This is a genomic window from Nocardia noduli (genome assembly GCF_019038455.1).
In the GTDB taxonomy this organism is placed as follows: domain Bacteria; phylum Actinomycetota; class Actinomycetes; order Mycobacteriales; family Mycobacteriaceae; genus Nocardia; species Nocardia noduli.
Window position 1 is genome coordinate 1 of the sequence record NZ_JAFMPL010000058.1, and the last position, 48,016, is coordinate 48,016.

Annotated in this window: 48 protein-coding genes, 1 tRNA gene and 3 pseudogenes; 18 read left to right on the plus strand and 34 right to left on the minus strand. The window is 67.1% G+C overall.

What is annotated here, in order from left to right:
• Together JZ792_RS25580 and JZ792_RS25585 are read right to left on the minus strand one after the other, a co-directional pair.
• Nucleotides 1-536: pseudogene (locus JZ792_RS25580) on the minus strand (alanine dehydrogenase); the annotation flags it as partial.
• Between the two features lie 138 nt (nucleotides 537-674).
• The gene (locus JZ792_RS25585) at nucleotides 675-1,439 is read right to left on the minus strand and encodes an MBL fold metallo-hydrolase (RefSeq protein WP_216914198.1); all 765 of its coding nucleotides are present in this window, start codon (nucleotides 1,437-1,439) and stop codon (nucleotides 675-677) included.
• A gap of 71 nt (nucleotides 1,440-1,510) precedes the next feature.
• Between JZ792_RS25585 and JZ792_RS25590 the strand changes: the two genes are divergently transcribed.
• The 4 genes from JZ792_RS25590 to JZ792_RS42220 all read left to right on the plus strand — a co-directional run bounded on the left by JZ792_RS25590 (nucleotide 1,511) and on the right by JZ792_RS42220 (nucleotide 4,118).
• A complete protein-coding gene (locus JZ792_RS25590; RefSeq protein ID WP_216914200.1) occupies nucleotides 1,511-2,491 on the plus strand; it encodes a GlxA family transcriptional regulator in 981 nt (326 codons plus the stop codon).
• A complete protein-coding gene (locus JZ792_RS25595; RefSeq protein WP_216914202.1) occupies nucleotides 2,488-3,003 on the plus strand; it encodes a gamma carbonic anhydrase family protein in 516 nt (171 codons plus the stop codon). Before JZ792_RS25590 ends, JZ792_RS25595 begins: the two co-directional genes overlap by 4 nt.
• Before the next feature lie 182 nt (nucleotides 3,004-3,185).
• Nucleotides 3,186-3,350, plus strand: coding sequence for a hypothetical protein (locus tag JZ792_RS25600; protein WP_254190344.1), 165 nt, complete (start codon nucleotides 3,186-3,188; stop codon nucleotides 3,348-3,350).
• A gap of 150 nt (nucleotides 3,351-3,500) precedes the next feature.
• Entirely contained in the window at nucleotides 3,501-4,118 is a 618-nt protein-coding gene (locus JZ792_RS42220; protein WP_232839877.1) for a TetR/AcrR family transcriptional regulator, read from the plus strand.
• 1,047 nt (nucleotides 4,119-5,165) lie between these two features.
• Here the strand turns inward: JZ792_RS42220 and JZ792_RS43255 are convergent.
• Nucleotides 5,166-5,777, minus strand: a pseudogene (locus JZ792_RS43255) (Eco57I restriction-modification methylase domain-containing protein); the annotation flags it as partial.
• Nucleotides 5,778-5,928: 151 nt separating this feature from the next.
• Here JZ792_RS43255 and JZ792_RS25610 point away from each other — a divergent pair.
• On the plus strand, nucleotides 5,929-6,624 hold the full coding sequence (locus JZ792_RS25610; protein ID WP_216914208.1) for a nitroreductase: 696 nt from the start codon (nucleotides 5,929-5,931) through the stop codon (nucleotides 6,622-6,624).
• A 113-nt stretch (nucleotides 6,625-6,737) separates the two neighbouring features.
• The gene (locus tag JZ792_RS25615; RefSeq protein WP_216914210.1) at nucleotides 6,738-7,199 is read left to right on the plus strand and encodes a hypothetical protein; all 462 of its coding nucleotides are present in this window, start codon (nucleotides 6,738-6,740) and stop codon (nucleotides 7,197-7,199) included.
• Here JZ792_RS25615 and JZ792_RS25620 read toward each other — a convergent pair whose 3' ends face one another.
• The 7 genes from JZ792_RS25620 to aceE all read right to left on the minus strand — a co-directional run bounded on the left by JZ792_RS25620 (nucleotide 7,200) and on the right by aceE (nucleotide 16,293).
• Nucleotides 7,200-7,667, minus strand: coding sequence for a winged helix-turn-helix transcriptional regulator (locus tag JZ792_RS25620; protein ID WP_216914212.1), 468 nt, complete (start codon nucleotides 7,665-7,667; stop codon nucleotides 7,200-7,202).
• 109 nt (nucleotides 7,668-7,776) lie between these two features.
• Nucleotides 7,777-9,210 carry an acyl-CoA carboxylase subunit beta gene (locus JZ792_RS25625; RefSeq protein ID WP_216914214.1) on the minus strand — a complete coding sequence of 478 codons (1,434 nt, stop codon included), beginning with the start codon at nucleotides 9,208-9,210 and terminating at the stop codon, nucleotides 7,777-7,779.
• Nucleotides 9,211-9,319: 109 nt separating this feature from the next.
• Nucleotides 9,320-10,570 carry a KasA/KasB family beta-ketoacyl-ACP synthase gene (locus JZ792_RS25630; RefSeq protein WP_109526375.1) on the minus strand — a complete coding sequence of 417 codons (1,251 nt, stop codon included), beginning with the start codon at nucleotides 10,568-10,570 and terminating at the stop codon, nucleotides 9,320-9,322.
• 10 nt (nucleotides 10,571-10,580) lie between these two features.
• Nucleotides 10,581-10,880, minus strand: coding sequence for a meromycolate extension acyl carrier protein AcpM (gene acpM / locus JZ792_RS25635; RefSeq protein ID WP_109526376.1), 300 nt, complete (start codon nucleotides 10,878-10,880; stop codon nucleotides 10,581-10,583).
• Nucleotides 10,881-11,003: 123 nt separating this feature from the next.
• Nucleotides 11,004-11,918: an ACP S-malonyltransferase gene (locus JZ792_RS25640; RefSeq protein WP_216914216.1), complete on the minus strand. Its 915-nt coding sequence runs from the start codon at nucleotides 11,916-11,918 to the stop codon at nucleotides 11,004-11,006.
• A 128-nt stretch (nucleotides 11,919-12,046) separates the two neighbouring features.
• Nucleotides 12,047-13,321: a PucR family transcriptional regulator gene (locus JZ792_RS25645; protein ID WP_109526378.1), complete on the minus strand. Its 1,275-nt coding sequence runs from the start codon at nucleotides 13,319-13,321 to the stop codon at nucleotides 12,047-12,049.
• 71 nt (nucleotides 13,322-13,392) lie between these two features.
• Nucleotides 13,393-16,293: a pyruvate dehydrogenase (acetyl-transferring), homodimeric type gene (aceE, locus tag JZ792_RS25650; protein ID WP_216914218.1), complete on the minus strand. Its 2,901-nt coding sequence runs from the start codon at nucleotides 16,291-16,293 to the stop codon at nucleotides 13,393-13,395.
• 283 nt (nucleotides 16,294-16,576) lie between these two features.
• On the opposite strand from aceE, the gene JZ792_RS25655 reads away from it, so the two are divergent.
• The 4 genes from JZ792_RS25655 to JZ792_RS25670 all read left to right on the plus strand — a co-directional run bounded on the left by JZ792_RS25655 (nucleotide 16,577) and on the right by JZ792_RS25670 (nucleotide 18,314).
• Complete coding sequence (locus tag JZ792_RS25655) at nucleotides 16,577-17,134, plus strand: Rv2240c family protein (RefSeq protein ID WP_216914220.1); 558 nt, start codon at nucleotides 16,577-16,579, stop codon at nucleotides 17,132-17,134.
• A 117-nt stretch (nucleotides 17,135-17,251) separates the two neighbouring features.
• Nucleotides 17,252-17,674: a DUF3052 domain-containing protein gene (locus JZ792_RS25660; RefSeq protein WP_109526416.1), complete on the plus strand. Its 423-nt coding sequence runs from the start codon at nucleotides 17,252-17,254 to the stop codon at nucleotides 17,672-17,674.
• 73 nt (nucleotides 17,675-17,747) lie between these two features.
• On the plus strand, nucleotides 17,748-18,212 hold the full coding sequence (locus JZ792_RS25665; RefSeq protein WP_216914222.1) for a peroxiredoxin: 465 nt from the start codon (nucleotides 17,748-17,750) through the stop codon (nucleotides 18,210-18,212).
• A gap of 30 nt (nucleotides 18,213-18,242) precedes the next feature.
• Nucleotides 18,243-18,314 (plus strand) — tRNA-Val (locus tag JZ792_RS25670).
• A 152-nt stretch (nucleotides 18,315-18,466) separates the two neighbouring features.
• On the opposite strand, the gene JZ792_RS25675 is transcribed toward JZ792_RS25670, so the two are convergent.
• The 4 genes from JZ792_RS25675 to JZ792_RS25690 all read right to left on the minus strand — a co-directional run bounded on the left by JZ792_RS25675 (nucleotide 18,467) and on the right by JZ792_RS25690 (nucleotide 21,900).
• On the minus strand, nucleotides 18,467-18,823 hold the full coding sequence (locus JZ792_RS25675) for a DUF6630 family protein (RefSeq protein ID WP_438804384.1): 357 nt from the start codon (nucleotides 18,821-18,823) through the stop codon (nucleotides 18,467-18,469).
• Nucleotides 18,824-18,847: 24 nt separating this feature from the next.
• Nucleotides 18,848-19,486, minus strand: coding sequence for a PM0498 family protein (locus tag JZ792_RS25680; protein ID WP_498044260.1), 639 nt, complete (start codon nucleotides 19,484-19,486; stop codon nucleotides 18,848-18,850).
• A 558-nt stretch (nucleotides 19,487-20,044) separates the two neighbouring features.
• The gene (locus tag JZ792_RS25685) at nucleotides 20,045-20,194 is read right to left on the minus strand and encodes a hypothetical protein (protein WP_216914228.1); all 150 of its coding nucleotides are present in this window, start codon (nucleotides 20,192-20,194) and stop codon (nucleotides 20,045-20,047) included.
• A 1,100-nt stretch (nucleotides 20,195-21,294) separates the two neighbouring features.
• Complete coding sequence (locus tag JZ792_RS25690) at nucleotides 21,295-21,900, minus strand: TetR/AcrR family transcriptional regulator (RefSeq protein ID WP_216914230.1); 606 nt, start codon at nucleotides 21,898-21,900, stop codon at nucleotides 21,295-21,297.
• 94 nt (nucleotides 21,901-21,994) lie between these two features.
• Between JZ792_RS25690 and JZ792_RS25695 the strand changes: the two genes are divergently transcribed.
• The gene (locus tag JZ792_RS25695) at nucleotides 21,995-23,188 is read left to right on the plus strand and encodes an FAD-dependent monooxygenase (protein ID WP_216914232.1); all 1,194 of its coding nucleotides are present in this window, start codon (nucleotides 21,995-21,997) and stop codon (nucleotides 23,186-23,188) included.
• Nucleotides 23,189-23,554: 366 nt separating this feature from the next.
• Here JZ792_RS25695 and JZ792_RS25700 read toward each other — a convergent pair whose 3' ends face one another.
• Nucleotides 23,555-23,977 carry a DUF4189 domain-containing protein gene (locus tag JZ792_RS25700; RefSeq protein WP_216914234.1) on the minus strand — a complete coding sequence of 141 codons (423 nt, stop codon included), beginning with the start codon at nucleotides 23,975-23,977 and terminating at the stop codon, nucleotides 23,555-23,557.
• A 391-nt stretch (nucleotides 23,978-24,368) separates the two neighbouring features.
• Here JZ792_RS25700 and JZ792_RS25705 point away from each other — a divergent pair, with 391 nt between their 5' ends.
• On the plus strand, nucleotides 24,369-25,037 hold the full coding sequence (locus JZ792_RS25705; protein ID WP_216914236.1) for an HAD family hydrolase: 669 nt from the start codon (nucleotides 24,369-24,371) through the stop codon (nucleotides 25,035-25,037).
• A gap of 28 nt (nucleotides 25,038-25,065) precedes the next feature.
• On the opposite strand, the gene JZ792_RS25710 is transcribed toward JZ792_RS25705, so the two are convergent.
• The 4 genes from JZ792_RS25710 to JZ792_RS25725 form a co-directional block, all read right to left on the minus strand.
• Nucleotides 25,066-25,410: a toxin-antitoxin system YwqK family antitoxin gene (locus JZ792_RS25710; RefSeq protein ID WP_216914238.1), complete on the minus strand. Its 345-nt coding sequence runs from the start codon at nucleotides 25,408-25,410 to the stop codon at nucleotides 25,066-25,068.
• A gap of 107 nt (nucleotides 25,411-25,517) precedes the next feature.
• Nucleotides 25,518-26,207 carry an esterase/lipase family protein gene (locus JZ792_RS25715; RefSeq protein WP_216914240.1) on the minus strand — a complete coding sequence of 230 codons (690 nt, stop codon included), beginning with the start codon at nucleotides 26,205-26,207 and terminating at the stop codon, nucleotides 25,518-25,520.
• Nucleotides 26,208-26,460: 253 nt separating this feature from the next.
• Nucleotides 26,461-26,997: a DUF3145 domain-containing protein gene (locus tag JZ792_RS25720; RefSeq protein ID WP_109523525.1), complete on the minus strand. Its 537-nt coding sequence runs from the start codon at nucleotides 26,995-26,997 to the stop codon at nucleotides 26,461-26,463.
• 97 nt (nucleotides 26,998-27,094) lie between these two features.
• Complete coding sequence (locus JZ792_RS25725) at nucleotides 27,095-27,925, minus strand: serine hydrolase domain-containing protein (RefSeq protein ID WP_216914243.1); 831 nt, start codon at nucleotides 27,923-27,925, stop codon at nucleotides 27,095-27,097.
• 204 nt (nucleotides 27,926-28,129) lie between these two features.
• On the opposite strand from JZ792_RS25725, the gene JZ792_RS25730 reads away from it, so the two are divergent.
• On the plus strand, nucleotides 28,130-29,323 hold the full coding sequence (locus JZ792_RS25730) for a serine hydrolase domain-containing protein (RefSeq protein WP_216914245.1): 1,194 nt from the start codon (nucleotides 28,130-28,132) through the stop codon (nucleotides 29,321-29,323).
• A gap of 146 nt (nucleotides 29,324-29,469) precedes the next feature.
• Here JZ792_RS25730 and JZ792_RS25735 read toward each other — a convergent pair whose 3' ends face one another.
• From JZ792_RS25735 to JZ792_RS25745, 3 genes are all read right to left on the minus strand, one after another.
• Nucleotides 29,470-30,600, minus strand: coding sequence for an NDMA-dependent alcohol dehydrogenase (locus JZ792_RS25735; RefSeq protein WP_216914247.1), 1,131 nt, complete (start codon nucleotides 30,598-30,600; stop codon nucleotides 29,470-29,472).
• A 142-nt stretch (nucleotides 30,601-30,742) separates the two neighbouring features.
• A complete protein-coding gene (locus JZ792_RS25740) occupies nucleotides 30,743-31,327 on the minus strand; it encodes a DinB family protein (RefSeq protein WP_216914248.1) in 585 nt (194 codons plus the stop codon).
• A 72-nt stretch (nucleotides 31,328-31,399) separates the two neighbouring features.
• A complete protein-coding gene (locus tag JZ792_RS25745) occupies nucleotides 31,400-32,464 on the minus strand; it encodes a phosphotransferase family protein (protein ID WP_216914250.1) in 1,065 nt (354 codons plus the stop codon).
• Between the two features lie 80 nt (nucleotides 32,465-32,544).
• On the opposite strand from JZ792_RS25745, the gene pabB reads away from it, so the two are divergent.
• Nucleotides 32,545-34,845, plus strand: a complete 2,301-nt coding sequence (gene pabB, locus JZ792_RS25750; RefSeq protein ID WP_216914252.1) for an aminodeoxychorismate synthase component I — start codon at nucleotides 32,545-32,547, stop codon at nucleotides 34,843-34,845.
• On the opposite strand, the gene JZ792_RS25755 is transcribed toward pabB, so the two are convergent.
• Nucleotides 34,775-35,266, minus strand: coding sequence for a hypothetical protein (locus tag JZ792_RS25755; RefSeq protein ID WP_216914254.1), 492 nt, complete (start codon nucleotides 35,264-35,266; stop codon nucleotides 34,775-34,777). The two genes, pabB and JZ792_RS25755, sit on opposite strands and share 71 nt — an antisense overlap.
• Before the next feature lie 183 nt (nucleotides 35,267-35,449).
• On the opposite strand from JZ792_RS25755, the gene JZ792_RS25760 reads away from it, so the two are divergent.
• A complete protein-coding gene (locus JZ792_RS25760) occupies nucleotides 35,450-37,366 on the plus strand; it encodes a TerD family protein (protein ID WP_254190347.1) in 1,917 nt (638 codons plus the stop codon).
• Between the two features lie 2 nt (nucleotides 37,367-37,368).
• On the opposite strand, the gene JZ792_RS25765 is transcribed toward JZ792_RS25760, so the two are convergent.
• The 4 genes from JZ792_RS25765 to JZ792_RS25780 form a co-directional block, all read right to left on the minus strand.
• Complete coding sequence (locus JZ792_RS25765) at nucleotides 37,369-37,707, minus strand: Rossmann-fold NAD(P)-binding domain-containing protein (protein WP_216914256.1); 339 nt, start codon at nucleotides 37,705-37,707, stop codon at nucleotides 37,369-37,371.
• 121 nt (nucleotides 37,708-37,828) lie between these two features.
• A complete protein-coding gene (locus JZ792_RS25770) occupies nucleotides 37,829-38,560 on the minus strand; it encodes a TetR/AcrR family transcriptional regulator (protein ID WP_216914258.1) in 732 nt (243 codons plus the stop codon).
• A gap of 53 nt (nucleotides 38,561-38,613) precedes the next feature.
• Nucleotides 38,614-39,843, minus strand: a complete 1,230-nt coding sequence (locus JZ792_RS25775; RefSeq protein WP_216914260.1) for a cytochrome P450 — start codon at nucleotides 39,841-39,843, stop codon at nucleotides 38,614-38,616.
• A gap of 259 nt (nucleotides 39,844-40,102) precedes the next feature.
• The gene (locus JZ792_RS25780; protein ID WP_216914262.1) at nucleotides 40,103-40,396 is read right to left on the minus strand and encodes a hypothetical protein; all 294 of its coding nucleotides are present in this window, start codon (nucleotides 40,394-40,396) and stop codon (nucleotides 40,103-40,105) included.
• 233 nt (nucleotides 40,397-40,629) lie between these two features.
• Between JZ792_RS25780 and JZ792_RS25785 the strand changes: the two genes are divergently transcribed.
• Nucleotides 40,630-40,920, plus strand: a complete 291-nt coding sequence (locus JZ792_RS25785) for a hypothetical protein (protein WP_408637366.1) — start codon at nucleotides 40,630-40,632, stop codon at nucleotides 40,918-40,920.
• Here JZ792_RS25785 and JZ792_RS25790 read toward each other — a convergent pair whose 3' ends face one another.
• The 4 genes and pseudogenes from JZ792_RS25790 to JZ792_RS43535 form a co-directional block, all read right to left on the minus strand.
• Nucleotides 40,921-42,201 carry a vWA domain-containing protein gene (locus JZ792_RS25790; RefSeq protein WP_216914264.1) on the minus strand — a complete coding sequence of 427 codons (1,281 nt, stop codon included), beginning with the start codon at nucleotides 42,199-42,201 and terminating at the stop codon, nucleotides 40,921-40,923.
• Between the two features lie 54 nt (nucleotides 42,202-42,255).
• Nucleotides 42,256-43,329 (minus strand): alpha/beta hydrolase, encoded by a 1,074-nt coding sequence (locus tag JZ792_RS25795; RefSeq protein WP_308165459.1) that lies wholly within the window; start codon nucleotides 43,327-43,329, stop codon nucleotides 42,256-42,258.
• A gap of 139 nt (nucleotides 43,330-43,468) precedes the next feature.
• Nucleotides 43,469-43,960, minus strand: coding sequence for a TetR/AcrR family transcriptional regulator (locus tag JZ792_RS25800; protein WP_438804383.1), 492 nt, complete (start codon nucleotides 43,958-43,960; stop codon nucleotides 43,469-43,471).
• Nucleotides 43,961-44,113, minus strand: a pseudogene (locus JZ792_RS43535) (TetR family transcriptional regulator); the annotation flags it as partial.
• Between the two features lie 91 nt (nucleotides 44,114-44,204).
• Here JZ792_RS43535 and JZ792_RS25805 point away from each other — a divergent pair.
• Nucleotides 44,205-44,678 carry an Rv1443c family protein gene (locus JZ792_RS25805; protein ID WP_216914269.1) on the plus strand — a complete coding sequence of 158 codons (474 nt, stop codon included), beginning with the start codon at nucleotides 44,205-44,207 and terminating at the stop codon, nucleotides 44,676-44,678.
• 144 nt (nucleotides 44,679-44,822) lie between these two features.
• Here the strand turns inward: JZ792_RS25805 and JZ792_RS25810 are convergent, their stop codons facing one another.
• The 3 genes from JZ792_RS25810 to JZ792_RS25820 form a co-directional block, all read right to left on the minus strand.
• A complete protein-coding gene (locus JZ792_RS25810) occupies nucleotides 44,823-45,419 on the minus strand; it encodes a hypothetical protein (RefSeq protein ID WP_216914271.1) in 597 nt (198 codons plus the stop codon).
• 303 nt (nucleotides 45,420-45,722) lie between these two features.
• Nucleotides 45,723-46,160, minus strand: a complete 438-nt coding sequence (locus JZ792_RS25815) for a hypothetical protein (RefSeq protein ID WP_216914273.1) — start codon at nucleotides 46,158-46,160, stop codon at nucleotides 45,723-45,725.
• A gap of 469 nt (nucleotides 46,161-46,629) precedes the next feature.
• Nucleotides 46,630-47,208, minus strand: coding sequence for a dihydrofolate reductase family protein (locus JZ792_RS25820; RefSeq protein WP_216914275.1), 579 nt, complete (start codon nucleotides 47,206-47,208; stop codon nucleotides 46,630-46,632).
• 492 nt (nucleotides 47,209-47,700) lie between these two features.
• Between JZ792_RS25820 and JZ792_RS25825 the strand changes: the two genes are divergently transcribed.
• Nucleotides 47,701-48,016 (plus strand): hypothetical protein (locus JZ792_RS25825; RefSeq protein WP_216914277.1); only part of this gene is annotated, 316 nt, incomplete at its 3' end.

Below are 48,016 nucleotides of genomic sequence, written 5' to 3' on the forward strand. Positions count from 1 at the left end.
GGGTGCGTCCCGCCGAGCACGACCACATCGGCGGGACGCACCCCGGGCACCCCGCCGAGCAGCACCCCGGCCCCGCCCAGCGGCGCCATGAGGTGATAGGCCCCGACCTGGGTGCCGAGTTTGCCCGCGACCTCGCTCATCGGCGCGAGCAGCGGTAGCGAGCCGTCCGCCGCGCGCACGGTCTCGTAGGCGATAGCGGTGATCCCCGAGCGCAGGATCGCGTCGGTGCATTCGCGCGACGCCGCAAGGTGCAGGTAGGTGAACAGCACCTGCCCCGAGCGCATGCGCGGATACTCCGGCGCGATCGGCTCCTTCACCTTCAACACCAGTTCCGCCGTCCGCCACACCTCCTCGGCGGTGGACGCGAGCCGGGCGCCCGCGCCGGTGTAGTCGATATCGCCGAATCCCGACCCGACGCCCGCGCCCGCCTCGATCAGCACCTGGTGCCCGTGCCTGACCAGTTCCCCCGCGCCCGCCGGTGTCAGCGCGACCCGGAACTCCTGTTCCTTGATCTCACGCGGAACTCCGATCTTCATAACGCCATCGTGGCCCACACCCGGTGTGTTCGCCACGAGGGCGCGCGCATCGACGTACCGGTCCACGCGGACGAATTCGGCCGAACTCGCCGGGTATCGGTCGATCGCCGGGCGGAATGTCCGCGGGGGCCGTCCCGTTCAGATCGCCGTCGCCTCCCCTGCCCGCAGTACGCGCAACCGCCCCGCGCTGCCCGCGTAGTCGAACACCCGCGTCAGATAGTCCAGGGTCTCGCTGAAATGCGCCCAGCCCTCGGCGTGGACGGGGACGATCACCGCGTCGCCGAGCAGTTCGGCGGCCCGCAGCGCGCTGCGCCCGTTCAGGGTGACGTCGGTGTCGCCGAAGATATCGACATTGGCGGCGCCCACGTGCAGGACGGCGATATCGATGGGGCCGACGCGGTCGACGATCTCCCGCACCAGGTCCACCGACGCGTTGTCGCCGGAGACGTACACCGTCGGCTCGCCGTCGGCCCGCAGGACGAATCCGGTGACGACACCGGTCACCGGCTCGCATCCGGGCGGGCCGTGCAGCGCGGGCACGCCGGTCACCTGTGCCGCGCCGATCGTGACGGTCTCCCAATTCTCCAGCGCCCGAACGCCGTTCAGTCGACTCGCGGCGTCGGCGGTCGAGAGCACGGTGTCGACGCCATCGAGGAAGGCGCGGCCCGAGGTGTCGAGATTGTCGGCGTGCTGATCGTGGGAGAGCAGGACCACGTCGACCGCGCCGACCTCGTCCGGGCCGATCGCGGGTCCGGTGATCTTGTGCAGGGTGACGGGGCCCGGGTAGTCGCCGGGGGCGTCGAAGGTGGGGTCGGTGAGCCAGGTGAGCCCTGCGTAGCGCAGTCGCAGTGTCGGTCCGCCGACGAGCAGGGCTTCGACTGTGCGGGTGATCGTCTCGGTCATGACGTCGATCGTCCGACGAATCCGGAGCCGCCGACAGTGGCCCGCGAGCCACCTGCCGCTAATATCGGGCCATGCGTTTCGTGGCGGTTCTGGCCTTCGACGGCATCAGCCCGTTCCATCTCTCGGTGCCGACGCTCGTCTTCGGCCGCGTCGGGGCACAGGGCCCGGCGCAATACGTGGTGCGCGTGTGCGCCGAACAGCCGGGCACCCTGCGCACCCCGGCCGGTTTCGACATCCACGTCGAGCACGGACTCGAGGTGTTCGACGCGGCAGACACCGTGGTGATCCCGAGTTGGCCGCCCGGCGAGGGCATCTCCGACGAACTCCGCGCCGCCCTGCGCGCCGCCCACGCGCGCGGCGCCCGGATCGTCGGCCTCTGCCTCGGCGCGTGGGCTGTCGCGGCGAGCGGTCTGGCCGACGGGCGTGAGATCACCACGCACTGGTCCGCCGCCGCCGAACTGGGTCGCGCGTATCCGGCGGTGCGGGTGCGCGCCGACACCCTGTGGTCGGATCTCGGCGACGTCGTCACCTCGGCCGGGGTGGCGGCGGCACTCGATTGCTGCCTGCACCTGGTCCGCGCCGACCTCGGCAGCCGCGCCGCGACCGAACTGGCCCGCGCGCTGGTCACCGCGCCGCATCGCAGCGGTTCGCAGGCCCAGTACATTCCGGTGGCCGTCCCCGACGACGCGACCGACGACCCGATCGAACGCGCGATGGTGTGGGCGCGAACCCATCTCGGCGATCCGGTCGACCTCGATCGGTGGGCGCGGGTCGCCCTCATGTCACGGCGCACCTTCACCCGCAGATTTCGCGAACGCACCGGAAGCAGTCCGCAGCAGTGGCTGCTGCACCAACGCACCGACCGCGCGCGGCTGCTGCTCGAATCCACCGACGAGACGGTGGACCGCATCGCCGAGTCGACCGGTTTCCATACCGCGGTCAGCCTGCGCCATCACTTCCACCGCCTGCTCGGTACCAGTCCGGCGGCGCATCGCGCGCTGTTCCGGACCGCGGATCGACCGCGCGGCGGGTCGGCTAAGTTGCCCCCATGATGATTGAGTTCGGCGGCGTCGCCCCCACTATCGACGACAGTTCCTGGATCGCGCCCACCGCCACCGTGATCGGACGGGTGACGCTCGGCGCCGAGGTCAGCGTCTGGTACGGCGCGGTGCTGCGCGCCGATCTCGAGGACATCACCATCGGACCCGCGACCAACATCCAGGACGGATGCGTGCTGCACGCCGATCCCGGCTTCCCGTTGACCGTGGGCACGGGGGTGTCGGTTGGCCACAACGCGATCCTGCACGGCTGCACCGTCGGCGACAACGTGCTGGTCGGCATGGGCGCCACCGTGCTCAACGGCGCGGTGATCGGCGAGGGCAGTCTGATCGCCGCCAACGCGCTGATACCCGAGGGCGCGCGCATCCCGCCGGGTTCGCTCGTGGCCGGTGTGCCGGGCAAAGTCCGCCGGGAATTGAGCGAGGAGGAACGCGACGGCCTCCGCCTCAACAGCTCCGTCTACGTGCACAATATGGCCGGTCACCGGGACGCGAAGATTCTGTGAGTCATCGCACACCGGTCAAATGACCTGCACGGGCGGCTGATAACATTCGGGGGCGTGCCCGGCGTCCCGGGGGCTCCGGCCGAGACGTTTGCCAGCGGTTTTCGTCGAGACGGTCCCCCAGGGACGGCGAGCGACGCGGCGTGCGGGCAGGAGGTATCACGGTGGTGTGCAGGGATACGAATATGCACCGGCCGAAGGGGCGGATCAGCGTCGCCGACATCGCGGCACAACCGGGGGGTATCGAGGCGCTCCAGCGCCGGGTTCACGAACTGCGATCCAGCGGTGTCGATTTCGCGGCCAACGCGATCGAGCAGGAAATGGCCGATCTGGATCTGCCGCGTCCGTAGCTCACCGCGCGGGAGCCTCCGACGATAGAGTGAGATGCTTGACATGCCTTCCACTCACCTTTCGGCCGATCCGGGACCGCGACGGCGTATGCCGGTGGGATAATGAACGACCCACCCCGCCCCGTCGGCGCGCCCCTGACTGGAGACTCGATGCCCACCGTTCCGCCCATGCTCCAGCGGATTCTGGACAAGCCCGTGAAAGACGGGGAGAAACTACTGGAGAGCGCGCTGTCGGCATTCCTGGATTTCGGCATCAAACGCACCAGCATGGGTGAGATCGCCCGGCGAGCCGGAATCAGCCCCGCCACCCTCTACCGCCGATTCGAATCCAAGAACGACCTGGTCGAGGCGGTCAGCGTGCGCGAGGCACAGCGTTTCGTCGCCGATATCGACAAGCGGGTGCAGACGGTCGAAGGCACCGAGAACCAACTCGTGGAGATCTTCGTCGCCTTCATCGGGGCGATAGCGGGTAACGAACTACTGCGCCGCCTGCTGCGGACCGAACCGGATCTGATCCTGCCGAGGCTCACCACCGAGGGTGGCCCGATCCTCGCCGTCGGCCGCACGTACCTGGCGGGCAAACTGGGCGAATTGCGCGGCGCCGACGACGACTTCGACGCCGATCTGGTCGCCGAGATCATGGCCCGCCTCGCGCTGTCGCTCGCCCTCACCCCCGACGGCCTGATCCCGCTCGGCGATGCCGAGGCCGGGCGCGAGTTCGCGCGGCGCACGCTGCTCCCGATGGTCGGCGTCAGGGCGACGACCTGAGCCGACCCCGAACGCGGCCGCGACCAACTCGTCGAGTGTCCGCTGCGCGTCCGGCTCGACCGGACGTCCGCCGACGAATTCGCCGACCAGTCCCACTATCTCGGCGGCCGCCGCCGACCCGGGATCCGGCAACGGCAACCGCGACACGTACTGGGTGATCCACCGCCGCCTGCCCGCGTAGAGGCGGTTGCCGCAGACCGCGTCGTAGAAACGCACTCCGAGCGCGGAATTCGCCACGCCCATCAGCAGATGGGCCAGGTGGTCACCGACCCCGAGATCAGCGAGCGAGATCCAGTAGCAGTCCCCGTTCACCACCGCCCCCGAGCGGTCGAGCGCGAATCTGGGACGTTCGCTGATATCCGGGAAGACCAGTTTGGGTACGCGCCACAGGTGCGGACGCTGCGGCACCCAGATCTCGAACCAACTCCTGCCGCTGTCCACCAGATACCGACGGGCCGTCAGCGCTTCTTCGTGCGTTCGGAGATAGGCGGCGGCATCGGGGAATTCGCGCAGGTCGACCGGCGTACGCCTGGACACGTCGGTGTCGTAGGGATAGAGGACCCTCGTCTCGCGCTCGCGGTCGATGCGCCACGGCGCGAGATCGTGGTGGGTGATGAGATCCAGCAGCAGTTCCTGTTCCGGACACGGATCCGCCTCGTGCCAGCGGTCGGAGATGAAGACCCGATCGGCGGTCGTCTTGATCCCCACCCTGATGCGCGCGACCTCACCGAACGTGCGCCACGTGCGCTCACCGATCCGGGCCAGCCACGCGTCGACACCGGGACGCGACATCCGCCAGGTGCTGTCCGCACGGTGCGCGAGCGCCGGACCCTCGGAGCACAACGTGCCGACCTCCACCGCGAAAGTACGCCCGTCGTGGGCGACGCTGCCGCCGGTGTCACGGGTCAACGCTTCGAAAAGCCCCGGTACGGACACGGTTTCGGATTCGGGCACTTCGTAGGCAGAGACGAAACGACAGTCGGGTCGGGTTCCGGTCCTGGTCGCGATGGTGATCGCGGGCAGGACGGCCGCCTCGAACAGTTTGGTGTCGCCCAGGTCGTAGAGTTCCACCGGCGCGAGTTCGGCGCACAGGATCGCGCGGATATTGGCGCCCGCCCTGGTGGTGATGAACCTGTTGGCGCACAACAGACCCAGCACGCCGCCCTGGCGCAACAGTCGCGGCGCGACGGCGACGAAGGGGTGGGTCAGGTCGATCCGGCCGCGCAGTCCGAAGCGCTCGGCCAGCGATCGCGCGGCCACGGTGCCGAGCTGCTGGGTGCGCACATACGGCGGGTTCGTGATGATCGCGTCGAAACTGTTGTCGGCCAGCCGTTCCGACTCCGACAGGAAATCTCCCGAATGCCATCGCACGTCGACACCAGCCGCCCGCGCCCTGGCCCTGGCCACCGCGAGCGCCGTCTCGTCGAGATCGAATCCGATCAGTTCCACCCGGACGCCGGGGAGTCCGGCCGTGATCTCGCGATGGAGCGAGAGCAACAGTTCCCCGTCTCCGCAAGCGGGATCCAGGACTCGCAGCGTGCCCGCGCGGCTCGGTTCCGGCATATGCGCCAGCAGGCGTCGCGCCAGGAACTGCGCGAGCGCGGGCGGCGTGTAGTGCCTGCCGTGCCGCTTACGCGCGTCACGGGCCTCGGACCCCATGCGTCGGATTCTGCCAGCACACACCCTCCGATAACTGGATTTTGCTGTGCCGCGCTGGGGTGTGATTTCTCGACCGCATCCAGTTCCGAAATGAGACCACTCACGCTAGCATTCAGTCTCGAAATAGAACCGAATACGAGAGGGTGGGCCGATGAACCCGACGGATGTGCGGACCGACGAATACGAGGCATTGCACCGAATCCTCGAACACCGGTGGACATGCAGGCAGTTCACCACCGACCCGGTCGCCCGCGAGACCATCGAGGCGCTGCTGCGCCTGGCCGGTCGCACACCGTCGTGGTGCAACACCCAGCCCTGGCAGCTGGTGATCACCGAGGGCGCGGGCACCGACCGATTCCGAAAAGCACTGCTCGAGCATGTCTCAGGCGCGATTCCCGAACCCGATTTCCCGTTCCCGTCGGCCTACACCGGCGTCTACCGCGATCGCAGACGTGAATGCGGCCTGCAACTCTACGACAGCGTCGGTATCGCCAAGGGCGACAACGCGGGCACCATGCGCCAAGCCGTCCGCAACTTCGAACTCTTCGACGCGCCCCACGTCGCGATCGTCACCAGCGAAGCCGATCTCGGCGTCTACGGCGCCGTCGACTGCGGCCTCTACATCGGCAATTTCCTGCTCGCCGCCCAGAGCCTTGGCCTCGGCGCCGCACCCCAGGCCGCCCTGGCCTCCTACTCCCCCTTCCTGCGCGCCCACTTCGACATCCCCGAGCACCGCCGAGTCGTCGCCGCCATCTCCTTCGGCCACCCCGACATCGACCACCCGGTGAACAGTTTCCGCACCACCCGAGCCGATCTCGACCACGTCGTCGCCTGGCACAGCGACTGAGGCGGGCGATCGTCGCGCCGATACCGGCACTCACCCGCCGACCGCGCTAGGGTGAGCGCAGGTCGGGGGGCGATCAGCGGCTCCGGCGTCGACCGCGCGACACAGGAGGCTTCATGCGTTCTTCCGGCGTACTGCCCGCGGTCATCGCCGCGGTCGCGCTCACCACGGGCCTCACCGGCTGCGACGACGCCGAGGGCGAGGTCCTCGGCGCGACGCCGACCGCGAGCGCCGCGGCGACCACCGCGGCCGTGATCGTCCCCACCACGACCGCACCCACCCGAGCCGTGCACGTCGCGCACCCCGTCCTGGAACCGATCGAGATATCCTGCGGCACAGCGGAATTCGGTCAGAGCATCATCGCGATCACGATCAGGGGCGACACCGCGTGCGAGGCCGCCCTCGCGGTGGCCGAGATCTACGCGGCCAGGTCACGAACGTCGGGCGAGAATGTCGTGATCACCGTCGCCGTCGGCACGGGCGTGTGGAACTGCCGGATTTCCCCGGCCGTCCCGAATCCGGTCCAGGAGTGTGTGAATCAGGACAATCCGGCCGAAAAGATCCGGTCCGGTTCCTGATCAGCCCGCCGCGACACTTTCTCCGGTCAATCCGGGACCGAGTTCGGGGGCGATATCGCGGGCGGTCAATTCACTTCCGCAGGAATCGCATTCGAGTTTCACATGCGCCTCTCCGGCACATCCGCGATGACGGTATTCGACCGGCGGCCCGGCGGGCGCCATATACGCGTCGCCCCAATCCCGGATCGCCATCAGGATCGGATAGATATCGTGCCCCTTCGGCGTCAGCCGGTATTCCTCGTGCGCGCCGACCTCGGCCTTCTGCTTCACCAGGATGCCGTGCTCGATCAAGCGGTCCAGCCGATCCTGCAATCGACTGCGGGAAATACCGAGCGCGCTCTGGAAAGTGTTGAAGCGACGGATACCGGCGAACGAGTGCTTGAGAATCACCAGTGTCCACCGGTCACCCAGAATCACCAGCGGCCGGGTAATCGAACACGGCTCCTCGGAAAGCTCCTCGTAACGCACAACCCGATGCTACCCAGCGGTGACGCCTCCACCCCCGTGATCGCTCGACGGAGGCGAACAACGAAAACGGGCCCGGGGAATTTCCCGGGCCCGTTTCGCGACACTCACCTCACAGCGGAATGTTCTTGTGGTGGCTCTTGCGCGACGGCGCGGCGGCCAGCGCGGCGGCGATCGTGCTCCGGGTCTTGGCCGGGTCGATGACCTGGTCGACGACCCCGATCGCGATGGCGCGCTCGACACCGCCCGCGATCTGCTCGTGCTCGACGGTCAGCCGCTCGTGCAGCGCCTCACGCTCGTCGTCCGGCGCGGCGGCGAGCGCCTTCTTGTGCAGGATGCCGACCGCGGCCTTGGCGCCCATCACCGCGACCTCCGAACCCGGCCACGCGTACACGGCGGTCGCACCGAGCGACCGGGCGTTCATCGCGATGTAGGCGCCGCCGTAGATCTTGCGGGTGACCAGCGTGACCCGGGGAACCCGCGCCTCGGCGAAGGCGTGCAGCAGTTTCGCGCCGCGCCGCACCACGCCCTCCCACTCCTGGCTGACGCCGGGCAGGTAACCGGGCACATCGGTGATGACGATCAGCGGAATGCCGAACGCGTCGCACAGGCGCACGAACCGCGCCGCCTTCTCCGCGCTCTCCGAGTTGAGGCAGCCGCCCAGGCGCAACGGATTGTTGGCCAGCACACCGACGGTACGACCGCCGAGACGACCGAGACCGGTCACCATGCTGCGCGCGTAACCACCCTGCAATTCCTCGAAGGAGGACTCGCCGTTGATATTGTCGAGCAGCTCGTGCACCAGCGGTTTCACGTCGTAGGCGCGCTTGGCCGATTCCGGCAGGAGCGCCTTCAGGTCGACATCACCGTGCTCGGCGGCGAGCAGATCGAATTCACCCTGCTCGGCGAACATCGACACCAGCCTGCGGGCGCGATGCATGGCATCGGATTCGCTGTCGGCGACGATATGGGTGACACCGGACTTCTTGCCGTGGGTGACCGGACCGCCGAGGGTTTCCATGTCGACCTGTTCACCGGTGACGCTGCGCACCACATCGGGTCCGGTCACGAAAACGCGGCCTTCGGGAGCCATGATGACGATATCGGTCAGCGCGGGGCCGTAGGCGGCGCCGCCCGCGGCGAATCCGAGCACCACCGAGAGCTGCGGGACCAGGCCGGACGCGCGGACCATGGCCTCGAAGACCAGTCCGACCGCGTGCAGGGCCTCCACACCCTCGGCCAGCCGGGCGCCGCCGGAATGCCAGATACCGACCACGGGAGCACCGGAATCGATGGCCGTATCGATGGCGTCGACGATGTGTTTGCATCCGTCGACGCCCATCGCGCCGCCCATGACGGTGGCATCGGAGCAGTAGGCGACGGTGCGGACACCGTCGACCTCGCCGATCGCGGCGAGAACGCCGGATTTATCGCGCGGATGCAGCGGAAGAACCGTGCCGGGATCGAAGAAGCGCTGGAGTCTGCCCAGCGGATCACGCGGATCTGTCGTCGTCTCCTGTGGGAACGCCGGAGCCATGATGGTCATCGCGTTATCTCCTCGATAAGAGTGTTGCCGCGAGCGCGGCTGCGTATGTCGAATCAGGCGGGGGCCGATACCGGCCCCCGCCTGATTCGTTGTGCAGTCGATCGAGCGGCTATGCGCGACCGAAGGCGAGCGCGACGTTGTGCCCACCGAAACCGAAGGAATTGTTGATCGCGTACTCGATCTCCTGGCGACGGGCTTCGCCGTGCACCACATCGAGGTCGATCTCCGGATCCTGGTTCTCCAGGTTCAGCGTCGGCGGAACGATGCCGTCGCGGATGCTGAGCACGGTGAGCACGGACTCGAGGGCGCCGACCGCGCCGATCGAGTGGCCCAGTGCCGACTTCGGAGCGTAGACCGAGGCGTGATTGCCGATGGCCTTGTTGATCGCGTTCGCCTCGGCGGTGTCACCGATCGGCGTCGCGGTCGCGTGTGCGTTGACATGGGTGATGTCAGCGGCGGTCAGACCCGCCGTCTGCAACGCGCGCTTGATGGCACGCGAGGCACCGTCGCCCGTGGGATCGGGGGCGACGAGATGGAAACCGTCCGAGGTGATGCCCGCGCCGAGCAGACGCGCGTGGATGGTGGCTCCACGAGCCTTGGCGTGCTCCTCGGTCTCGATGACCATGAGGGCGCCCGCCTCACCGAAGACGAATCCGTCACGATCCTTGTCGAAGGGCCGCGAGGCGCCCTTGGGATCGTCGTTGCGGTTGCTCATCGCACGCATCATGGAGAATGCCGCGATCGGCACGGCGTCGATGTAACCCTCGACGCCACCGGCGACGACGATATCGGCGTCACCCATAACGATCATCCGCCACGCGTTGGCGATGGCCTCGGAGCCGGACGAGCATGCCGAGACCGGAGTGACCACTCCTGCCCTGGCCTTCAATTCGAGACCGACCACGGCCGAAGGGCCGTTCGGCATGACCATCTGAACAGCCAGGGGCGAAATCTTTCGATAGCCGCCGTTCTTCAGCTTGTCGACCGAGTCGATGAGGGCGTCGCCGCCGCCGATCCCGGTTCCGATGGCCACACCGAGCCGCTCGGGATCGACTTCCGGGCTGCCCGCGTTGCGCCAGACTTCACGACCGAGAACGGTCGCGAGCTGCTCGACGTAGGCCATGCGCCGACATTCGACCCGGGTGAGCAGGGTGTCCGGTCGGACCTTCAGGTGTCCGCCGATGCGGACGGGAAGGTCGTATTCCTCGACGAAGGAATCCTCGAGAACGTCGATACCGCTCTCGCCGTTGAGGAGTCCCTTCCACGTCGCATCGACGTCACCCGCGATCGACGTGGTCGCCGCCAGGCTAGTGACGACGACGTTGGGGAAATTCCCGTTCAAGGTGGAAGGAGTGGTCACTGTTTCGGCCCTACTCGGAGTCGAACTTGGCCTTGAGCTCCGCGGCGGCTTCGCTGTTCTCCGCCTCGAGCTTCTGGATGTAGCCGACAGCGTCGCCGACCGTCTTCAAGCTGGCCAGATCCTCGTCCGGGATCTTCACGCCGTACTTGTCCTCGGTCTGTACCGCGATCTCGACCATGGACAGCGAGTCGATGTCCAGGTCATCGACGAAGGACTTCTCGATGGTCACCTCGGAGGGTTCGATACCCGTAACCTCTTCGATGATCCTGCCGAGTTCCTCGACGATTTGTTCCTGGGTCAGAGCGGCCACGGTGTGGCTCCCTTCTTGTTTCTATTTGTAGGGCTCTTGTGTTTATTTCGGATCGAAGCGGCGGTTGGTTACCGCCGATTCGGTCACGACTGTGCGAATTTCTCCGCACCGTCGCGGGGAAAGCTAGCCGGAGGTCGTGAACCCGGCCAACGCGGGGAGGTCTTCGGGCGTTTTCAGGGCCAGCGTCGGCGTGCCCTTCAGTTCCCGTTTGGCGATGCCGACCAGCGTGCCCGCCGGCGGCAACTCCGCCACTGCCGACACCGCGGCGGCGCGGATGGTCTCGGTGCACAGATCCCAGCGAACAGGTCGGGTGACCTGCGCGGCGAGCTTATCGATCGCGTCCTGTCCCGAGGCGACCGGCTGCCCGTCGAAGTTCGACAGCAGCACACGGGTCGGCTCGTCCGGCGCGATCTTGCCGATAGCCTCGGCCACCGCGTCCTGGGCCGGAGCCATGTACGCGGTGTGGAAAGCGCCCGCGACGGGAAGCGCGCGGACCCGCGCCTTCTCCGGCGGGTTCGCCGCCAGTTCCGCCAACGCGTCGAGTGTGCCCGCGGCCACGATCTGACCGGCCGCGTTGCGATTGGCGGGCACGAGGTTCAATTCCGCGAGCCGTGCGAGTACGGCGGCCTCATCGCCGCCGAGCACCGCGGACATTCCGGTCGGCTCCAGCGCGCACGCCTTGGCCATCTCCGCACCGCGGATGGCGGCCAGCACCACCGCGTCGTCAGGGGAGATTACCCCGGCGACAGCGGCGGCGGCGAACTCGCCGACCGAATGTCCGGCCACGATGGTAGCGGCGGGCAGTGAATTCTGCTCGACTTCGGCGAAGGCCAGCAGCGCGGCGGCGACAACGAGGGGTTGCGTCACAGCGGTGTCGACGATCTCCTCGGCCGTCGCGGTGGTGCCGAGACGAACGAGATCCAGGCCCGAGGCCTTGGACCAGAGGGCGAGGCGTTCTCCCGCGCCGGGAAGGTCGAGCCAGGGCGCGAGCATGCCGGGTGTCTGGGACCCCTGTCCTGGGGCAAGTAACGCGATCACGCCTCTAAGAAAACACTGTGAGGTGCCTTCTACGAGATGTCGACGCGACCGAAGCTTCTCGATCCCTTTTGTAGGGGTCCCACAAAATCCCATGTGGGGTGTCCCGATCGACCGATTCGCCTTCTGCGTTACAGCCCATCGGGACCCACAGCGACATGTGGTGCTTCTGGGTCGGATGTTGATGATTCGTTACGGGTTCGTGTCAAACGACCCACTGTTGCCGCGATCCGGAGCACGTAGGCGTCACGGGGATTCATCGGATCACGTCCGGTGATCTCCCCGATTCGCTTGAGGCGGTAGCGCACCGTATTTGGATGGACGTACAGCTGACGGGCGCAGGTCTCGACGGCTCCACCGCAATCGAGGTAGGCATCGAGGGTGTCGGCGAGCGAGGATCCCGCAGCGGCCAACGGGAGCACAAGATACTCGTTCAGCGCGTCGACCGCAGCTCGATCACCCAGCAATGCGCGTTCGGGTAGTAATTCGGTCGCGTGCACCGGCCGCGGCGCACCGCGCCACCCCACGACCGCCTCCATACCCGCCAGCGCCTCCACCGCGCTGGCGTGGGCCGCGCCGAGGGTGCGCATGGTCGGTCCGATCACCACCGGCCCGTCCGAGAAGACCTCGGCGAGCAGATCGGAGAGGAAGGCCGATATATGTGTGGTATCGCTGAGATGACCGCTCACCACCATCACCAGCCGAGCGCCCTGCACCACCGCGAGCGCCGCGCGCCCGTGCCTGGCGGCGATGTTGTGCACCGCGCCGACCATGGACACGCTCTGATCCTTGGGCGGCGTGCCGACCAGCACCGTCGCGGGCGCGGTGGCGTCCCAATTCAACGTCGCGGCCCGCGACAGCATGTCCGGGCCGGTATCGCCGCGCACCACCGCGTCGACGACCAGCGCCTCCAGCCTGGTGTCCCACGCGCCGCGTGATTCCGCGGCGCTGGCGTACACCGAGGCGGCCGCGAAGCCGAGCTCACGCCCGTATCGCAGCACCGCCTCGGTGAGCGCGACCAGCTGCCTGTCGTTGCGCGCGAGCGCGGGCAGCCACTGTTCGAAGAACTCCATGGCCACGCGGACCATGTCCACGGTCTGGCGCAACGTCAACCGCCGCGCCAGATCCTGCGGAATGACCTGGAAGGCGTCCAGGCTGAACCGGATATCGCTTTCCGGGTCCTGGAGCCATTCGAGGAAGTTCACCACCGCGGTCTGCACCAGCATCTGGACCCCGGCCCGCTGGGCGGCATCCAGATCGGCGAAGAACGGCAACCGATCCTGCATGGATCCGACAGCCTCGGTCGACAGTCGGCCGGAGAACTGCTTGACCCGCTTGAGCAGCGTGTCCGGGAGCGGATCCCGGTTCTGCCGATTCGGGGACAGTGCCCCGGTCGGCAGATACACCTCGTGCTCGGAGGAGCCTTCGGAGATCCGTCGGGGCCGCGGCGGTTTACGTTCCACGTTCCAATAGTCCGCTACGCGAGTTCTTCCTCACCGCTTGCGGCCGACTTCGGCGCGGCGTCGACATCGCCGATCCGATATTCGGCCGCCGCCTCGAGCACCGTGGACCGGTCGATCCTGCCCACCCGGGCCAGACCTTCCAGCGCCGCGAGCGCGATCGACTGCGCGTCGACGTTGAATACCCGCCGCGCCGCCGCCCTGGTATCGGAGAAGCCGAACCCGTCGGTGCCGAGGGTGGTGAAATCACCCGGTACCCACTTGCGGACCTGATCCGGCACCGCCCGCATCCAGTCGGTCGCGGCGATGTAGGGACCGTCGACCCGCGACAGCGCCTCGGTGACGTAGGGCACGCCGACCTCCGCGCTCGGATCACGCAGTGCCGCGATCTCCTTGGCGAGTGCCTCCTTGCGGAGCTCACCCCACGAGGTCACCGACCACACATCGGCCTGCACACCCCACCGCTGTGCGAGCAGCGCCTGCGCGCGCAGGCCGTCGGGCACGGTGACGCCGGAGACCAGGATCTGCGCGCGCACATCACCGGCCTCTCCCGCCTTGTACAGGTAGATGCCCTTGAGCAGACCCGCGATATCGAGACCTTCCGGCTCGACCGGCTGCTGGTAGGGCTCGTTGTAGAGGGTGATGTAGTAGAAGATGTCCTCGCCGCCGAAGGTGTCCTCGGCGCGACGAACCGTCTCCGTACCCGGCAGCGCCGTCTGCGCCGACGGTTTCGGCACACCGCCGCCGTACATCCGGCGCAGGCCGTCGCGCACGATATGCGCGAGTTCGAAGGCGAACGCCGGATCGTAGGTGACCACGGCGGGATTACTCGATGCCAGCAACAGCGAATGGCCGTCGTTGTGCTGCAATCCCTCACCGGTCAACGTGGTTCGCCCGGCAGTTGCTCCGAGCACGAATCCGCGGGCGAGCTGATCCGCCGCCGCCCACAGTCCGTCACCGGTGCGCTGGAAACCGAACATCGAGTAGAAGATGTAGAGCGGGATCATCGGCTCGCCGTGGGTGGCGTACGAGGTGCCGACCGCGGTGAACGACGCGGTCGATCCGGCCTCGTTGATGCCCTCGTGCAGGATCTGGCCGGTGGTGCTCTCTTTGTAGGCAAGCATCAATTCCGCGTCGACCGATGTGTACAACTGGCCGTTGCGGTTGTAGATCTTCAACGAAGGGAACCACGAGTCCATACCGAAGGTCCTGGCCTCGTCCGGGATGATCGGCACGATCCGCTTGCCGATCTCCTTGTCCCGCAGCAGTTCCTTCATCAAGCGGACCAGCGCCATCGTGGTGGCGACACTCTGCTTGCCCGAACCCTTGCGCACCGAGCGATACGCCTCGTCGCCGGGAAGTTGCAGAGGCTTTGCCACGGAACGCCGTTCGGGCAGGAAACCGCCGAGCGCCTTGCGGCGATCCAGCATGTACTGGACCTCGCGGGTATCGATGCCGGGATGGTAGTACGGCGGCAGGTACGGATCCTTCTCCAACTCCGCGTCGGTGATCGGGATCCGCTGGAGATCGCGGAAGTCCTTGAGGTCCTGCAACGTCAGCTTCTTCATCTGATGGGTGGCGTTGCGGCCCTCGAAATGCTTGCCGAGGGTGTAGCCCTTGATGGTCTTGGCCAGAATGACCGTCGGCTGACCCTTGTGCGCCATCGCCGCGGCGTAGGCGGCGTAGACCTTGCGGTAGTCGTGGCCTCCGCGCTTGAGGTTCCAGATCTCCGGGTTCGACAGATCCTGCACCAGCGCCTTGGTCCTCGGATCGCGACCGAAGAAGTGGTCGCGCACGTAGGCGCCGTCGTTGGCCTTGTAGGTCTGGAAATCACCGTCGGGTGTGGTGTTCATCAGATTCACCAGCGCGCCGTCGCGATCCGCGCCGAGCAGCGCGTCCCACTCGCGGCCCCAGATCACCTTGATGACATTCCAGCCCGCGCCGCGGAAGAACGACTCGAGTTCCTGGATGATCTTGCCGTTGCCGCGCACCGGGCCGTCGAGACGTTGCAGGTTGCAGTTGACGACGAAGGTCAGGTTGTCCAGCCCCTCCATCGCCGCGACGTGCGCGAGACCGCGCGACTCCGGCTCGTCCATCTCGCCGTCGCCGAGGAACGCCCACACGTGCTGGTCGGAGGTGTCCTTGATCCCGCGATCGTGCAGGTAGTGGTTGAACCTGGCCTGGTAGATGGCGTTCATCGGGCCCAGACCCATGGAGACGGTCGGGAATTCCCAGAAGTTGTTCAGCAGCCGGGGATGCGGATACGACGGAAGACCGTGTCCCGGCCCGCCGTGGCTGTACTCCTGACGGAACCCGTCCATCTGGCTCTCGCTGAGCCTGCCCTCGAGGAAGGCGCGGGCGTAGATGCCGGGCGAGGCGTGGCCCTGGATGAAGATCGAGTCACCGCCGCCGGAATGATCCTTGCCGCGGAAGAAGTGGTTGAAGCCGACCTCGTAGAGCGCCGCCGAGGACGCGTAGGTCGAGATGTGCCCACCGACACCGATGCCGGGACGCTGTGCGCGATGCACCATGATCGCGGCGTTCCAGCGAATCCAGGCGCGGAACCGACGCTCCACCTCTTCGTCGCCGGGAAACCACGGCTCGTTCTCGGTGGGAATGGTGTTCACATAATCGGTGGAAGTCAACGCGGGAATGGAGACCCGGCGCTCACCCGCGCGCTCCAACAATCGGAGCATCAGGTAGCGCGCACGGCCCGGACCTTCCCGGTCGAGCATGTCGTCGAATGATTCGAGCCATTCGCTGGTTTCCTCCGGGTCGATATCCGGCAGGTAGGACGCCACCCCCTCGCGGATCACCCTCACCCGGCCTGCCGGCTGTGCGTGCGACCCGTTCGGGGCGGAGACGGTGTCGGGACCAGCGGGTTTCGCCGGAACGGACGAGTGGATCACGTCTGTCAAGTCTGCTCCTCGTACAGGGGTGGACAAGCTGATGGCTTCTTTTTCCCCGGGCGGAGCGCTGGTTGGCGGACCACCCGTTACGAAAGTCCGGGCGCACCTTCCATCCTTGCCGACGGTGCGTCCCAGGTCATCATGTCAGCAGCGAATCCAGTACGGTTTCCTCGGCAAAGGGTTACCCGGTAGTTTTTCCGGCGCGGGCCGGTTTCGGCACCCCACGAGCCACCCGAGCACGAACTGTTCGATGCGAATCTCGATGCGAATACAGAGCAAGAGCGGGAGGACGATGAAGGTGCTCGACCCACGCCGGTTCGGATTGGTATGTGCTGCCGCGGCGGTCGTCGCCGGGCTCACGGTCGCCGGATGCGCGGAAACGTTGGAGGGAACCGCCACTCCGAACGCCGCGGAACTCTCCTCCTACAAGACCGAAGCGGCCGCATCCTCCGCGGCGGCGACCTCGTCGCGGCGGGCGGCAGCGCAGGCCCAGGCCGTCAGCGAGAACTGCGCGCAGTTCCCCACCACATCCGGCCTCGGGGTGAAGGCGTACAACGACTTCGTCGACGCGCACGACTCCAATGCGCCAGACTACGCCGCCAAACGCGATGCCGCCTCCACGACGCTGGAGGACGCCGCGACGAAGGTCGAGACCGGAGTGACGGCCGCGGCGGGCGCGTTGCCCGATGATCTTGCCGCGAAATTCTCCGAGTACGTCACAGCGGCCAGGGCGCTCGCCGCCGAAACCCGTCGCATGACCTATACGGCGCAGGTAGGGCCCCTGAACGACGCCAGCAAACGCGTCAACGACGCCAGGAACACGGTCCGGGAAACGTGCCCGAAACGCTGAAATTTCGTACCGGTCGCGCGACATTCGGAGGGTATTTCGTCCGATCAGCTTGCGCTCGGGCCGATAACCATGTTCGCTTGCAACTACCTACTGTCGGGAGTTGAGGAGGACACCACCGTGGTCGCCGCGGCGGACGCGCAGAACTACGCTCAGAAGCTTGGCATTACACACGGCATGGTTGTCCAGGAACTGGGCTGGGACGAGGACACCGACGACGACCTGCGGGCCGATGTCGAAGACGCCAGTGGCGGTGAAATGGTGGACGAGGACTCCGATGAAGTCGTCGACGCCGTACTGCTCTGGTGGCGAGAGGGAGACGGCGATCTGGCCGACGAGCTGATGGAAGTCATCAGCCCGCTGGCGGACGACGGATTCATCTGGGTTCTCACCCCCAAGACCGGTCAGCCTGGCCATGTCGATCCGAGCGAGATCGCCGAAGCCGCGCCCACGGCGGGCCTGACGCAGACTTCTGCGATCAGCCTCGGCGCTTGGGCCGGAAGCCGATTGGTACAACCCAAGGCTCCTTCGAAGCAACGCTGACCCTTTCGCTATGGTTTCCGCCGGGTGGCGCATCACCACCCGGTGGAGACCCGACACGATGGAGGATTCGCGTATGCCGCTCGAAGTTGGCACTGTCGCGCCGGATTTCACGCTCAAGGATCAGAACAACCAGAAAGTCTCACTGTCGGACTTCCGGGGCAAGAAGAACGTGCTCATCGTCTTCTATCCGCTCGCCTTCACCGGCATCTGCCAGGGGGAACTCTGCAAGGTCCGAGACGAGCTGCCCAAATTCCAGAACGACGACGCGGAAATCCTCGCGATCTCCGTCGGCCCGCCGCCCACCCACAAGATCTGGGCCGCCGAACAGGGCTACACCTTCCCCCTGCTGTCCGATTTCTGGCCGCACGGCGCCATCGCCCAGGCCTACGGCGTCTTCAACGAGAAAACCGGCTTCCCCAACCGCGGCACCTTCGTCGTGGACAAGGACGGCACGGTCCGTTTCGCGGAGATGAACGGCCCCGGAGAGGCCCGTGACCAGGCGGCTTGGGAGAAAGCGCTCGCCGCGCTAGATTCATAAGCCGCACCGTCGGAAGCACCGACGGAGTGCGGGCGTATAGCTCAGCGGTAGAGCACTGGTTTTACACACCAGCGGTCGGGGGTTCGATCCCCTCTGCGCCCACCGAGAACATGCGGGTAGACGGCACGTCTTGCCCCCGGCGATTGCCCCACGCCCACTTCCATGGGGCAAACGTGGGCCACATGTCGCCCGTCATTCGGCCTTCGTACTCGAGTTCGTCGTGACCGGGTCGGGGCGTCTTCGACAGAACCGAGTCAACGATCGACCGACCCGTAGACGAAGACCTCCACCTCGGCGGTCGTGGCGAGAGCAATGAACCGCTCCAGTTCGCCTTCGGGCAGGAAACCGAGCACCAAGCCGTCCTTGCCGCAGAAAACGCCTATCAACGCGGTGCCGATCGCGCGGCACTGATCGCCCAGCGATCGCAGGTAGGTCCGGAGATCGGTCTGGGTATTCCAGGCCCCGATATCGCCGTCGTGCCACGTTCGGGTCAACTCTTCCGGGCAGGCGGGCAGCAGCGTCAGGTAGCCGCGAATCGCTTCGGGATCGGCGCCCACGGAAGGGACGTAGGCGCACCCACCGTCGACGCCGTCGAGCAGGGCCTCGATCAGCGCGTCCTCGGGATCGAACGCCGATCACGACGCGTTCTCGAGGGCGTACTCCAATCTGCCACGGGCCTTCTCGACATCGGGCACCAGGAGTTCGACCAGGTCGATGAGCGCCGCCCGTTGTGACGCGGCGATGTGCCCGGTCCGGAATCTGTCGGCGGGCCCGGGCAGGAAGTCGACGACCACGACATAGTCTCGCGAGTAGCGGTCGAGGTCGTCGACCAGCCAGCTTTCCTCGGGCCGGATTCGATGAAACCTGAACGTGCCGTTGGTTTCGCCGGTCGCGATGACGCATCGCAGCGGAATCGGCGTGCTCAGTTCGCCGGCCAGTCGCCCGACCTCCCGAGCCAGTGCGACCCCCTGTCGGAGCAGGGTTCGCTGTGCGTCGACGCCGATGATCGGCCCATCGGCATACGCACTCTCTACGGGGACGAAATCTTCGAGGTGGAGTTTGGTTTCGAAGCATTCCCACCCGGTGAGATCGAACTGTCTCCCAGGTGCGTCGTCAGCGTGTTCGGGGACCGGAGCCCAGCAGACCACCTCGCCACGGCATGCGATTCCGCCGTCGACCCAGGTGGTCCGCAGGCCGGATACCAATTCCTCGTCCGGATCGAGACCACCGAAGCCGTTCCGCAGACCGAGCAATCTCGCCGCTCGGTCGTTCATCGTCACCGTGAGCACGGTCAAAGCTATCGCTCGTACCGACGGTCATGCGAATATGCGTGACCGTACGCAGTTCTCGGCAACCGTGACGCACAGCCCTCGATGCCGCGAGACCCGAGTGGATTTCGACGTGCACGAGTCCGTGTGGTCGCGCGACACACCCACTCCAGACCTTTGGCGTGATGTGGCGGACGACGCGACGCCCGTTCACTAACATTTGGCCGCGGGATCACCGCCCATCCGGATTCGGACCATGGACAGCCGAACTCGCAGATCGGTGATCCGGACGACGCCGTGCACGTTCACACGCCACCGCGGAATCACCGACCCTCAGGGGCGCAGTCATCGACAACCCTGCTCGCGGGTGACGACACCGTGCAGTTCATATTCGGCCGCGAATCACCGACCTCGAGACTCGGATCATCGACGGCACGCTCGGAGGCTCGTGATCCGGATGACGCTGCGCGCGTTCAGATTCCGCCTCGGAATCACGGCCCTCAGGGACTCGGATCATCGACAATCCGGCTCGGAGGTTCACGATGCGGACGACGCGGCGCCTGTTCACATCGGCCGCGAACACCGGCCCTCAGGATTCGGATCATCGACGGCCCCGCTCGCCGATTCGTGATCCGGGCGACGCTCGGGCCAGATGAGGGTGGCCACGAGCACCACCGACGGCACGCTGATCGCCGCGACGAACCCTGTCGTCACCCAGGCGCTCACCTCTCCCCCACTCCGTCGGCCTGCGGGCGCGGCCCGTCCTCGAGATCTACGGCGACCGGTGACGTAACGGCGGCTGTCGCCCGGTGTGCGGCATACACGAATCGCATGACCCTCCTGACCTCGGTGACCGAATTCGGCGATACATCAGAGTTGGACGCGACTACCGCAGGATCGGTTCCACCCGATCCGAGAGACCTGTTGTCCGTCGCCGTGATTGCGGCGTATCCACCGCGACGGACAAGGCGTATCCAGCGCGACGTATCCGCCGCGACGTGCACGGCGTGTTCACCGCGACGTGCACGGCATGTCCACCGCGACCTGCACGGCATGTCCACCGCGACCTGCACGGCATGTCCACCGCGACCTGCACGGCATGTCCACCGCGACCTGCACGGCATGTCCACCGCGACCTGCACGGCATGTCCACCGCGACCTGCACGGCATGTCCACCGCGACCTGCACGGCATGTCCACCGCGACCTGCACGGCATGTCCACCGCGACCTGCACGGCATGTCCACCGCGACCTGCGCGACGCATCCAGCACGACGCGCGCGACGCATCCACCCCGTCGTGCACGACGTGTCCACCGCGACGTGCACGACGTATCCACCGCGACGCGCGCGACGTATCCACCGCGACGCGCGCGGGAATCGGATCGAGGAAACCCCAACGCATGGCGTGCTCCGGAATCGTGGCGAGCGAGGCCTGTTCCAAAGGGGGTTCAGGGCACAGCCCGACCGATGTGCCGCGACGCACCGAGGGTCGAGGACTGCCTTCGCCCTTCGGTGCTGGCCGCTCGACGGCGGCGCGCCGACCTGCCGACTGGGTGTCGAGGATGAGCGGCAGCAGATCGTCGTTGCCGATCACCTCGGTCATGTCGGGGCGCGGGTCGGAGGCGGTCATAAAGCGCACCCGACTATCGATCGCGACGAAACGGTCGGCGACGCGACGGGATGACGGTCGCGGGCCGCGCGGATCCGCGCGGTGTAGGTGTCGAGTCCGGCGGCGGGTCCGTCGTGCAGACCGGTGAGCCGCGGTAGCAGGTCGCCGAACGCATCGACCTCGCCGATAGCCGAGCGAACCGGACCTACAAGACTCGGCCCGAGGGCGATGACCCCGCCGAGCGAGGTCCGATGGAGATCCCATCCAGTAGCAGATCCACCACGCGCGCGATCGCCGCGGTGGGTTCCTCGTCGGGCCGGGAGTAGATCTGCACCGTCATCAGGCGGGCGACATCACCGACGTCGACATCGGGGCGCAGCGTTCCCTCGGCGTGGGCCCGCGTGACCAGATCGCCGATCGCGGCGACAACGGTCGCACGCACCTCGGTCAGATGCGCATCGCCGCGAATCCTGTTGTGCAGCACCGGTTCGACCGACGAGGCGAACGCGCCGACCCCGGTCCGGGCACATTCGTGCAGGAACCTTCGCAGGGCGGACCAGGCGTCGGGCTCCTCGCGTGCCGCCGTCGTGACGCTGTCCGCCAGACCTGTCAGGTAGGCGTGCGAGGCGGCGGAGATCAGCGCTTCACGGTCGGAGAAACGCCGGTACAGCGTGCCGACGCCGACGCGGGCGTGATCGGCGACCTCTTTCATGGACACGTCGATTCCCCTGTCCCGGAACAGGATCAGGGCCGACGCGACGATCTGGTCGCGGTTGCTGCGGGCATCGGCGCGCAGGCCATCGGCCGTCATCACTACCTCCTCGAGCACATCTGGACGAAATTCTTCCACTTATGCTACCGTCGCCGTAACGGACGAAAATCGTCCGGTTATCGGAGGTAGGGAAATGGGCAAGAAAGTGCTGATCTCCGGCGCCGGGGTCGCCGGGGCCACCGCGGCGCACTGGTTGGCCAGGGCGGGATTCGAGGTGACGGTCGTCGAGCGGGCCACGGGTGCGCGGAGCAGCGGCAGCCCGGTCGATGTCAAAGGGCCCGCGGTCGACGTGGTGGAGAAGATGGGCGTCATGGCGCGGCTTCGCGAGGTCGCCTCGCCCGCGGATCGGATGACATTCGTCGACGCGAAGGGACGGCGGCTCGCGGGTATCCCCCTGCGGGCTTTCGCGGGTGAGGCAGGGACGCGGGGGGTCGAGGTGGCGCGGGCCGACCTCGCGGCGATCCTGGTCGACGCGGGACGTGACAGCGTCGAATACCGCTGGGGTGACACGATTACCGACCTGGTTCACGACGACGCGGGCGTCGATGTCACCTTCGCCGCCGCGCCGCCGTCACGGTTCGACGCCGTGATCGGCGCCGACGGCCTGCACTCGACGGTCCGTCACCTGACCTTCGGACCGGAGGGGTCGTTCATCCGGCATACCGGAATGTATGTGGCGACCATGCCGATCGATGAGCCGATGGGCGACGACACCGAGGTGCTGATACACAACACGCCCGGTCGGGCGGTGGCCGTGCACCCGAACCGGGGTCGCGCGATCGCCGCGTTCATATTCCGGCGGCCCGAGGTTCCCGGCTACGACCACCGCGACCTCGATCAGCACAAAAGGGTGGTGGTGGAGGCCTTTCCGGACACGGGCTGGCTACTGCCGAATCTGCTCGACCGACTGCGCGAGACCGACGACCTCTACTTCGACTCCATCAGTCGGATGCGGCTACCGCGCTGGTCCGATGGGCGGGTCGGACTGGTCGGGGACGCGGCCGCGGCGGTGTCGCTGTTCGGCGACGGCAGCACCCTCGCCATCGCGGGCGGGTACCGGCTCGCCGAGGAATTGAGTGGCTCGCCGTCGCAGGTCGCCGCCGCGCTGCGCCGGTACGAGACACGGCACCGGCCGTTGGTGCGATCCAAGCAGCAGGCCTTCCGAGTGGCCCGCGCCCTGCTGCTTCCCGCGACCGGGCCGGGGATCGCGCTGCGCAATGCCGTCGCGCGCGTCACCCCTGTACTCGCCGGACTCACCCGCGAAGGCGGCCGCCGGGCTCGCGGTTCGGCGGCGGGCACCGGTCGTGCGGCGAACCGGGTGAGGTAAACGCGGCCGCGCCGACCGAGCGCCCGGTCGCTCGGCGACAGACGACACGCACTGATATTTCGCCGACAACTCGACCGTCAGACGAACATCGGGTTCATCGCCGCGCGTCCGGTGGGCACCACCGCGGCGGGTCTGCGAAGAACTCGGCGGCGCGCTCAGCCAGGGCATCCCGGCGTTCGGTGAACATACGGCTCTGTCGTCACGGCGGAGTTCTGGACCCGCAGCGGCGTCGGACACGCGCTTACCCCGTCGGCCGACGAGACGCGGCGCACGCGTACTCGCCGCCGACACCCGCGGCGATGGCGCCTCCTCGCAGGCCGAGGTCGACCCGCTCGACAACCCCCGACACCCGATTGATCCCTGTTGTCACTCCGAATTCGGTGTGCAGGCGACATAGCCGATGGACGCGGGCAGCGGGATGGGCCCCGGAACCCCGACCGCGTTGGACAGTCTCAGCGCGTTGGCGGTCGCTTCGGCCCGATTCGCTCCCTCCGCCCACTGATAGTCGACTCCGCGAGTAGCGGCGGCCACGCACGCGTTGGCCCAGGTGACCAGATCGCAGACCGCTTCCCTGTTCCCGGTGGCCGAGCCGCACCTGGCCGAGGCGGCCGCCCTCGCCGCTTCGCGGGTATCGGCCCACGAACCGTAGAAATGCGTCACACCATAGGGATTCGTGGCCTTCTCGACCGTGATCGCCCCGAATTGATCTCCCGTGGCATGCGCCGTCCCGGCGCCGATCGCGGCGACGGCGAGCAGGGCGATGAAGAGACTTCGAACGAGATACTTCACGGTCACTCCTCGAATTATTTTCCGGCGGGCGAGATCTCACCGATTCCACCCGGTGTGCGCGGTCGAACTCGACGACGGAAAGAGCTTCCGGTCGGCGACGAACACGGAATACGCGTCAGCCCACGGCAGACGGATCGAGATACCACGGCAGCACCACGGAATGACTGTTTCGCACGTGCGAATCCCCCTTCTACCGGATGTACGACCTCGGCGGGCCGCTACTCCGTACTCCCCGGCAGGGAACGTATCCGAGCGAGAAGGGATTGTCAAAGGGGTCGTCAGCGCTCGATCCGATGTGGGACTGCGTAACCGATTGCGCCGCAGTCACTTCGGTCAGGCAACCGACGACGACCGGGCGTCGCTGTCGGAGACCGCGTGTAGCTTGTCGAATGTGCCTCTGAGAGCGATGATCTTCGACTTCGACGGCCTCATCCTGGATACCGAGACGCCCGAATTCACGGCGTGGCAGGAGGTGTACGCGGCGCACGGTGCGACGCTCGAACAGCAGATCTGGGCTCAGGTGATCGGCACGACGGAGTCGAGCTGGGATCCGTGGCTGCACCTGGAGGGCCTGATCGGCTATCCGGTGGACCGCGAAACGCTGCGGGCCGGTCGACAGGCCCGCCATCACGCGTTGATCGCCGCCGAAGTGTCGCGCCCCGGAATCGAATCATGGCTCGACGAGGCGTCCGACCTCGGCCTAGCGGTCGGACTCGCGTCGAGTTCCAGTCGCGAATGGGTCACCACGCACCTGCACCGGCTGGGACTGCTCGACCGTTTCGCGGTCATCGCCACCGGCGATCGGGTTCGGCGCACCAAACCCGATCCGGCCGTCTACCTGCTCGCCCTGGCCGAATTGGGTGTGGATGCCGCCGAGGCCATCGCGGTGGAGGATTCGGCGAACGGCATCGCGGCGGCGAAGGCGGCGGGACTCGTCTGCGTCGCCATCCCGAACCCGATGACGGCGTGCCTCGATCTGTCGCGCGCCGACCTGGTGCTGGACTCACCCGCGGATATGACGATCCGAGAGGTCGCGCGCCGCACGGCATCGGGCGCGTGAGTCGGAGCGTGGTTCACCGGATGTCCGGTCAACGGTAGACCTTTCGTTTCACCTCGACTCCGGCCTTGTCGTAGGTCACCCATTCGCCGGACTTCTTTCCGCGCTCGAAAAAGCCGTCATCCAAGCGATTTCCGGTGTCGTGCCACCGCTGCCAACGCCCGTGCTGCAAACCGTCGATGAATGCGCCCTGTTGGAGCAGACCACCGGATTCGCGATGCCAGATCCACTCGCCGTCGAGTTGCCCGGAGTCGTACGACCCCCGCGCTTTCACGGACCCGTTCTTGAAATAGAAGGTCCACGGCCCGTGCCGTTCCCCGTCGAGGTATTCACCGACGCCCGACACCGTGCCGTCCTTGAAGTACTCCTCCGCCATCCGATGAGCGTACGAGGATGCGGGCGTGGGATCGATCGCGACACATACGGCGCCGGACGGTCGTGACCCGCGGCGCGGATCACGACCGTCCTGATTCGTCGAAAACGCTAGGCGACGAAGTCTCGGATCTGGCTGATCACCCCGACCGCGCCGAGCAGTGAGACGTGGCCGATGCAGCCGGTGATGGTGTTGGTCGCACCGTCGAGAAGGACACTGTTGTTCGGCGTGATGATCTCGTCGCAGGGCGACCACCAGGTGCCGTACTTGACGTCACCGGGGGTTTCGTCACCGTTGTTCAACTGCTGGAGCATATTCGAACCGGGGCGCATGTCCTCGCAGCCGTCGTCGTAGCAGCCGAGGGCGACGGTGGTGCCGTGGTTGGGCCCGCCGATGGAGACCCAGTCGTCGACATAGCGGGCGCCGTCGAGGAATTTCAGGTACCAGCGAGTGTTCAGGCCGCCCATCGAGTGGCTGATGATGTCGATCTTCTCGGCGCCGGTGGAGGCGCGCAGCGCATCGGCCTCGGCTTTGACCTCGTCGGCGGTCAGCCTGTTCGATTGCGCGGTGTTGTAGGTGAAGGCTCGCAGTTCGTTGGCGCCGTAGCCCGCGGCTCTGAAGCGGGAGATCATGAAATCCCAATTCGAGTCGGCCCCATTCCATCCGTGTACGAAGAGGATCGGATTTCGGGTCGGCGCGGCGGACGCTTGCTGCGGTGTGACCATCAGGACAGCCGCGGCTGTCGCGACGAAAGTGAGTGCGATGATGCCGATTCGGCGCATCGTTGATCGGATTGGCATGCTCGGTCTCCTTGTTCCGTCCGCCGTCTGAGACGGACGCAGCGAAACAGTAACAAACACCTACGCATGTCTCATATGCCTTCGAGCGCACATCGTCCAACTTTTCGAAAGGTGACGTTCAACCAATCGATAGTGTTGAGACAGAACACATCTCGTCGGCTAACCGACCGCGATCACCGAGTTACATCGAGGCGGCCGTCACCGATCACACCGAAGAACGGCGGGCGTACCGAGACGATTCGAAGGGGAGATTTCAGCCGACGTCGCGACGCAACCAGGTCACCTCGGCGCCGATCGGATCCACGCCGGAACGGTATAGCTCGAGATCTTCGTCCCACGGCGTGCCGAGGGCGCGGTCGATTTCGGCGGCCAGATCGTAGGTCGTGTATTTTCCGAGTTCGCGTGATGCCTGGAGCATGGCGCGCAACCGCATCTCACCGAGCGTGACGTCACCGCATGCCGAGGTGGAACCGTGCCACAGACCGAGGGCTGGAACGAAACTGTAGCGCTCGCCGTCGATCCCGTCGCTCGGATCCTCGGTCACCTCGAAGCGCAGCACCGGCCACGACCGCAAGGATTGGGCAATGCGCGCGGCGGTCCCGACGGGGCCGATCCAATCGCTGGTTGCGCGCAGTTGGCCGTCGGCCGGCTGGGTGGTCCACCGCAACTTCGCGGGGGAACCGAGGGCCGAGGTCAGCGCCCACTCCACATGCGGGCACAGCGCGGCAGGCGACGAGTGGATCCACACCACACCCGCCGACACGTCCGCGAACTGACTCGATGCGCGCACCCTGATACCTCCAGCTTCGACGAGGACCGTCTTCCCCAACGAACCCGTCTACAGCTGGCGTTGCCTGAGTGTACTGGAGTGCCCGATGTTACGCGTGTTACTTCGCGAGCGTGTTGCCTTCGTGTGTCGACTCGGCGATGATCGCGTCACTGAGGGTCGGCCACGCGGTTCGCGCCCAGTCGCCGAAATTCTCGTCCGCCAGGGCGATACCCGCCACCCCAATCACCGGATCGACCCAGAGAAATGTTCCCGATTGACCGAAATGGCCATAGGTTCGAGGGGAATTCGTCGCACCGGTCCAGTGCGGTGACTTGCCGTCGCGGATCTCGAAGCCCAGGCCCCAGTCGTTCGGGCGCTGCGATCCGTAACCGGGCAGCACGCCGTTGACCCCGGGGAATTGCACCGATATCGCCTCGGTGTGGGTCTGCTCGGAGATCAGCTGCGGCGAGAGCAATTCCGTCGCGAACCGGACGAGATCGGCGACGGTGGAACGGCAGGCGTGACCGGCCGGCCCCGCAAGCACCGAACCCGTCATCCCGAGCGGGGCGAAGACCGCGTCGCGCAGATATTCCTCGAACGCGATGCCGGTCTGCGCGGTGACGAACCCGGCGAGGACTTCGTAGCCCGCGCTGGAGTAGATCCGTTTGGCGCCGGGCGCGGCGAGGACTTCGGTGGTGTCGAAGGCGATGCCGGAGGTGTGCGCCAGCAGGTGCCGGACGGTCGCGCCGGGCGGTCCCGCGGGCTGGTCCAATTCGATCGCGCCCTCTTCGACCGCGACCAGCACCGCGTAGGCAACCAGCGGTTTGGTCACCGAGGCGAGGGGGAAGACGCGGTCGACGTCACCTTCGGTCGTCACACCGGACGGGCCGAGCACTCCCGCCGCCGCGTGCCGCACCGGCCATTCCCTGATCTGCTCGAGTGAACGCACCCCCCGAGCCTACGAGACGATCCGCGAGGTGCCCGGCGCGGGCGGACAACCCACAGCGTGCCCGCGGTGTCCGGCTCCAACGGACATTCCCGTTCCCGGTTGCCAGGTTCCCGCGATCCAGCCCGAGGATTGTCCGCGTAGACCGGGCCATCCCCGCGACGCACACCCACCAACACCCGGTACCGCCGGTACCATCGACTCACCATGACTGAACAGCCCACGATCCACGGTGATGTGGCGGCCGGTTTCGGCCCCGTCGCCGACGCTTTCCGCCGCAATTTCGCCCAGCACGGCGAAATCGGCGCGGCCGTGGCCGTTTACGCGGGCGATCGTCCGGTCGTCGACCTGTGGGCGGGATACCGCGACCGGCGGCGGACGCTGCCGTGGGAACGCGACACCATCGTGCCGGTGTTCTCCTCGACCAAGGGGATGGCGGCGTTCGTCGTCGCGGCGGCGGTGTCCAAGGGGCTGCTGGATTACGAGGAGCCGGTCGCGACGTACTGGCCCGAGTTCGCGGCACAGGGCAAGGACGCGGTGACCGTCCGGCAACTGATCGACCACCAGGCGGGGCTGTCCGGTCTCGACACGGTGGTGCGACTCGCGCAGATCGCCGATCTCGACGGTCTCGCACCGATTCTGGCCGCACAGAAACCCGCGTGGAAACCCGGCACGCGCCACGGCTACCACGCCATCACACTCGGGCTGTACCAGGGTGAACTGGTGCGGCGCGTCGATCCGGGACATCGCACACTCGGCCGGATCTTCGCCGAGGATTTCGCCGGGCCGCTCGGCCTCGACTTCTTCATCGGCCTTCCCGCCGCCGAACCGATGGAGCGCATCGCCACGCTCGCCGCGGCGCGCGGCCTGGATCTGCTGCGCTACGAACGCGATATCCCGCTGCGGATCGGCGCGGAGATCTACACCAAACGCGGCTATTCGCACGCGGCGCTGACCAATCCGCGCTGCGGCGCGCCCGTGCGGGCGACCCGGCGCGAATTCCTCGAGGTCGAACTGCCCGGGTCCAACGGTGTCGGCAATGCCCGCGCCTTGGCCAAGGTCTACGGCGCCGCGGCCGCGAGCACCGGCGCGCTCCCCGTCGACGACGCGCTCCTGGAACGACTGGCGGCCGCCGACACCGCCGACGATGTTCCCGCCGACGACCTGGTGCTGAAGACCAAGAGCCGCTACCACCTGGGTTTCCGTAAATCACGCGGCACGTTCCGATTCGGCTCGGACAAACGCGCCTACGGCACCACCGGTCTCGGCGGCTCCTTCGGTTTCGCCGATCCGGCGACCGGACTCGGCTTCGGCTATTCGATGAACCGGCTGGGCATGGCGGTCCTCGACGACGTCCGCAGTCGCAATCTGCGCGAGGCGCTGCTGCGCTGCCACATCTGAGCCCGGAACGAACGCGTCATCCACGCGAGCGCCGGGATCCACCGACCAAGGAACAGATCCCGACGCTCGCACGGGCGACGCCGCCGGTGCCCCGCGACCTCGTCGCCGAGATCGCGGCCCGGCTCGCCGCACGATGAGCGCGCGAACTACCAGTCGGCTTCGGTGTAGCGGATGATGCCGCGAATGTTCTTGCCGTCCAGCATGTCCTTGTAACCCTGGTTGATCTCCTCGAGCGAGTAGCTGCGGGTGACCATGTCGTCGAGATTCAACTGCCCCGCCTTGTACAGCGCGAGCAGGCGCGGCGCGTCCTGCCTGGCGTTGCCGCCGCCGAAGATGCAGCCCTTGATCGTCTTCTGCAACATCGACAGCAGGAAGCTGTTGAGTTTGACGTCGCTCTCGTCCATGCGCCCCATCGAGGTGACGACCAGCGTCCCGGCCTTGCCGGTGAGGATCAGTCCCTCTTCGATGTATTCGCCGTGCATCTCACCCATGGTCAGGATGACGTTCTCCGCCATCCGCCCCTCGGTGGCCTCCAGCAGCGGCATGATCGCCTCGGCCATGGAGGCGTAGGCGTGGGTGGCGCCGAATTTCTGCGCCTGCTCGCGCTTCCACGGATTCGGGTCGATGGCGACGACCTTGGACGCGCCCGCGAGTACCGCGCCCTGCAACGCGCTCATGCCGACGCCGCCGATGCCGACGATGACGGCGGTCTCACCCGGCTGCACCTGCGCGACATGGGTGGACGACCCGAAACCGGTCGGCACGCCGCAGCCGACGAGGCAGGCGACCTCGAACGGGATCGTCGGGTCGATCTTGACGACCGAGGTGTGGTGCACCGTCATATACGGCGCGAACGTGCCGAGCAGGCACATCGGGATGACGTTCTGGCCCCGCGCCTGGATCCGGTAGGTGCCGTCGCTGATCGCCTGTCCCATCAGCAGACCCGCGCCGAGATCGCACAGCGCCATATTGCCGCTCACGCACGCCGGACAGCGTCCGCAGGCGGGGATGAACGACAGGATCACGTGATCACCGACCTGTAGATCGGCCGGGCAGTTCGGCCCGAGCGCGGTGATCACGCCCGCGCCTTCGTGGCCGCCCATGACCGGGTAGCCGGGCATCGGTGTGGCGCCGGTGACGATGTGATGATCGGAATGGCACATACCGGCGGTTTCCATCCGGATCTGCACCTCGCCCGCGACGGGATCGCCGACCTCGATCTCCTCCACCGACCACGGCTCTTCGATCCCCCACAGGATCGCGCCCTTCGTCTTCATTCCTGTCGACCCTCTCGAATGCACGTGCTTATATGTGACTGCACCCACAGTACGAGAAAAGTGGAACGCGTTCTAGTACTGACACGGAAATTCCGTGACAACGCCTTCAGACCGAAGGGAACACGTTCCAGAAAGAGCGCCTTCAGCCCCGCACATCGTGCACGTGATGGATCACGTCGTGCGCGAAATACCGGGCCAGTGATTCGACTGTGAAGGCCGAGCCGTCACTGCGTCGCACCTGCCGCCCCCGATCGGCCGGGGGCACCGATTCGATGGCGCGCGCGACGATCTCGGCCGCGTCGACCAATTCCCGCGCCACCGTCGCCGGGTCCTGCTCGCCGTAGCGGTCGGCGATCGCGGTGGCGTCCTGATCCCAATCCGAGAACACCGGAACACCGTCGGCGGCCTCCGCGGCGCTCACCCCGCGCGCGTCGAACGCGGGCACGCGCGGATCGGACGCGACCGTGCGCGCGGCGATCGCCGTGCGGTAGGCGAAGATCCGGCACACGTCGCGCACGTGCGCGGCGTACTCCAGCGGTGACCACACCGAATCCGTCGGCCGCAGTGCCGCTTCGGGGCGGGTCAGCGTCGCCGCCAGCCGTCCCGCGTATTCGCGAGCGAGCGGCGGCACCGCGTCGAAGGCGGTGTCGGCCGCCGCGAATCCGCATTCGGGACAGGTCTCGTCGAGCACCCAGGTCCAGTTCTTGACATCGGGAACGATCGGCATGAACCAATGCTAGGTTTGACTGTATCTATTCGGACATAGATATTCAGCCAATCAGCGCCGAGATCCGGTCGCTCACTCCATGAGTTCGCGCGCCTTCTCGAACAGCTCCAGCGTGACCGCGTGCAGGAAGTCGCCGACCTGTTTCGGCGCCTTGCCCGCGAAGGCCCGCGCGTGCGTCCCCTCGAGCACGATGCCGAGTTTGAAGCACGCCAGCACCGTGTACCAGGGGACCGCGCTCAGATCCCGATCGGAGAACCGGCCGTAGTGCTCGATCATCTCCTCCGGCGTCGGCAGTCCGCCCGCGGCGCCGAGTCTGCCGACCAGCGCCGAACCCGTTGTCCCCGGCACCGGTCGGGTGGCGAGCTGCCAGCCGAGATCGAGCAACGGGTCGCCGATGGTCGACATCTCCCAGTCGACCAGCGCGGCGACCTCGGGGCCGTCGTAGGTGAACATGATGTTGGCCAGATGGCAGTCACCGTGCAGGATTCCCGGCGTCCACCGCTGCGGCCGGTTGCGCTCGAGCCACTCGCCCACCTGCGTCACGCCGGGGATCTCCGGGCCGGGATAGCCCGCGTTGGCCGAATAGGATTCGAGTTCGCCCAGCCAGCGCGGCACCTGCCGTTCCAGGAACCCTTCCGGCTTCCCGTAGTCCGACAGACCGATCGCCCGATAGTCGATGGCGCCGAGCCGTGCGATGGCCTCCACCGCCGACAGGCCCATCTGCCGCCTGATCTCCGGATCGCCCGCGTGCAAATCGGGCAGTTCGTTCTGCGGGTTGAAGCCGACGATCGGCTCCATCAGATAGAAGACCGCGCCGATCACCGATTCGTCGGTGCACGCGGCGATCACCCGGGGCGCGCGCACCTCGGTGCCGTCCAGCGCACGCAACAGCACCGATTCCCTGCGGATGACCTCGTTGCTCTTGGCCCGCAGATGCCGGGGTCCGCGCCGCAGTACATACGAGCGACCACCGCGATCGAACCGGAGCATGATGTTCTGGGTCCCGCCCCCCAGCGATGTCACCCCCTCGAAATCACCGGCGGGCAACCCCTGCTCATCCATCCACTTCCCGACGATCGAGAAGTCGACGACCTCGCGATCCACTTCCACCGGCTGCGCAACAGACATGTCACACATTGTGCACGACACCTCCGCTTAAACTGCGGGCATCCGACAACAGTTACTCGTGACCGGTCAGGCGTAGGGTTTTGCACACCATGCGCACGTTGCTCATCGACAACTACGACTCGTTCACCTATAACCTGTTCCAGCTGATCAGCGAGGTGAACGGGATCGAGCCGACCGTCGTGCGCAACGACGAGGTTCGCGATATCGCCCGGCTGGACCTGGCCGGTTACGACAATATCGTCATCTCCCCCGGTCCCGGCCGTCCCGATATCGCGCGCGATATCGGGATCTCCGCGGCGCTCATCGCCGAGGCGGACCTGCCTTTGCTCGGCGTCTGCCTCGGCCACCAGGGCATCGTCATCGGCGCGGGCGGAGTGGTCGACCTCGCACCCGCCGCCCGACACGGATACCTGGACCGGATCTCGCACAACGGACGCGACCTCTTCGCCGGACTCCCCCAGGATTTCACCGCCGTGCGCTACCACTCGCTGTGTGCCAGGCGGCCGCTGCCCGACGCCCTGGAGATCACCGCGGCGACCACCGACGGCGTCGTCATGGGCGTGCGGCACCGCTCACGTCCGCAATGGGGCGTGCAGTTCCATCCGGAATCCGTCGCGGGCGAGTACGGGGCCGCCCTGCTGCGCAACTTCGCCGAGCTCACCGCACGCCATCACGGTGACCGACGACCGACCCCTGTGACCGGGAGGAAAGCCGAACGCCTGGTCGAGGCGGTGGCGCGATCGGCACCGGCGGGCCGGTCCATGCGCTCGGTACCCGATTCGGTCCGATTCGTCCGCGACGGCGTCGGATCCGGTGGCCCGCGACCGGAACGACTCGACGACGCCACGGTCCGGGTGGGCGAACTGGGCCGCCCCTGGCAGTTGCGGCACCGGGTGATCGAGCGGGCGATCGACACCGAGGCGGCCTTCGTCCGGCTCTACGGTGGTTCCGCCACGGCGTTCTGGCTCGACAGCGAACACGTCGAGCCGGGACTCGACCGCTTCTCCTTCCTCGGCGACGCGAGCGGACCGCTCGCCGAAGTGGTCCGCTACCGGGTCGAGACCGCCGAGGTGATCGTCGAGACCTCCGGGGGCGGCCGCCGGGTCTTCGCGGGCGACGTCCTGGAATATCTCGCCACCGAATTGCGCTGGCGCTGCGCCGATATTCCCGACCTTCCGTTCGATTTCGCCTGCGGTTACGTCGGATATCTGGGTTACGAGGTGAAGGCCGACTGCGGCGCGGCGGCGGCGCACCGCTCGTCCACCCCGGACGCGCAGTGGATCTTCGCCGACCGGCTCGTCGTCGTCGACCACGTCACCGGACACACCCACCTGCTCGCCCTCACCGATACGGCGGCCGAGAGCACGCGAGCGGCGCTCGATTGGCTGCGCGATACCGGCGAAGTGCTGGAATCGCTTCCCACCTGGGTGAATCCGACCACCATCGAGGTCACGCCCGATACCGGAGCGGTCGCCGGACTCTTCGCGCGCGGAAGTGACAGGTACCTGGCAGATATCGCGGTGTGCATGGACAAATTGCGCGTCGGCGAATCCTACGAGATCTGCCTCACCGACAGCCTGACCTTTCCCTCGGACGACACAGTCGAATCCGACGGACTCGACTTCTACCGTGCCCTTCGTCGCTGCAATCCCGCACCGTACGCGGCCTATCTGCGTTTCGACGATCTCGAAATCGCGTGTTCCTCACCGGAACGCTTCCTCAAGGTCGACCGTGCCCGCACCGTGGAGAGCAAACCGATCAAGGGCACCGCACCGCGCGGGAGCACCCCGGCCGAGGACGAACGGTTGCGCAGGGAACTCGCCGACAGTCCCAAGACCCGGGCCGAGAACCTGATGATCGTCGACCTGCTGCGCAACGACCTCGGCCGGGTCTGCCGCATCGGCAGCGTGCACGTGCCCGAACTGATGGCCACCGAGACCTATACGACACTGCACCAGCTGGTCTCGACCGTGCGCGGAACACTGCGTCCCGACGTCGACGTGATCGACTGCGTGCGCGCCTGCTTCCCCGGCGGCTCGATGACGGGCGCCCCCAAGCTGCGCACCATGGAGATCATCGACGAACTCGAAACCGAAGCCAGGGGGGTCTATTCGGGCACCATCGGTTTCCTCGGGCTCGGCGGCACGGCCGACCTCAATATCGTCATCCGCACGGCGGTACGTCACGACGGACGGTGGCGGATCGGGGCGGGCGGAGCCATCGTGCTGGACTCCGATCCCGCCGAGGAGTACCGCGAGATGCTGCTCAAGGCGGCAGCCACCTATCGCGCGGACACCGCACGGCGGGCAGGACCCGAACTCACCGACGCCGCTTCGACGCGGCCGGAGGGGGCGGCTCGGCCTGCCCCGATTTCGCGCCGATCCCGGTGACCCGGCCCAGGATCGAGACGCCGGGCAGCCGTGCGAGCGCGCCGAAGACGTCCTCGCCGAGCGCGATCACCGCTTCCAGCCGGGGCAGCAGCCGGTCGTAGGCGGCGAAAGCCGGGTCGGCCAGGGCCAGGGTGCGATCGAGGCGGTCGATGGTGGAGTTGAGACGGTCGACGGCGATCGTGAGATTGTCGATGAGACTCGGCAGTTGCGCGGCCAACTGCGCGGAGGCGGGCGGCAGCCGCACCGCGGCGTCGAAGGCGTGGCCCGCGGTGAGCTGCGCGGATTCCAGCGCCTGACCGGCCGCCGACTGCGCGGCTTCGACCGCGGCCGTCGCGGCGGCGAGCAGGTCGGCGGGGCGTATCCGAGCACCCGGCGCTCTCGCGGTGGCCCCTTCGTCGTCCGGCCCTTTCGGCGTGGTCATGGACAACACTGTGCCCGAGTTCGGCGGGAACTTCCGGACTGTGCGCTGTGTGTCGCGCACGGATCTGCCTGCGGTTTCACCGCGGGTCATCGGTGTCGGACGCTCGGCCCGCACCGGGGTCGCGGCGGTGACGGCGGCCGAGCCGTCGGGCGTGTCGGAGGGGCGTGGCAATATTCGAGCACGATGAAACTCAGCAAGGGCGCGAACGCGCCGGTACCGACATCTCTTCTAGCCGTGGTTGTTTCATGGCGATCCGAGCATGTCGTCGACGCGCACGCACTGTTGCTGACGGAATCGGGCGCCGTGCGCTCGGATCGCGATCTCGTCTTCTTCAACGCGCCCCGTCACGTCTCCCAGGCCGTGACGATCGATCAGGAACCGGCACCGGGCACGGCGCGGCTGAGTGTGTCGCTGCCGCGTACCGAATCCGAGGTGGCGCGGATCGTGGTGAGCGGTTCGCTCGACGACGGGACCTTCGACGAGATCGGAGACCTCGCGGTGACGGTGTTCGACGCCCGGGGGCCGGTGGCGCGTTTCGACATCGAAGATCCCGACGCGGTCGATGCGATGATGTTCGGTGAGTTCTACCGTCGCGACGAGCAATGGCGTTTCCGCGCGATCGGTCAGGGGTGGACCACCGGACTCGCCGGAATGGTCACCGAGTTCGGTGTCACCGTCGACGACAGCGACGGGCAGGCCGGATCGAAACGCGAGTCGAATCCGTTCGCCAGTCCCGGCCGGACCGACTCCTATCCGGCTGCCCGGTGGACCGACCCGCCCTCGCCCGGCGCGCCGACCGTCCCGCGCGCCCAGCACACCCGGTCCCCCGAGGCCGCCTCGGACCGGGTACCCACCGGGGTCTCCGCCACCTCCGGGACCGATCCCGCCACGGCCGACGATCCTCGCGCGTCGAGCGACACGCCCCGCGGCCCCGTGCCGCCGACCCACGCGGCGACCCGTCCGCACCCGTATCACCGCGCCGTCGATCTCACCCGCCGCTCCACCGAGCGTCTGCCCGCTCCACCGCCACCGCCGCCCGACCAGGAACGGGCCGACTGGCATCGCGATCCCCAGGACGGGGCGCGTATGCGCTGGTGGGACGGCACGCAATGGTCCACGGCGACCCACCCGCGACGGCCCGTCGACGCACGACACTGCACGCGGTGCGGAAACCCGCTGCGCCGCAAACTGTTCGGCGGTCATTCCGGGTGTGATCGGTGCGCCGCCGAGATCGAGGAATTCCTGACCCACTGGGGCACGAGGGCACGGCGGACGCTCACCGCCTCCGGCCCGTCCGGCCCCGAATGGTCGCAACTGTGGGCGACGCTGCGGTATCAGCGCATCGACGAGAACATCGGCCGGACAATGCTTCGGGAACCGGGTCTGGGCTATGTCGAGCGACTGGCGACCTTCGCCTTCGCCGACGGGGAGATCGCCCAGCCGGAACTGGACGCCTTCGAAGCCGCCGTCGACGAGCTCGCGTTGACCGGTCCGCTGATCGAGGATCTGCGCAGGCGGATGCACCGCGGGCGGGTGCTGTCGCGGATGCGCGAAGGAGAACTGCCGGTGGTGCGCACGCCCGGGCTGCACCTGGATCCGGAGGAACGGGTGCATCTCGACCTGCCCGCCACCCACGTGCGCCACCTGGCTCGCGGCCCGAAGGTCACCAACGGACGACTGATCGCGAGCAATAAGAAACTCCGGTTCGTCGGCGCGGGCGCGGGCACCGAAATGCCGTGGAACCGGGTGGTTTCGGTGCACGTCGAACATGATTCGGTGATCATCGCGGCGACCTCGGCGCGCGGCGGCGCGATCTTCGACGTCGCCGACCCCGACTACGTGGCCGCCGCACTGGAGGGTGCGCTGCGGGTGGCGAAACGCCTGGTCCTGACCCCGGGACAACTCGATTCGCGCAGTATCCCGCAGGAGGTGAAAGCCGAGGTGTGGCAGCGCGACGGCGGTAAATGCGTGGAATGCGGCAGCGGGCACTACCTGGAGTTCGACCACGTCATCCCGCTCAGCCGCGGCGGAGCGACGAGCGCGTCGAATCTGCAAATACTGTGCCGGTCGTGCAACCGCACCAAGGGTGCGCGGATCTGAGATCAGCACGCGTACGGATTTCCCTCGTGCGCGGCGACGTACCGCGCGAACGTCACGGTGCCGTCCCGATGGTCAGGGCAGGTGTTCACACCGCGACGGAACGCGCGCGCGACCCGGCCCGGCAGCCGAAGCCGGACGGTACGTCGCGGGACACCGTGGGCGGCGCGCCACACCTGGACCGACTCTCCGAGCGTGAGCACCTCCGGCCCGCCGAAATCGGCGGCCCTGCCCACCGGTTCGCCGTCGGCGAGTTCCGCGACCCGTGCCGCGACCTCGGGGGTGGCGACGGGTTGGAATCGGAAATCCAGGGGTAGCGGGGCGATGGGCAGTTTCGCGGCCACGCTCAGCGCGGCGGCGACATGCGGGCGACAATCCGCCGTCGGCGTCTCGGGTTTCGGTCGGCAGCGGCCTCCGCATCGGCCGACCGTGGCTACGGTCGGCCGCGGTTGGCCGGGACCGCGCTCAGCCCGAGACCAGCCCCGCCGTGCGCCCCAGATCGGCGAGCATCGCGTCGAACAGGAATTCCGGATTCGACAGCGGGATCGGATAGTTGCCGAACACCTCGAGGGTCACGTGCCCGTACAGGCGGGCCCAGATCTGGATCATCAGATAGGTGACGCCGAGATCGAGTTTCTCGGCCGGAAATTTCTGCCCGGCTTCGGACAGGGCCCCCAGCAGTTCGGTCTGGAACAGGACGAGATCCTCGCGCAGTTCCCCCGGGATGACGTCGGTCGGCGGCGTCACGATGTCGTAGGTCGCGAGCAGTCGGCCCGCCGCGGCCAGGAACACCCGGCCGAAAGGCTCGTCGAAACGCCGCATCAGTGCCGTCCGCCCGGTGCCGGGCGAGGCGAATACCAGGGTGTATTCCGAGGTATGCGCCAGCGCCCAGCGCCGGAAACCCCGGCAGATGGCGAAGAACTGGATCGCGCCGTCGTCGGGCAGGGTGGCGATCTCGGCGGTCAACTCGTCGGCGAGATCGGCACAGAACTCGAGCCGCAGACTTTCCAGCAGGTCGTCGCGGCTCTTGTAATACCGATACAGCGCGGGCGCGGTGATTCCGAGATCGCGCGCGATGGCACGCAGGCTCAGTGCGTCGGGACCGTGCTCGACGAGTAGCGCGCGGGCGACCCGCCGGATATCGGCGTCGGTGACGACCGGCGCGCGGCCACGCGGTTTGGGTTGTGTCTGTCCCACGGCATCCCGCCTCGAATGTCGCCCGGGCACCGTTGCGCGGGCTCACCCTCGATTCAAGCGTATTCGACTTCCCACCGCTTGATTCCGTTGAGCCAACCCGAACGCAATCGCACCGGATCGGCGATCTGGCGCATATTCGGCATCGCGTCGGCGATGGCGTTGAACATCAGATCGATCTGCAAGCGGGCCAGATTCGCGCCGACGCAGTAGTGGGTTCCGGTACCGCCGAATCCGACGTGCGGATTGGGATCGCGCAGCACATCGAAGGTGAACGGATCGGCGAATCCCTCCTCGTCGAAATTGGCCGAGCTGTAGAACAATCCGACCCGCTGCCCCTTCCCGATCGCCTGCCCGCCGATCTCGGTGTCCTGGGTGGCGGTGCGCTGGAACGCGGTCACGGGGGTGGCCCACCGGACGATCTCGTCCGGCGCGGTGCGCGGACGCTGCTGTTTGTACAGCTCCCACTGCGCCGGATTGTCGATGAAGGCCTTCATGCCGTGGGTGATCGAGTTGCGGGTGGTCTCGTTGCCCGCGACCGACAACAGGATGACGAAGAAGGCGAATTCGTCCGAACCGAGCTGTTCACCGTTGATATCGGCGTTGATGAGCTGGGTGACGATATCGTCGGCCGGACACCTGCGCCGCTCCTCGGCCATATTCCAGGCGTAGCCCATCACCTCGGCGGTGGCGACGTGGTGATTGCCGTCGAACTCCGGATCGTCGTAGGAGATCATCTGGTTGGTCCAGTCGAAGAGTTTCTTGCGATCCTCCTGCGGAATGCCGATGAGTTCGGCGATGGCCTGCAACGGCAGTTCGCAGGCGATCTGTTCGACGAAATCACCGCGGCCGCTCTTCTTGGCCTCGTGCACGATCCGCGCGGCGCGTTCGGTGAGCGCGGCACGCAGGCTCTCCACCGCGCGCGGGGTGAACCCCTTGGAGATGATGCGGCGGACCTTGGTGTGCTGCGGCGGGTCCAGATTCAGCAGCAGCATATTGCCGAGCATGTCGATCTGTTCGCGCGTGGTCTCCTCGTTGAACCTGATGATCGCGGTGTTCTCGTGCGAGGAGAAGATCTCGGGTTTCTTCGAGATCTCCTTGATGTCGGCGAGTTTGGACACCACCCAGTAGCCGCCGTCGTCGAATCCGCTGGCCCGGTCGGGTTGGGCGCACCACCACACCGGCGCGGTCCTGCGCAGTTCGGCGAATTCCTCGATGGGCAGGCGGGTGGCGAGCAGGTCGGGGTCGGTGAAATCGAATCCGACGGGAATCGAGGTAACGGTCACGGCAATCTCCCTACCGGTCTGTTCTACAGACCTCACAACGCTGTGTCGGCCGGACGGTGCCGTCGGGAGCCCACGCTCGAATGGGTCCGATCACGCGGCGGGCAGATCGCTCGCACCGCCGTGTATACGCCGTCCAAGGAGATGGAATCACACTCCGGAGAGTTTGTGAACAGTATTTAGTAAATCGTGTTCACTTTTCTCGGCGCACGCATGTGCCGCCGGTTTCCGCCGAGGAGCAGGGAGCTACCCGGGGCCTCCGTCAGGCGCCGATCACCGCGTTCATGATGGTGCCCGCGCTGGTCGCGACCACCCCGCCGATCATGGCTCCGGCCACCATCTTCGGCGATTCCAGACCGCTGCCCTGCCACTTCTCCCAGGCGAACTTGCCTCCGGCATAGACGATCGCGAGGATTCCGGACAGCATGGCGAACCAGGTGATGTAGCGAACGAACTGCATGATCTTGTCCGACAGGGGCGGCGCTTCGGGAGTCGGGTTACCGATCTGGGCCAGTGTTGCGACGCCGTCGCCGAATGTTGTCAGCACGATACTCACCGCGAGATCCTCCCTGTATCCCCCGAAGGGCGAAAGCTGCTCGGGTGCCGAGGCATTCGCCGACGACACCGCCGGGCGGAACCACCGGCCACGACGAACCGGTGACCGGCCGCCGCGCAGTACCCATCATCCAGAGCGACTCGGTCTCGTGCAACCAGGCGCCTGCGTCGCCCCCGAGAACCCGATACCATCCATAGGGACGCCCCACCGGTCCCGAGCCCGCCCGAATCAGAATGAGCAGCACGCCAATGATACTGGTCTCCACCTATGACGTTCTTGCCCAGATCGGCAACCCCTCGCCCGAGGCGCCGCCCGTAGCCGACAAGATCCTCCAACTCGTCCAGTACCTGACCTGGTTCGTCCTGCTGTCGGGCATCATCGCCATCGTCTACGCGGGTGGTCGATTCGCCTGGGAGAAGTGGTCCGGTGGTGGTCTGGAATCACCGAAGATGGTGGCCGGAGCGATGATCGGCGGGGTGGTCGCGACCAGTGCGGGCACCATCATGAATGCCGTGATCGGCTGATCAGGCGGTGATTCCGGCCGCGCGGGCGGCGCGAAGCCAGTCCGGGAACTCACCGAGCATCCTGGCGTAGAGTTCGCCGTCGTCGACCTTGTCGATATCGTCGAGCGCGAAGAAGCCCGCGTTGTCGACGATTCGGCCTTCCAGTTCATCGAGGCTGCGCAACAGACCGTAATTGGCCTTACCCAGTCCGACGAACTGCCAGAACGCGGGCAGATGCGAGGCTTCACGCATCAATTCGGCGATTTCACGTTTCTTCGCGAATCCGCCGTCGGTGAAGAACAGCACCAGCGTCGGCAGGTCGCCGGGGCGCAGCGAGTCGATGATGTCGCGCATGATCGGCACTTCCTCGTTGCGCGCGCCGAGCGCGTGGTAATCGATACCCTCGTGTATTCCGCCCAGGTGCAGGAAGGTCTGCGCCCACTGCTCACCGTGCTGCACGGCGATATCGGGCAGTTTGACGAACATGCGCGCGTAGAGATACGCCTCCAGGGTGCCGTCGCCGTCGAGCTGGGTGGCGATCGGGATCATCCGTTCGACCACCCGGTGCACCACCCGATTTCGGTACTGCGCGAGCATGCTTCCGGTCTTGTCGATGACGAGCACCACCCTGGCGCGGATGTCCGAGGCGGACTTCTGCTCCAGTACCTCGGCGACGGCGCGTTTGCGCAGGTCGAGTTTCGCGCGCTTCTCCAGCGACAGCGCCGCCTCACCCGGGACGGTGCGCACCCGCGGTCCGGCGGCAGCGGGCGGTGTCGCGACCGCATTCGTGGCGGCGGGTTCGGCGGCATCGTCCACACTCACACCGTGATCGGTGACCAGCGCCGCGAAGCCGCCCGCGTACCCCTGCCCCACCGCCCGCACCTTCCACTCGGCGCCGCGGCGATAGAGTTCCAGCGCGATCACGACGGATTCGCTGCCGAGCCCGTCGATCGAATACTCGTAGAGCAGATTTCCGGTGGCGTCGGCGACGGTCGCGACGGGGGCCGCCAACTGCCCGAAGGTGGCCCGCTGATCGTCGAGGGTGATCACGACACGGACCTGCGCGATATCGGCGGGAATCTCCGCCGGTGACAGCGTGAGCGAGGCGGGCGTGCCCGGCCGCAACCGCACCCCGGGTGCGTCGGGCTGGTTGAAGAAGACAAAATCGGCGTCCGAGCGGACCTTGCCGGATTCGGTGACGAGCAGCGCGGAGACGTCGGCGGGGGCGGCGAGCCGCACCGACACCTCGGCGCGCGGAACCGATAACGGGCCGTTCTGCCCTTTGACCAGCGAATGAACCACCGAGACTCCTGTTTTCGACGCGTCGGAGCTCAGCGTACGGCAGCGAGCATCCGGCTACTCGTGAAGCGCCGCCCGCAGAACCGGCCACGAATTGTGCAGATCCTCCTGCCAGTACCCCCACGAATGGGTGCCGTTCTCCCGGAAATCGAACGTCGCCGCGATCCCCAATTCCTGGAAACGGTCGCGCAACTGCTGCGTGCAGGACCACGTCATCGCGTCGAGCGCACCGCCGATGAGCAACTGGTCCAGCAGTTTTCGGGAATCCGAATCGATGCCTGGACCGTTCATGGTGTCGAGCGGGCCCGGCTGCCCGGTGCCGGTCGACACGTAGATGACGGTGCCGCGCAACCGTTCGGCATGCAGATACGGGTCGTTGGCGGCCCACGCCGGATCCGACGGCGGCCCCCACATATTCGCCGGATTGCCGCGTTTGCCGGTCACGATGGTGCTGACCATCGCCTGCCCGAGTGGATCACTGGTCCGCACGCAGCCGCTGTAGGAGCCGATCGCGCGATAGAGCCCCGGTGCGGCCAGCGCCATCCGGAACACCGCCGAACTCGCCATCGACAGTCCCGCGATGGCGTTCACCCCGTTGCCGCCGAACGCCGAATCGATGATCGGCGGCAGCTCGCCGGTGAGGAAGGTGGTCCAGCGCTGCTTGCCCATCACCGGATCCTCGGCCCGCCAATCCGCGAAGAACGTGCCGCCGCCACCGACCGGCATCACCACATTCACCCGCTCACCCGCGAAGAACTGTTCCGCGTCGGTCTTGGTGAGCCAGTTGCTCCCGTCGCGCCACTGCCCCGTCTCGCTACCGCCGTCGACGCCGTTGAGCAGATACAGACTCGGCGCGGCCGTCGATTCGTCGGCCGCCGGGAGCACCGCGACGTGTACCTCGCTGCCCATCGCCTCCGAACGCACCGTCAGATTCACGACCCGTCCCGGCCCCGCCTCCGCCGCCGTCAATCGGGAACCGTCGGGCGCGGGCCGTGCAGTCGCCATGGCGCGCGCCGCGACCGACGTCCGCGGCTCGGCCGCCGCCGACCAGCACAGCGCGTCGGCCCCCACCACAACGGCGACGAGAAGGACCGCGCCGCGCACAGCGGCCAGTCCACACCGGACACCCACGCGGCACCTCCATCGACGCGGCATCTTTCGGCCCGACCCTAGCCCCGTCGAACGCACCGCGACGTCGCCCGGCGCGCCTTTGGCTCATCTCGTCAACCCGAGCGTCCGTCATTGGCACAGAACACAATCGCGCGCCGGTTCACCCCGGCGCCGAGGACGGTTCGGCATGCTCGCGGCGCAGATACGCACCGAGCAGAACGACCAATTCGTCCTCGAGTTGCCCCGACTCCACCGGCACCCGCGCGGTGATGAGCCGATGCACGAGCGACTCCACCGCCGCCACGACGATCCGAGCACCGAGTGCGTTGTTCGTGACAGCCACCTCCGGATGACCGTCGAGCAGATGCGCGACCGCGCCGACGGCCAGATTCTCGCTGTCGTGCAGCCGGGCCAGCAGCTCCGCCGAACGCGGAGCCTCCTCGAACAACACCCGGTGCAATCCCGGATCGGCGCGATGATTGTCGATCGTCGCGCCGATGAACAGCCGGAGGATGTCGTCGAGTCGCGCGGGCAGACCGCCCGCGAGCCGTTCCCGCAGAATTCGGCCACCCGCGTCGATATGCTCCTCCATCAGCGCGCGCAGTATCGCGTCCTTGTTCGGGAAATATTGGTACAGCGACCCGATCGACACCCCGGCCCGCTCCGCGATCCGATTGGTCGTCCCCGCCGCGTACCCGTGCTCGGAGAAAACGTGAGCCGCCGCATCGAGGATCCACCGCCTCGTCCGGGCGGCACGCTGCTGTTTGGGCTGCTTACGCGGCCGAAACCGGTCCGTCGGCGTGATGGCGGCCTCCCCTGTCGAAAGCGAGTAGTCGGCCTACCCATGATCACACAGAATTAGGCAACCCTAACTACCTATCCGGCGGGAGACCACGATGCGAACCATCCGATTACAGACCGAACTGCCGACCGACGCCGACCGGGTCTGGCAGGCGATGCGGTCACCGGCCACATTCCTCTACCTGTGCCGCGGACTGTTCGGCATCCCCGCGCTCGCCGGACGCGTCGAACCGTTCCGCGTCGGCGAACGCGGCACCGCATGGCTGTTCGCGTTCCACATCATTCCCGCCTACCGGCACACCATCGGCGTCATCGACATCGACGACGCCACCACGACGATTCGTTCCAACGAACACGGCGGCATCCTCGAGACCTGGAACCACACTCTGCACGTCGAGCGACTCGGCGCGGACCTGTGCCGCTACACCGACACCGTCGAGATCGACGCGGGATTCGCGACGCCGGTCGTGGCCCTGGTGGCGGTCGGGATCTTCCGCTATCGGCAACGGCGGTGGCGGAAACTGGTCGACAAGCATCTGCTGCGGCAGGGGCCCGCCTATGAGAGATGAGCGCCGGGATCCCGCTGCGTATTTCGGTCAGGTGGTCGTCGAGGTGTGCCGAGGCCGGGATTCGGGTACGCGAATTTCATCAGTATGTCCTGCGCCGCACAATGATCGGAGGAGTTCACCGTGCGGAAACTCGATAGGAAACCGTCATCGACGGAACTGGCCGCCTTCGTGTTCGCGTTGCTCGTCGGATTCGGGGTAGCTGCTTTTTGGGGCTCCCTCGTGTCGGGTATCGCGGTTGCGATCGCGGTGGTCATCGGGGGTTTCGCCTTCTTCTATACGCGAAAGGCTTGATGTCGACTGCGGTTCGAGGGTTCCGGTGCGTGTCCGGGGCCACCGGATCAGCGCTTCGCAACGCCGTCGACCGGTGTCGGCGGTCGGCGTCGGCGGTCGGCGTCGGCGGTCGGCGTCGGCGTCGGCGGTCGGCGTCGGCGTCGGCGGTCGGCGTCGGCGTCGGCGGTCGGCGTCGGCGTCGGCGGTCGGCGTCGGCGTCGGCGGTCGGCGTCGGCGTCGGCGTCGGCGGTCGGCGTCGGCGTCGGCGTCGGCGGTCGGCGTCGGCGAGCAGCGGGCAGCGAGCAGCGGGCAGCGGGCAGCGGCGGCATGCAGCGGTTGCGCTTGGCGGGCGGCTGAGCGGGTCTGGTTGCGGTTGGCGGCGGCGGTCAGCGTCGACGGGCGGCAGCAGCGGGCGGCTGCGAATTCCCGGACCCACACCGTGCGCGGCCGCCGACCCGCTCCGCAGAACAATGCGACTCTTCGCCGTCGATAGCTGTCGGAGCGCGCTACAGGATCAGCGGCATCTCGAATTCGGTGCGGGGATCATGGGGCGCGACCGTGCTCCGAATACCTGTGCGGCGGACCCCGTGGGGCGCGCCGAACAGGTACAGAGGGCCTCGAGGTTGCTGACCGCTTCTTCCTCGGTCAGCGGTTCACCGCCGTCGGTGGCCTGGTCAGGGCGCTGGTCAGGTCGTCGGTCGGATCGGCGGCCTTCTTGCGCACCAGGGTGGTGAAATAGGACCGCTGACGCGTGACCCGCCGGGTCAGCCGTGGTCAGTCCACGTGGAACTCGATCGTGCCCGGCTCCGGCAGATGCGCGGTGCCGACGGTCAGGGTGGCGGTGAAATGACCGACACCACCGGGGCGGAACATCGCCGAACGGCCGATTCCCCAAGAGCCCGGGCCCGGCACCGCGACGGTGCGCGAACCTGTCTCACCGGTGTCGAGGTTGCGCCAGTCGAGCGTGATCGGCACCGAGCAGGCGCCGACCCCGTAGGTATTCGACCGGACCAGGAAACTGGCCAGGCCTCGACTTTCCGGGCCGACACCCGCGTCGATCTGCGCGAGGCAGAGACCGCCTTCGGCGAGGGCGTAGACGGTCGGGAAGTTACGCACGTCGTAGACCGCCGAGGCCGGTGCGGCAGTGGCGCACAACCCCGCCGCGGCAACAGAAGCGATGCCGATCGTCAAGGCTGACCGTGTTGAATTCATCGATATCCTTTCGGGTGAATCCGTGCTGACCGGGCTGGGGAGAAAGGTCTTACGAAGGACTACCCGTGTATCGACATAGCGAACAATTTGGTACACCAATGGAATTGGGGTCGTGTGAGCGGCGATACCAGCGTGGTATCGAGCTGTCGACAGCTCGAGACCCAGAGCCTGGAACCTCTGTTCGAGTTTCGAATAGTTTGCCGACTTCCGCCGGAGTCGGAGGCACGTCGTATTCGAGGCGGAATCGGCCCAGATTCTCATGCCGAATCGGGCCCGGATTCGGGTTCCACTGATTCCACTGCGGACTGGAAGCGTCGACGAACCGGCAGCAACGGCGGGGCCTACACCGCCGGGCACGGCGTTGGAGTACCGACCAACACGTCGCAGGCAATCGCTACACGGAACCCCGTCGCCCACCGTCCGCAACGGCAGGCCGGCTCGCAAGGCGGGTCCACCCCCGGCATGGACCTCAGCCGTGCAGGGTGGGCCGGTAGACGAGTTCTTGGATATTGCCGTCCAGTGTCCGGCTCTCGATCAGCTCCAGGTCGAAGTCGGCCGCGCCTCGGAAGATCGGGTCGGAACCGGTCCGACCTGTGATGACAGGGAAGATCGTCACCTGGACGCGGTCGACCAGACCTGCGGCCATCAGCGCCCGGTTCATCGACAAACTGCCGTGCGAGCGCAACGGCACCTCGGACTCCTTCTCGAGCCGGGCGACGACATCGACGGCATCACCGCTGACGACGGTCGCGTCCGGCCAATCGAGAGGTCCCTCCAGGGTGGTCGACACCACCGTCGCCGGGAGACTCCTCATCCGGGTGACCCAGGGATCGCCTACCGACTCCTCGGTAGCGTCGGCCAGAATCTGGGTGAACGCCCGATAGGTGTTGGCCCCGAACACCATCCGCTGCTCCGCCTCGTACAGGTCGAGTCGGTGGTCGAGCAATTCGGGACCTTGTTTTCCCCAGTAGCCGCCCCAATCGCCGCTGCTGGCGGTGCCGTAGCCGTCGAGGCTGGAAAAGACATCGAAAGTGTAAGTAGCGGTCATGACGTCTCCTCGGTGCGTTGATCCTGTCTATGGGTAAAGACCGGGGGCAACGGCGAAACTCATCGCCGGTGGCCTCCCGGAGCCCGGCTGCCCCGGATGCGGTGCAGGGCCCCGACCGCTGCGGTCGATCAGCGGTGACAGTGTTTGCGGCCGTGCTGGCACGCCGGATGCGTCTTGATGGCTCAACCTCGCGAGCAGGCGAGCGTGTATCCGCAGTTCAACCTCTGGTCGATGCCCGAGCGACCCGCCACCTTCACAATGCGGCGTGGGACCGCACGGACCAGCAGCCGAGCTTCCGGCCGACGCAGTGTCCGGCCTCCCACGAGCACAAGCCGTGCTCCGATGCTCAGGAAATCACCCGGGAACCGAATGCGGCGACTCTGAGAGAGAATGTAGAGGTGAGTGCAATCGGCAATGAGATCAGATATGAACTCGATGAACCGACAATCGGCGAATCGACGGCCACAACCGAACTCGACGGCGGCTGACCCCATGTCTGATCAGGAAGTACCGGGACGGCATTCCGCGCCACGGGTCGAAGGGAAGAGATCCGACGCGCGGGACCAGCTACGCCGGGAACTCGAAGGAATGAGGTCCGCCGAAACCGATTCGACGGGGACCGGAGAAGGCGCGTCGAAAGTCGTCCGGCTGCCGCGTCGCCCGCGTCGCGTGACCGATGACGCCGACGGTCGTCCCCACAAGACCTGGCGTTCGGAAGGTGACAGCGTCTCCGACCCGCCACCGACCAGGCCCGTGCTCCGCTCGGAACTACAGCGCGAGACAGGGTGGTGGCCGGTCGACCCAGGCC

Coding starts and splice junctions, on each gene's coding strand:
- JZ792_RS25585 (WP_216914198.1), bottom strand. CDS start 1,439: ATGACCGAGACGATCACCCGCACAGTCGAAGCCCTGCTCGTCGGCGGA.
- JZ792_RS25590 (WP_216914200.1), top strand. CDS start 1,511: ATGCGTTTCGTGGCGGTTCTGGCCTTCGACGGCATCAGCCCGTTCCAT.
- JZ792_RS25595 (WP_216914202.1), top strand. CDS start 2,488: ATGATGATTGAGTTCGGCGGCGTCGCCCCCACTATCGACGACAGTTCC.
- JZ792_RS25600 (WP_254190344.1), top strand. CDS start 3,186: ATGCACCGGCCGAAGGGGCGGATCAGCGTCGCCGACATCGCGGCACAA.
- JZ792_RS42220 (WP_232839877.1), top strand. CDS start 3,501: ATGCCCACCGTTCCGCCCATGCTCCAGCGGATTCTGGACAAGCCCGTG.
- JZ792_RS25610 (WP_216914208.1), top strand. CDS start 5,929: ATGAACCCGACGGATGTGCGGACCGACGAATACGAGGCATTGCACCGA.
- JZ792_RS25615 (WP_216914210.1), top strand. CDS start 6,738: ATGCGTTCTTCCGGCGTACTGCCCGCGGTCATCGCCGCGGTCGCGCTC.
- JZ792_RS25625 (WP_216914214.1), bottom strand. CDS start 9,210: ATGACCATCATGGCTCCGGCGTTCCCACAGGAGACGACGACAGATCCG.
- JZ792_RS25655 (WP_216914220.1), top strand. CDS start 16,577: ATGAAGGTGCTCGACCCACGCCGGTTCGGATTGGTATGTGCTGCCGCG.
- JZ792_RS25665 (WP_216914222.1), top strand. CDS start 17,748: ATGCCGCTCGAAGTTGGCACTGTCGCGCCGGATTTCACGCTCAAGGAT.
- JZ792_RS25680 (WP_498044260.1), bottom strand. CDS start 19,486: ATGAACGACCGAGCGGCGAGATTGCTCGGTCTGCGGAACGGCTTCGGT.
- JZ792_RS25690 (WP_216914230.1), bottom strand. CDS start 21,900: ATGACGGCCGATGGCCTGCGCGCCGATGCCCGCAGCAACCGCGACCAG.
- JZ792_RS25695 (WP_216914232.1), top strand. CDS start 21,995: ATGGGCAAGAAAGTGCTGATCTCCGGCGCCGGGGTCGCCGGGGCCACC.
- JZ792_RS25710 (WP_216914238.1), bottom strand. CDS start 25,410: ATGGCGGAGGAGTACTTCAAGGACGGCACGGTGTCGGGCGTCGGTGAA.
- JZ792_RS25715 (WP_216914240.1), bottom strand. CDS start 26,207: ATGCCAATCCGATCAACGATGCGCCGAATCGGCATCATCGCACTCACT.
- JZ792_RS25730 (WP_216914245.1), top strand. CDS start 28,130: ATGACTGAACAGCCCACGATCCACGGTGATGTGGCGGCCGGTTTCGGC.
- JZ792_RS25735 (WP_216914247.1), bottom strand. CDS start 30,600: ATGAAGACGAAGGGCGCGATCCTGTGGGGGATCGAAGAGCCGTGGTCG.
- JZ792_RS25740 (WP_216914248.1), bottom strand. CDS start 31,327: ATGCCGATCGTTCCCGATGTCAAGAACTGGACCTGGGTGCTCGACGAG.
- JZ792_RS25745 (WP_216914250.1), bottom strand. CDS start 32,464: ATGTGTGACATGTCTGTTGCGCAGCCGGTGGAAGTGGATCGCGAGGTC.
- pabB (WP_216914252.1), top strand. CDS start 32,545: ATGCGCACGTTGCTCATCGACAACTACGACTCGTTCACCTATAACCTG.
- JZ792_RS25755 (WP_216914254.1), bottom strand. CDS start 35,266: ATGACCACGCCGAAAGGGCCGGACGACGAAGGGGCCACCGCGAGAGCG.
- JZ792_RS25760 (WP_254190347.1), top strand. CDS start 35,450: ATGAAACTCAGCAAGGGCGCGAACGCGCCGGTACCGACATCTCTTCTA.
- JZ792_RS25785 (WP_408637366.1), top strand. CDS start 40,630: ATGAGCAGCACGCCAATGATACTGGTCTCCACCTATGACGTTCTTGCC.
- JZ792_RS25805 (WP_216914269.1), top strand. CDS start 44,205: ATGCGAACCATCCGATTACAGACCGAACTGCCGACCGACGCCGACCGG.
- JZ792_RS25815 (WP_216914273.1), bottom strand. CDS start 46,160: ATGAATTCAACACGGTCAGCCTTGACGATCGGCATCGCTTCTGTTGCC.
- JZ792_RS25820 (WP_216914275.1), bottom strand. CDS start 47,208: ATGACCGCTACTTACACTTTCGATGTCTTTTCCAGCCTCGACGGCTAC.